The 57671-nt window shown below is 33.0% G+C and carries 55 protein-coding genes (2 of these 55 cut by a window edge); 25 read left to right on the forward strand and 30 right to left on the reverse strand.

Features of this window, described 5'->3' with window-relative positions; genetic code table 11:
- From ACQ0RB_RS09990 to ACQ0RB_RS10005, 4 genes are all read left to right on the forward strand, one after another.
- Positions 1-56 carry the 3' end of a glutaminyl-peptide cyclotransferase gene (locus tag ACQ0RB_RS09990; protein WP_430498212.1) on the forward strand. It extends 982 nt beyond the left edge of the window, so 56 of the gene's 1038 nt are visible here — the last part of the coding sequence; its start codon lies beyond the left edge, outside the window; the stop codon is at positions 54-56.
- A gap of 1 nt (position 57) precedes the next feature.
- Positions 58-447: an acyl-CoA thioesterase gene (locus ACQ0RB_RS09995; protein WP_129760299.1), complete on the forward strand. Its 390-nt coding sequence runs from the start codon at positions 58-60 to the stop codon at positions 445-447.
- Positions 448-540: 93 nt separating this feature from the next.
- Positions 541-1278 carry a carboxypeptidase-like regulatory domain-containing protein gene (locus tag ACQ0RB_RS10000; protein WP_430498214.1) on the forward strand — a complete coding sequence of 246 codons (738 nt, stop codon included), beginning with the start codon at positions 541-543 and terminating at the stop codon, positions 1276-1278.
- Between the two features lie 120 nt (positions 1279-1398).
- The gene (locus ACQ0RB_RS10005; RefSeq protein WP_430498216.1) at positions 1399-2961 is read left to right on the forward strand and encodes a hypothetical protein; all 1563 of its coding nucleotides are present in this window, start codon (positions 1399-1401) and stop codon (positions 2959-2961) included.
- Between the two features lie 18 nt (positions 2962-2979).
- Here ACQ0RB_RS10005 and glyA read toward each other — a convergent pair whose 3' ends face one another.
- Positions 2980-4251, reverse strand: a complete 1272-nt coding sequence (gene glyA / locus ACQ0RB_RS10010; RefSeq protein WP_129760303.1) for a serine hydroxymethyltransferase — start codon at positions 4249-4251, stop codon at positions 2980-2982.
- A gap of 204 nt (positions 4252-4455) precedes the next feature.
- Between glyA and fahA the strand changes: the two genes are divergently transcribed.
- From fahA to ACQ0RB_RS10025, 3 genes are all read left to right on the forward strand, one after another.
- A complete protein-coding gene (gene fahA, locus ACQ0RB_RS10015) occupies positions 4456-5748 on the forward strand; it encodes a fumarylacetoacetase (protein WP_131507066.1) in 1293 nt (430 codons plus the stop codon).
- A 93-nt stretch (positions 5749-5841) separates the two neighbouring features.
- Positions 5842-6270, forward strand: a complete 429-nt coding sequence (locus tag ACQ0RB_RS10020) for a hypothetical protein (RefSeq protein ID WP_430498218.1) — start codon at positions 5842-5844, stop codon at positions 6268-6270.
- Positions 6271-6371: 101 nt separating this feature from the next.
- Positions 6372-7016: a hypothetical protein gene (locus ACQ0RB_RS10025; protein WP_430498220.1), complete on the forward strand. Its 645-nt coding sequence runs from the start codon at positions 6372-6374 to the stop codon at positions 7014-7016.
- A 160-nt stretch (positions 7017-7176) separates the two neighbouring features.
- Here ACQ0RB_RS10025 and ACQ0RB_RS10030 read toward each other — a convergent pair whose 3' ends face one another.
- The 7 genes from ACQ0RB_RS10030 to ytxJ all read right to left on the reverse strand — a co-directional run bounded on the left by ACQ0RB_RS10030 (position 7177) and on the right by ytxJ (position 12827).
- On the reverse strand, positions 7177-7959 hold the full coding sequence (locus ACQ0RB_RS10030) for a DUF1828 domain-containing protein (RefSeq protein ID WP_430498221.1): 783 nt from the start codon (positions 7957-7959) through the stop codon (positions 7177-7179).
- Positions 7956-8456 carry a DUF6978 family protein gene (locus ACQ0RB_RS10035; protein WP_430498223.1) on the reverse strand — a complete coding sequence of 167 codons (501 nt, stop codon included), beginning with the start codon at positions 8454-8456 and terminating at the stop codon, positions 7956-7958. The genes ACQ0RB_RS10030 and ACQ0RB_RS10035 overlap by 4 nt, the downstream gene beginning before the upstream one ends.
- Before the next feature lie 250 nt (positions 8457-8706).
- Positions 8707-9459, reverse strand: a complete 753-nt coding sequence (locus tag ACQ0RB_RS10040; protein ID WP_430498225.1) for a T9SS type A sorting domain-containing protein — start codon at positions 9457-9459, stop codon at positions 8707-8709.
- A 204-nt stretch (positions 9460-9663) separates the two neighbouring features.
- Complete coding sequence (locus tag ACQ0RB_RS10045) at positions 9664-10698, reverse strand: serine hydrolase domain-containing protein (protein WP_430498227.1); 1035 nt, start codon at positions 10696-10698, stop codon at positions 9664-9666.
- Positions 10699-10980: 282 nt separating this feature from the next.
- Positions 10981-11544 (reverse strand): hypothetical protein, encoded by a 564-nt coding sequence (locus tag ACQ0RB_RS10050; RefSeq protein ID WP_430498229.1) that lies wholly within the window; start codon positions 11542-11544, stop codon positions 10981-10983.
- A 242-nt stretch (positions 11545-11786) separates the two neighbouring features.
- Positions 11787-12242 carry a hypothetical protein gene (locus ACQ0RB_RS10055; protein WP_262733442.1) on the reverse strand — a complete coding sequence of 152 codons (456 nt, stop codon included), beginning with the start codon at positions 12240-12242 and terminating at the stop codon, positions 11787-11789.
- Positions 12243-12440: 198 nt separating this feature from the next.
- On the reverse strand, positions 12441-12827 hold the full coding sequence (gene ytxJ / locus ACQ0RB_RS10060) for a bacillithiol system redox-active protein YtxJ (RefSeq protein ID WP_430498231.1): 387 nt from the start codon (positions 12825-12827) through the stop codon (positions 12441-12443).
- Positions 12828-13103: 276 nt separating this feature from the next.
- Here ytxJ and clpB point away from each other — a divergent pair, with 276 nt between their 5' ends.
- From clpB to ACQ0RB_RS10095, 7 genes are all read left to right on the forward strand, one after another.
- Entirely contained in the window at positions 13104-15713 is a 2610-nt protein-coding gene (gene clpB, locus ACQ0RB_RS10065; protein WP_129760313.1) for an ATP-dependent chaperone ClpB, read from the forward strand.
- Positions 15714-15850: 137 nt separating this feature from the next.
- Positions 15851-16717, forward strand: coding sequence for a TraB/GumN family protein (locus ACQ0RB_RS10070; RefSeq protein WP_430498234.1), 867 nt, complete (start codon positions 15851-15853; stop codon positions 16715-16717).
- A gap of 244 nt (positions 16718-16961) precedes the next feature.
- Entirely contained in the window at positions 16962-17624 is a 663-nt protein-coding gene (deoC, locus tag ACQ0RB_RS10075) for a deoxyribose-phosphate aldolase (protein ID WP_335975479.1), read from the forward strand.
- Positions 17625-17714: 90 nt separating this feature from the next.
- Positions 17715-18224 (forward strand): SixA phosphatase family protein, encoded by a 510-nt coding sequence (locus ACQ0RB_RS10080; RefSeq protein WP_430498236.1) that lies wholly within the window; start codon positions 17715-17717, stop codon positions 18222-18224.
- A gap of 48 nt (positions 18225-18272) precedes the next feature.
- Complete coding sequence (gene smpB / locus ACQ0RB_RS10085; protein ID WP_129760317.1) at positions 18273-18731, forward strand: SsrA-binding protein SmpB; 459 nt, start codon at positions 18273-18275, stop codon at positions 18729-18731.
- A 115-nt stretch (positions 18732-18846) separates the two neighbouring features.
- Positions 18847-21312 (forward strand): DUF5686 and carboxypeptidase regulatory-like domain-containing protein, encoded by a 2466-nt coding sequence (locus tag ACQ0RB_RS10090; protein ID WP_430498238.1) that lies wholly within the window; start codon positions 18847-18849, stop codon positions 21310-21312.
- 13 nt (positions 21313-21325) lie between these two features.
- Positions 21326-21853: a hypothetical protein gene (locus ACQ0RB_RS10095; RefSeq protein WP_131507107.1), complete on the forward strand. Its 528-nt coding sequence runs from the start codon at positions 21326-21328 to the stop codon at positions 21851-21853.
- A 156-nt stretch (positions 21854-22009) separates the two neighbouring features.
- On the opposite strand, the gene ACQ0RB_RS10100 is transcribed toward ACQ0RB_RS10095, so the two are convergent.
- Both ACQ0RB_RS10100 and ACQ0RB_RS10105 read right to left on the reverse strand, forming a co-directional pair.
- On the reverse strand, positions 22010-22441 hold the full coding sequence (locus ACQ0RB_RS10100; protein ID WP_430498240.1) for a hypothetical protein: 432 nt from the start codon (positions 22439-22441) through the stop codon (positions 22010-22012).
- A gap of 46 nt (positions 22442-22487) precedes the next feature.
- The gene (locus ACQ0RB_RS10105; RefSeq protein ID WP_430498242.1) at positions 22488-23129 is read right to left on the reverse strand and encodes a protein-L-isoaspartate(D-aspartate) O-methyltransferase; all 642 of its coding nucleotides are present in this window, start codon (positions 23127-23129) and stop codon (positions 22488-22490) included.
- Between the two features lie 142 nt (positions 23130-23271).
- Here ACQ0RB_RS10105 and ACQ0RB_RS10110 point away from each other — a divergent pair, with 142 nt between their 5' ends.
- The 7 genes from ACQ0RB_RS10110 to miaA all read left to right on the forward strand — a co-directional run bounded on the left by ACQ0RB_RS10110 (position 23272) and on the right by miaA (position 30407).
- Positions 23272-24231: a Gfo/Idh/MocA family protein gene (locus ACQ0RB_RS10110; protein ID WP_131507111.1), complete on the forward strand. Its 960-nt coding sequence runs from the start codon at positions 23272-23274 to the stop codon at positions 24229-24231.
- Positions 24232-24307: 76 nt separating this feature from the next.
- On the forward strand, positions 24308-25195 hold the full coding sequence (locus tag ACQ0RB_RS10115) for a 3-hydroxyacyl-CoA dehydrogenase family protein (protein WP_430498245.1): 888 nt from the start codon (positions 24308-24310) through the stop codon (positions 25193-25195).
- 113 nt (positions 25196-25308) lie between these two features.
- The gene (locus ACQ0RB_RS10120; RefSeq protein ID WP_430498247.1) at positions 25309-26547 is read left to right on the forward strand and encodes a DUF1015 domain-containing protein; all 1239 of its coding nucleotides are present in this window, start codon (positions 25309-25311) and stop codon (positions 26545-26547) included.
- A gap of 30 nt (positions 26548-26577) precedes the next feature.
- Positions 26578-27246, forward strand: coding sequence for a YggS family pyridoxal phosphate-dependent enzyme (locus ACQ0RB_RS10125; protein WP_335975466.1), 669 nt, complete (start codon positions 26578-26580; stop codon positions 27244-27246).
- A gap of 22 nt (positions 27247-27268) precedes the next feature.
- Positions 27269-28630 carry an exonuclease domain-containing protein gene (locus ACQ0RB_RS10130; RefSeq protein WP_430498331.1) on the forward strand — a complete coding sequence of 454 codons (1362 nt, stop codon included), beginning with the start codon at positions 27269-27271 and terminating at the stop codon, positions 28628-28630.
- A 30-nt stretch (positions 28631-28660) separates the two neighbouring features.
- On the forward strand, positions 28661-29506 hold the full coding sequence (locus ACQ0RB_RS10135; protein ID WP_430498332.1) for an ion transporter: 846 nt from the start codon (positions 28661-28663) through the stop codon (positions 29504-29506).
- Positions 29499-30407 (forward strand): tRNA (adenosine(37)-N6)-dimethylallyltransferase MiaA, encoded by a 909-nt coding sequence (miaA, locus tag ACQ0RB_RS10140; protein WP_430498249.1) that lies wholly within the window; start codon positions 29499-29501, stop codon positions 30405-30407. Before ACQ0RB_RS10135 ends, miaA begins: the two co-directional genes overlap by 8 nt.
- A gap of 37 nt (positions 30408-30444) precedes the next feature.
- Here miaA and ACQ0RB_RS10145 read toward each other — a convergent pair whose 3' ends face one another.
- The 18 genes from ACQ0RB_RS10145 to ACQ0RB_RS10230 form a co-directional block, all read right to left on the reverse strand.
- Positions 30445-31155: a response regulator transcription factor gene (locus ACQ0RB_RS10145; RefSeq protein ID WP_129760330.1), complete on the reverse strand. Its 711-nt coding sequence runs from the start codon at positions 31153-31155 to the stop codon at positions 30445-30447.
- Positions 31156-31157: 2 nt separating this feature from the next.
- The gene (locus ACQ0RB_RS10150; RefSeq protein ID WP_430498251.1) at positions 31158-32726 is read right to left on the reverse strand and encodes a sensor histidine kinase; all 1569 of its coding nucleotides are present in this window, start codon (positions 32724-32726) and stop codon (positions 31158-31160) included.
- 83 nt (positions 32727-32809) lie between these two features.
- A complete protein-coding gene (coaE, locus tag ACQ0RB_RS10155) occupies positions 32810-33388 on the reverse strand; it encodes a dephospho-CoA kinase (RefSeq protein WP_343798475.1) in 579 nt (192 codons plus the stop codon).
- The gene (locus ACQ0RB_RS10160; protein ID WP_430498253.1) at positions 33385-34353 is read right to left on the reverse strand and encodes a CdaR family protein; all 969 of its coding nucleotides are present in this window, start codon (positions 34351-34353) and stop codon (positions 33385-33387) included. Before ACQ0RB_RS10160 ends, coaE begins: the two co-directional genes overlap by 4 nt.
- Positions 34346-35356: a glycosyltransferase gene (locus tag ACQ0RB_RS10165; protein WP_430498255.1), complete on the reverse strand. Its 1011-nt coding sequence runs from the start codon at positions 35354-35356 to the stop codon at positions 34346-34348. The genes ACQ0RB_RS10160 and ACQ0RB_RS10165 overlap by 8 nt, the downstream gene beginning before the upstream one ends.
- 74 nt (positions 35357-35430) lie before the next feature.
- Positions 35431-36498 (reverse strand): T9SS type A sorting domain-containing protein, encoded by a 1068-nt coding sequence (locus ACQ0RB_RS10170; protein ID WP_430498257.1) that lies wholly within the window; start codon positions 36496-36498, stop codon positions 35431-35433.
- Between the two features lie 134 nt (positions 36499-36632).
- On the reverse strand, positions 36633-38312 hold the full coding sequence (locus ACQ0RB_RS10175; RefSeq protein ID WP_430498259.1) for an FG-GAP-like repeat-containing protein: 1680 nt from the start codon (positions 38310-38312) through the stop codon (positions 36633-36635).
- A gap of 127 nt (positions 38313-38439) precedes the next feature.
- Complete coding sequence (locus tag ACQ0RB_RS10180; RefSeq protein WP_430498260.1) at positions 38440-40152, reverse strand: choice-of-anchor J domain-containing protein; 1713 nt, start codon at positions 40150-40152, stop codon at positions 38440-38442.
- Between the two features lie 229 nt (positions 40153-40381).
- Positions 40382-43672 (reverse strand): GEVED domain-containing protein, encoded by a 3291-nt coding sequence (locus ACQ0RB_RS10185; RefSeq protein WP_430498262.1) that lies wholly within the window; start codon positions 43670-43672, stop codon positions 40382-40384.
- A 213-nt stretch (positions 43673-43885) separates the two neighbouring features.
- Complete coding sequence (locus tag ACQ0RB_RS10190; protein ID WP_134199312.1) at positions 43886-44698, reverse strand: enoyl-ACP reductase FabI; 813 nt, start codon at positions 44696-44698, stop codon at positions 43886-43888.
- 98 nt (positions 44699-44796) lie between these two features.
- Positions 44797-45057, reverse strand: a complete 261-nt coding sequence (locus tag ACQ0RB_RS10195; RefSeq protein ID WP_430498265.1) for a hypothetical protein — start codon at positions 45055-45057, stop codon at positions 44797-44799.
- Positions 45058-45063: 6 nt separating this feature from the next.
- Entirely contained in the window at positions 45064-46716 is a 1653-nt protein-coding gene (recN, locus tag ACQ0RB_RS10200) for a DNA repair protein RecN (protein ID WP_430498267.1), read from the reverse strand.
- Positions 46717-46774: 58 nt separating this feature from the next.
- Positions 46775-47662 carry a DUF4835 family protein gene (locus tag ACQ0RB_RS10205; RefSeq protein ID WP_430498269.1) on the reverse strand — a complete coding sequence of 296 codons (888 nt, stop codon included), beginning with the start codon at positions 47660-47662 and terminating at the stop codon, positions 46775-46777.
- Positions 47655-48866 carry a bifunctional phosphopantothenoylcysteine decarboxylase/phosphopantothenate--cysteine ligase CoaBC gene (gene coaBC / locus ACQ0RB_RS10210; protein WP_430498270.1) on the reverse strand — a complete coding sequence of 404 codons (1212 nt, stop codon included), beginning with the start codon at positions 48864-48866 and terminating at the stop codon, positions 47655-47657. The genes ACQ0RB_RS10205 and coaBC overlap by 8 nt, the downstream gene beginning before the upstream one ends.
- An 8-nt stretch (positions 48867-48874) precedes the next feature.
- On the reverse strand, positions 48875-49204 hold the full coding sequence (locus ACQ0RB_RS10215) for a DNA-directed RNA polymerase subunit omega (RefSeq protein WP_187347850.1): 330 nt from the start codon (positions 49202-49204) through the stop codon (positions 48875-48877).
- Between the two features lie 11 nt (positions 49205-49215).
- A complete protein-coding gene (locus ACQ0RB_RS10220) occupies positions 49216-50031 on the reverse strand; it encodes an outer membrane protein assembly factor BamD (RefSeq protein WP_129760343.1) in 816 nt (271 codons plus the stop codon).
- A 122-nt stretch (positions 50032-50153) separates the two neighbouring features.
- Entirely contained in the window at positions 50154-51032 is an 879-nt protein-coding gene (gene dapA, locus ACQ0RB_RS10225) for a 4-hydroxy-tetrahydrodipicolinate synthase (RefSeq protein ID WP_430498271.1), read from the reverse strand.
- A complete protein-coding gene (locus ACQ0RB_RS10230; RefSeq protein WP_129760345.1) occupies positions 51032-51550 on the reverse strand; it encodes a DUF6913 domain-containing protein in 519 nt (172 codons plus the stop codon). The genes dapA and ACQ0RB_RS10230 overlap by 1 nt, the downstream gene beginning before the upstream one ends.
- Positions 51551-51618: 68 nt before the next feature.
- Between ACQ0RB_RS10230 and ACQ0RB_RS10235 the strand changes: the two genes are divergently transcribed.
- The 3 genes from ACQ0RB_RS10235 (at position 51619) to ACQ0RB_RS10245 (ending at position 53753) form a co-directional block, all read left to right on the forward strand.
- On the forward strand, positions 51619-52377 hold the full coding sequence (locus ACQ0RB_RS10235) for a 5'-nucleotidase C-terminal domain-containing protein (protein ID WP_129760346.1): 759 nt from the start codon (positions 51619-51621) through the stop codon (positions 52375-52377).
- Between the two features lie 3 nt (positions 52378-52380).
- Entirely contained in the window at positions 52381-53292 is a 912-nt protein-coding gene (locus ACQ0RB_RS10240; RefSeq protein ID WP_430498272.1) for a bifunctional metallophosphatase/5'-nucleotidase, read from the forward strand.
- 71 nt (positions 53293-53363) lie between these two features.
- Positions 53364-53753: a DoxX family protein gene (locus ACQ0RB_RS10245; protein WP_430498274.1), complete on the forward strand. Its 390-nt coding sequence runs from the start codon at positions 53364-53366 to the stop codon at positions 53751-53753.
- On the opposite strand, the gene ACQ0RB_RS10250 is transcribed toward ACQ0RB_RS10245, so the two are convergent.
- Together ACQ0RB_RS10250 and ligA are read right to left on the reverse strand one after the other, a co-directional pair.
- Positions 53742-54461, reverse strand: a complete 720-nt coding sequence (locus ACQ0RB_RS10250; RefSeq protein ID WP_430498276.1) for a hypothetical protein — start codon at positions 54459-54461, stop codon at positions 53742-53744. The genes ACQ0RB_RS10245 and ACQ0RB_RS10250 overlap by 12 nt on opposite strands.
- Before the next feature lie 101 nt (positions 54462-54562).
- A complete protein-coding gene (gene ligA / locus ACQ0RB_RS10255) occupies positions 54563-56557 on the reverse strand; it encodes an NAD-dependent DNA ligase LigA (RefSeq protein WP_430498278.1) in 1995 nt (664 codons plus the stop codon).
- Between the two features lie 60 nt (positions 56558-56617).
- Between ligA and ACQ0RB_RS10260 the strand changes: the two genes are divergently transcribed.
- Positions 56618-57671, forward strand: partial view of a beta-N-acetylhexosaminidase gene (locus tag ACQ0RB_RS10260; RefSeq protein ID WP_430498280.1) — the beginning only. The gene runs 1211 nt beyond the window's last position; only the first 1054 of its 2265 coding nucleotides appear in the window; its start codon is at positions 56618-56620; its stop codon lies off the right edge, out of view.

Genomic DNA, 57671 nt, shown 5'->3' on the forward strand with positions numbered 1-57671 from the left:
TTGTAACAGGAAAACGTTGGGATAAACTTTTTGAAGTTGAAATTATTGAGCAATAGCATGCAAACTTTTGAAACCCAAATCACTGTTTCCAATCAGCATCTAGATATGCTCAACCATGTAAACAATGTACAGTATGTACAATGGGTTCAAGATATAGCTGAGCAACATTGGAACGCGAGAGCAACACCTGAAATCCTTGATACGTTTTATTGGGTAATGTTAAGTCATCACATACACTATAAAGGTGAAGCAATTTTAAACGACGTGATTACTCTCAAAACATTTGTAACCAAAGCCGAAGGTGTCAAATCTACTAGAGTTGTGGAAATCTACAACCAACAAACCAACAAATTACTAACTACCTCAGAAACTGAATGGTGTTTGATGTCTAAAGCAACACATCGACCAACACGCATTACTCCAGAAATTGCGACACTCTTTAGTTAAAAATTACCTAAAACCGTTGTTAAAGTTTCTTAATCCTAAATTAGCTATGCAGTTATTTCTCTTTATTTGAAATAACCAACTAAGCTATTACAATTGAAATCATTATCAATCACTCTCTTTCTTTTAGTTTCACTGTCTTTAAATGCGCAACAACTAAAAGGTATTGTTTACGACGCTGAAGCTACAGTGAAAGGTGCAAAAATCATCAATAGCACACAAAACATACTTTCCTACACTAACGACGAAGGTGTTTTTAATATCAGTGCTCAACCCAATGACACTTTAGTGTTTAGTTCACTTTTTCATCATGAAAAAACAATTGTTGTAACCTCTGAACATTTTAAAGAAGACACTGTTATAGAACTTAAAAAAATCACTAATGAACTCGATGAAGTTGAAATTTTAAAAGCCAAAGAGAAAAAGTTCGATTCTATAGTATATACTGAAGAGTTTAGCACACAAATCAACAACGACTATAAAGAAAGACCTTATTTATACCAACCACCTCCTAGTGGCAATATGGACTTTGTTGCTATTGCAAAGCTAATTGGCAAACTCTTTAAAAAGAAAAACAAAGCTCCAGAAATAGTTTATGCAGAAACTGAAGATTTTATTCACCTATTTGAAACACATTCGTTTTTTAACTCACGAATGCTCACCAAAGAACTTAAGATACCTAATGAATATCATCAACTGTTCTTTGACTTTTGTAGTGCTAAAAACATCAACAAAGCATTAATTGATACCAACCAAGAACTTCCGCTTTTAGATAGACTTAACACCTTGAGTAAAGAATTTAATTTGATGCTAAAAGAACAACAGCAAGATTAAAACATTAACTACAAAGTCTTTTAACCTCAAAAAATGAACAAATAATTTTTCGTCTTTATAATAAAAATATGACTTCAAAAGTTATATTTTTGGCATATTGCTACAGATAAAGACATTAACATGAAAAAAATTCTATACTTCGTATTCACACTTTTTGTTCTCGTATTTTGGAGTTCTTGTCGTGAGGATTTCGATTTTTCTCCAAGTACTGGTAACCTTGAGTTCTCTAAAGACACTGTATATCTAGACACTGTGTTTACTAATATTGGCTCAAGTACTTACAACCTTAAAGTGTATAACCGAAGTAATGATGACATTGTAATCCCAACGCTTAGACTTGGACAAGGTGAAGCTTCTAATTACCGTTTAAATGTCGATGGAATGGCAGGAAAGGAATTTCAAAACATCGAGCTATTGGCAAAAGATAGCATGTACGTGTTCATTGAAACCACAATAGATATTGAAGAGCTTGCAGCTAGTGACAATCAGTTTTTATATACAGATGTCATTGAATTCGATTCTGGTAGTAATTATCAAAAAGTGGACTTGGTAACCTTAGTTAAAGATGCTGTATTTATTTACCCAAGCAAAGATGCTAATGGTGTTATTGAAACATTGGCTTTTGATGTAGATGGTGATGGTACACCAGACCAGACCGAAATTCAAGGTCGCTTTTTAGAAAATGACGAACTCACTTTCACCAACGAAAAACCTTATGTTATTTATGGTTATGCTGCTGTAAACGAAGGTGAAACCCTTACAATGGAAGCTGGAGCAAGAGTCCATTTTCATGCTAATTCTGGGCTTTTAATTACTAATACTGCGTCTTTACAAATTAATGGCGCATTAAGTACTGACCAAGATATTTTAGAAAACGAAGTCATTATACAAGGAGACCGTTTAGAACCACTTTATGAAGACATTCCTGGACAATGGGGAACCATTTGGTTATATAGTGGTAGCACAAACAATAGCATTGATTTTGCGACTATTAAAAATGCAACTGTAGGTGTTTTAACCGAAGGCAACCAAAACGATGCTAACAAATTAAACATCACCAACTCTAAAATTTACAACTCTAGTAACTTTGGTATTTTGGCGAGAGCTAGTGCTATAACAGGAGAAAATCTTGTAATTAACAACTCTGGTCAGTCGTCATTTGCTGGAACTTTTGGAGGAACTTACAATTTTACACACTGTACCATTGCCAACTATTGGGATAGTAGTTTTAGACAATTTCCATCAGTGTTTTTAAACAACTATTTGTTAGATGAAAACGAAAATGCTACGCCTAATGTGTTAGACGCTAATTTTAATAACTGTATCATTTACGGAAATGATAATCCTGAGATTATTTTAGACGAAAATGATGGAGCCGATTTTGGTTTTAAATTCACCAATTGCTTAATACGATTCCAAGACAATAACAATAACTTTCCTGGTGACAACTATAATTTAAGCAATAGTGAGCTTTATGATAATTGCATCTTCAATAGTGATCCTGATTTTAAACTTCCTTTTGAAAACGATTTAAGAATTGGTGAAGATTCTGGAGCAAATAACTTAGGCAATGACTTATACGACTTTTTTGCTGCCCAAGTGCCTGTTGATATTTTAAACACTAACAGAACCTCAAGTCCCGATTTAGGAGCGTATCAGCATATTATATTTGAAGAAGATTAATTTTTTTAAATAATCAGCTTAAGAAAATAACGGTCTATCTTGCATTAACGCGTTAACTTTTTCTCCAACAGCCTCTAAAGTACTTTCGTTATCATGATTTTTGATAACCTCATCAATCAATTCAACAATATACTCCATATCAGTTTCTTTTAATCCTCTAGTAGTAATTGCTGCTGTTCCAACGCGTATTCCTGAAGTTACAAAAGGCGACTTATCATCAAAAGGCACCATGTTTTTATTAACGGTTATTTCGGCTTTTACTAAAGCTTGTTCAGCATCTTTACCAGAAACGTCTTTATTTCTAAGGTCAATAAGCATCATGTGATTATCGGTTCCACCAGAAATAATATGGTAATCTCTATCTACAAACGCTTTTGCCATAGCTGCTGCATTTTTCTTTACTTGAAGTATGTAATGCATAAACTCGTCAGTTAAAGCTTCACCAAAAGCAATTGCTTTAGCAGCAATAATATGCTCTAATGGTCCACCTTGATTTCCTGGGAATACTGCCGAATCAAACAACGACGACATTTTACGCAGGTTACCATTTTTCAATTTTAAACCAAACGGATTGTCAAAATCCTCACCCATTAAAATCATTCCTCCTCTAGGTCCTCTTAAAGTTTTATGTGTAGTTGTTGTCACCACATGGCAATGAGGAATTGGGTCGTTAAGAATACCTTTAGCAATCAAACCTGCAGGATGCGATATATCTGCCATAAGAATTGCGCCAACGCTATCAGCTATAGCTCTAAAACGCTTAAAGTCGATATCTCTAGAATATGCCGAAGCTCCTGCTATAATAAGTTGTGGTTGTTCTTTAGTAGCTATGTCTTGTATTTTATCATAGTTTAATACTCCTGTCTCCTCTTCTACACCATAAAATACAGGATTGTATAACTTACCAGAAAAGTTTACTGGCGAACCATGAGTTAAATGTCCTCCATGAGACAAATCAAAACCTAATATTTTATCTCCTGGTTTTAAGCACGCAGCAAAAACCGCTGTATTTGCTTGACTTCCTGAGTGTGGTTGCACATTAGCATAAGCAGCACCAAATAAGGTTTTTGCTCTGTCAATAGCAATTTGCTCAACAACATCAACCACTTCGCAACCACCATAATAACGCTTTCCTGGATACCCTTCAGCATATTTATTGGTTAATACTGAGCCAGCAGCTTCCATAACCTGCTCACTAACAAAATTCTCTGAAGCAATAAGCTCCAAACCATGTAGTTGTCTTTCTTTTTCCTCTTGTATTAGGTCAAATATCTCTTGATCGCGTTGCATAATATTGGGTTTGATTAAAAAATTTATCAAAAATAATAAATACAATCTGTTAAATACACCAAAACCTATATATTTACTATTGTATTTTCAACAATTTATCAACTATATAAAACCAACCTACTTTTTATGGTTTTTATTCAAAAAGATTAAAAAATTTATGTAGGTTTGAATAGATTTTATAAAACTTATAATTAACAATAGCCTATGCCATTATCTGCAAATAATCCTGATAGAACTTCGTGGTTGCACGTTGGAAAGAATTCTGATTTTCCTATCCAAAACATCCCTTTTGGCGTTTTCCTTACTAGAGACGATATCATTACCATTGGTACTCGTATTGGAGACACTGCCATTGACTTGGGAGCATTGCACCAACTAGGTTACTTTGACGATATTCCATTAACAGATGATATTTTTCTTCAAGATACTTTAAACGATTTTATTGCTGATGGAAGAAAAACTTGGAGAGCTGTAAGAAATAGAATTGCCCAAATTTTTGACAGCAACAACACCTCTTTAAAAAACAACAAAAAACATAAAGAAATTGTACTCTTTCGTTTAGACGAAATTGAAATGCAATTACCTGTTCAAATTGGTGACTATACCGATTTTTACTCAAGCATTGAGCATGCTACCAATGTAGGAACCATGTTTCGTGATCCAGAAAACGCTTTAATGCCTAACTGGTTGCACATTCCTGTTGGGTATCATGGTAGAAGTTCTTCTATCATCCCTTCTGGTATTCCTGTGCATCGTCCACAAGGGCAAACCTTACCTGCAGGTAGTGATACTCCTGTGTTTGGACCTTCTAAGTTGGTAGATTTTGAGCTAGAAATGGCTTTTATTACTACTGATGCTAACGACCTTGGAGAACCTATCCCAATTGAAGAAGCTGAAGAATACATCTTTGGTTTGGTACTATTTAACGATTGGTCTGCACGTGATATCCAAAAATGGGAATACGTGCCACTTGGTCCTTTTTTAGCTAAAAACTTTGCATCATCTATTTCACCATGGATTGTAACATTAGATGCGCTTGAACCTTACAGAGTGGAAAGCCCAAAGCCTTTAAAACCACAATTACCTTACTTACAGTACAAGGGTAAAAAGAGCTACGACATTAACTTAGAAGTATCTATAAAGCCTAAAACTGCTAAAGAAACCATAGTGAGCAAATCCAACTTTAAATACATGTACTGGAATATGGTACAACAGTTGGCACACCATACTATTAACGGTTGTCCTGTAAACTCTGGTGATATGATGGGAAGTGGTACCATTTCTGGTCCTACTCCTGACTCTTATGGCTCTATGCTTGAATTGACATGGAGAGGTGAAAAACCATTAAAAATGAAAGATGGTAGCGAACGAAAATTCATTAACGATTACGATACGGTTATCATGAGAGGCTATTGCGAAAAAGATGGCACTCGCATTGGCTTTGGAGAAGTCTCCACGCAATTGCTGCCTGTTTTCAAACCCAAAAAAGTTAAATAATCAACCAACTAATTTTAAGTCCCTCAGTAATGAGGGTTCTTTTTTGGCATCAAAATTGAAAACACTTTTCTATAACCCTAAAATTACAGACTTATGAGAAGATTACTACTCCTTTCGGTATTACTTTCAGTATTAGTTTCCTGTAGTGGAAGAAAACAAGTTGAAAAAGCCATAAATACTGGTAATTACAACCAAGCGATTTATGATGCCTTAAAAAAACTTGAAACCAATAAAAACAGCAAACGTAAACAAGATTATGCGCTTATGCTTCAAGACGCTTACTACAAAGCCAATGAGCGCGATTTAAACAACATAAAACATCTTAAAAAGGATAACAACCCAGAGCTGTACACTAACATTTATGAGTTGTACCTTGCGCTTAATGCACGTCAGGAAGCAGTAAAACCTGTACTGCCTTTGGTAGTTGATGGTAAAACCATAAACTTTAAGTTTAATGATTATACCAACGATATTATTGAAGCAGAGAGTTTGCGTCAGACTATTTATATGAAAAAGGCTTAGCGCTTTTAGAAACCGAAGACAAATACAACATTCGTGAAGCCTACAGTATCTATCAATATATTGAAAAGATTAACCCAAACTATGAAGATACAAGAGCCTTAATGCAAGAAGCACACGAACGAGGAATCCATTATGTGATTGTAACCATACAAAACCAAACCAATCAGGTTATTCCTAAACGTTTGGAAAATGAGTTACTTAATTTTGACACTTATGGTTTAGACCAATTTTGGACCGCTTACCATGCTAATCCAAGTAATGAGATTGACTATGACTTTGCAATGCAATTACAGTTAAAGCGTATTAATATTACACCTGAAAAAATTACTGAGCGTCAATTACTACGCGAAAAGCAAATTGTTGATGGTTGGAAATACCAACTTGATAGCAACGGTAATGTCATGAAGGATAGCCTTGGTAACGATATTAAAGTAGATAAAATTGTGACAGTAAAGGCGAGACTGTTTGAGGTATTGCAACGTAAAAGCTCACAGGTGGTTGCCAATGTGGTGTATACCGATTTAAAAAGCAACACTACGCTAGATGCGTTTCCTATTGATAGTGGCTTTGTGTTTGAAAACCTGTTTGCCACTTTTAGAGGCGACAAACGTGCCTTAACACGCGAAGACCTAGACCTAGTAAACAACCGTAGAGTGCCATTTCCTAGTAACGAACAAATGGTGTACGATACTGGTGAAGACCTTAAACTACAGCTAAAAAACATTATTAGCGATTTTAATAACTAAATAAAAAACTCCCAATTTGGGAGTTTTTTTGTGTGTTTAACTTAAAGTGCTTCAGTAACTAACATAGCAAGAACAAACCGAATAGAAAATCTGCGAGGATTTTCGTAAGTAGGCTAGAACCTTGCAATTAATTTTATACATTGTTGTTGTAAGTAGTGTTTTATGCAGATATAAGTTCCTTGCTTAGTTCCGATTCGCGTTCAGACCAAAGGATGTAATCAGCATTTTTTGCTTTCAGCGCATCTAAAAATTCAGTTCTAACTTCTTTGTCAATATTATTTATTATTGCAATTGCATTCACGTCTTTTTTTGTGATTTTTTCACGAATTGGTTTTATATCTTCCCACGCAAAAAGAAAAGTAGATAAGTTTGATTTATTTACTGTATTAAATGATTTAATAACTGTTTCTTTTTTCTTTTTAGCTATTTGAAAATCAAAATTAAATTCTAAACCTGTAGCCCCTTTTGAAATAAAGTCAGGTGTATAAATTATGTCGTGAGAATCTAAATACGTTCTAACATCTTCTTTAAATATTGAAGCAACATTATGTTTTGATAAAACATATAAATCGTTAATTTCAATTATAGCTGAGAGAAAATTATGCTTTGATTGTGAAAAATTTTCAATGTTAGCTTCTATTGTTAATTCGTCACCTTCAGCTCTTATTCCATAATTTAATAGAATAGTGTCTAAAATTGCTCTACGTCTTTTAGAACCTTGAATGTGTAGACCTTGCAGTTCTAAATTAGACATAGTTTCTCCATTATCACTTAACCTTAATTGATTTCCTTTTTTTTGAGCATAAATTTCAATAGTGTCATTAAAGGCTCCAACAAAAGGTGTGTTTATTAGAAACCAATCGGTATTAGAGTCCTTTTGAATGAAGGTTTTTTCTCTTAACCAACTGTAATAATCGTCCACATATGTATTTACCCAATTCAAAGTATTGCCTGTTGAATGTTAATTAATGATTTTAAATTTATTCGTCTAGCAAAGTTAATTATTAAATCCGATAAGTCTGATGCTTGAGTAATATCTTTAATTGGAAAATCACTATCAGTTAGCGGAATCGCCCAAGCTAATGGTTTGTAGCCTTCGACATAAATATGAATATGCGACTCTGTTGGGTCAAACCATTTGTCAGCATAAGGAATTAAAAAATCAGGCAAAGTAGGAATTATATTTGAAGGATTGTGATGACCTCCTTTAAAATCAATTCTTAACAAACCAATAAAAGAATTACTTTCTAAATGATGTATCGACGTTTTAAGTATGATTTTTTGATTGGTAGTGATTTCAACCCAAAATTCATAATCAGAATCTTGATGAGAAATCAATTCCAATCTGTTTTTCTTTTTCGATAAATCTATTGTTTGATTTGGATTCGTTAAAACCTTTTCTAAATCCAATAAATATTTCGCTTCTTGGTTAGTTAGCATTTTTTTTATATTACTTACAACTTTATAAGATATGGATAGTTTTAATCATTCATACTCAAAACACAGCAAGATACCAACTCCTAAAACAGCATACAATACGTAACGTTACGTAGTTTTCATAAAAAAACTCCCAATTTGGGAGTTTTTATATTTCGCTTAACGGCTTTGACTATGTACGCTGCGTAAAAATCTGTAGGATTTCGCATATAAGGACAAACCAAGCCATAGTTTATATACAGTACTAGCAGTATTATTCTTTTATAAACTTTACTGCGTTTCCAGTATTAAATTTTAAAAAATATGTTCCATCAGTAAGATTTTGAACATTGATTTTTTCATTGTTAGAAATTTTACCATGAGTAATTTCTGAACCTAATACATTATAAATACTATATGTTGCTTCATTTTTTAAGCCTGAAACTTTAATGTATTCGGACGTAGGGTTTGGTAATACTTTTATGTTATTGGAAACTTTAAACGTATCAAGACCTAATGTGTCATCTGAAATTGAAACTGAAAATTTGGCATCTGTTGAAGATAAACTAGCTCCATCACGAAAAGTATTACCTCCAGAATATTCATTAGTAAAATCAGCAACAATACTCATACCTGTATCTATGGTAAATTCAAAAGTATACTGGTTGCCTTGAGTTATATTTACATTGCCTGTAACATTTATTCTAATAGGGTCGTTTACTTGACTAATGGTTATTTGAGGATACGCTTGCGTATATATAGGTGTTCCACTAACCGAATTACCATTATATACTTTAAGCGTACCAGCTGATATTGTACCTGTTGTACCTGCAAGGAGTTGAACGTATTCTAAAGCTCCACTACACTCTGCAGTAAAGCCTTGACCTATAGACCAATTTGCAGTACTTTCCCAAGGGAATGCAAATTGAGGGTTATTACTTATAACACACTGTGCTGTTAAATTTTGTGATAAAAACGTGAAAGCTAGAATTAAGGTTGTTTTAATAAGTAGGTAATTTTTTTTCATTTGTAATTAATTGTTTTTAATAGTTAATATTTGGGGTTTAAAATGTTTGCTAAAATAAAAATATGGGTAGTTTTCATTATCCATACAAATCGCTGAGCGAAATTAATATTTTTAAATTTTATACACGTAATACCGTTACGTAATTTTTATAAAAAAACTCCCACTTTGGGTGTTTTCACTAATTGTTTTAATGCTTATCTAACTCTATTCTGTTTTGTCTTTACTTATTATTTTTTTAATTCTGCTGTTCACTATTTCCGATAGGTTCCAGTTGTAGAGTTTTGGATCGGTTGTACTGTAAAACTGTACTACCACAGCATCAATATCTTTATAGTATTTGGCAAAACTTTGATATCCTGGAACCCAACCAGAGTGTTCGTATTCATATATAGAACTATAAATGTCCTGTTCTCCCTCTTTAAATAGAGAACCATCATTCAATGCTCTTAAAAATGTACCTACATCTTCTGCAGTGGCTACCATACCACGTTCGTCCTCTTTTAAATCATGAGGATACCCAACATGATAACCACTCATTACATCATCAATATTGACTTCGCTTAACGAACCAAACGTATTGTTAAGTTTTAATGGTATTAAAATTTCCTCTTTTATAAATTGATAGTTTGGATACCCTAAAGCATCGTCCATAATCTTATTAATCAGCAAATAATTGGTGTTGCAATACTCATAGTCCTCACCTGGCTTAAAATTGGCTGGTTTATCCAATATCAATGCTAAACTTTCTTCATAGCTAGTTGCTGGATTTCCCCAAAAGTTTGGCGCATCAGTAAAATTAGGAATCCCACTTCGATGCTGAATCATTAATCGTAAAGTTATTTTATCGGCATTTTCAATTCGTCCTACAAGTTCTGGTAGGTAATCTGCAATGGTTTTGTCTAATGAAAGCCTACCATCACTCACCAACTTAGTAACAGCAACAGCATCATATAACTTGCTAATACTGGCAATTTTAAAAAGTGCATTGGGTTTAGCTGGTATTTTAGTATCTCTATTGTGCCAACCAGAAGCAAAATACTGAGGTGGCTTGTTGGCTTGGTCTACATACACAACCATTCCATCAAAGCCATGACCTATGGCCTCGTCTAGCTGTTCTTGAACCGTATTAGGTAATGGAAGTACCCAAGCTTTTACCAAAAGCCATGGCACAAAAAACAATGAGGTTACTGTACCAACAAGTAAAATGACCCTAAGTATTATGGTTTTCTTTTTGCTCATAGTAGTATGTGTTAGTGTTAGTTATTTACACTTGCAAAAGTCTATTACTTTGGTAAGAATTAAAATTTATAATCGCTGAATTGTTAAATGGTTTTGATGAAATGTCATAAACCCAATATATTTTGTTGCTTACTTATCAACAAACCGAAACGAATTTAACTTTTATAAACCACAAAATCAACACATCGCAACATAGCATCAATAAAAAACACCCTTGTTGGATGTGTTTTGGTTAACAGTCTCATATAACCACATACAGTTACACATTTTTGTAACTAATTTTTATCTCATCCATCCTTCTACTATATAATTTCGCTCTGTTATTTTGTAATCCTTACTACCATTTAGAGGTTCGAACCATAATTCAATTCTCGCTCCATATTTATCTCCCCAAGAACCTTCATAAATCATGATTTCACCAGAATATAATTTAGATTCGAGATTTTCTACATTGGCTTTAGACTTAATTTTCATTCTATCTGCTGAAAGGTGGTCATTAGAAGTCACTTCAAATGCTTTTATGTAAAAGTTTCCTTTTTCAGTCGGTTTATAATTTGTAAAGTAAATATAAATTCCTGGTTGAAAAGATGAAGCCAAAACCAAATCAAATTTCCCAAAGTCATTTTCAGTTGGTTCTTTTTCTAAGGGTTCATAAATCTCAATGTCTTTTGGAATTTCTTTGTTTACTCCGTAGTAGTCTGGTGGAGAAAAAGTAAAAATGATTGATACAAAAACAAATAAAAATCCTGAAATCAGTATTTGTGGGATTAAGAAGTACCACTTTTTAATAACTATTTGAACAATTGCTGATACTATATTTCCTATAATATTTAGAAAAAATAACATCAGAGAAAAATTAATTATTGAGTCGCTTTTCAAAACTTCTCCAAGTTGAAATGCCATCAAAGGAATCAAATACAACAAAATTGGAATCCACCAAACTTTGAAGTATTTAAAAAAGATGTTTTTGACTTTCCCTAAGCTCATTTTAATTCAGGACGATAATTTTTTTTAGGCGAGAACAAGCAATTACTTATAGCTTTTTTTAATAAACGTTATTTATTCTTTTGGTATTGCTTAATTAGATTCTAACGCTTTTGGTCAACCATTTTCCAATAAACTTCATAAAAATCTTTCTTTTCTGGATTGTGGTGTTTTATCAACTCTCCAAAGAGATTAGTTATTGCGATTTTTTCTTCAGTTTGTTCCGTCAAAACGTCTCTTTCTTTTTCATCTAATATCATAACAGATGCGTAAATATGTTTCCATTCCTCTAGTCCGTTTGTAAAAACTGTATATTTTTTTCCGTTTGACAAAAGGTCTATATTATTCCACATTAGTATTGGGTGATTTCTGTTACTCGGAAAAATTTCCTTATCCCATTTCCCAAATTTATCATACATCACTTTATGAGTGTAAAAAGCAGAATATACACACTCATATCTAATTTCATTAATTTCTGTAGTGTCTATACCATTTACAGCAACATATTTTTCATTCAAAATTTCCGTATACTTATTCTTGTAAATTTCTGGACATTTCACTTCCCTAATTGCCGTTTTAGATGAAGAACAACTAAAAAAAATAGAAAGTATGATTGTTATATATATACCTTTCATAGACTTGGTTCTAATATTTGCTAACTCTTTAAAATATATAAATTGCTTTTTATAACCCATATCGAGAGTTAAACGAATTTAGCATTTAAAAATTAAAAATCTATACGTAACGTTACGTAGTTTTTAAGTAAGAGTATTCAAATCCAAATCATTAATGCTACCATGCGAAGCAGCAGTAACCACTACTCCATTTTTTACCACTAGCAATTGTGGAGATTCATGAAATACACCAAAACGTTGCGCTATGGCATTGGAGATGTCTCGATAGGTCAATAAATCTAAATAGTACAAATCCACATTATCACTACTAAAAGGATATTGTCCTTCAAACTGTCGCATAACCATTCGGCTAATACCACATCGTGTAGAGTGCTTAAAAATAAGTTGTGGTTTGGTTTTAGACTTTTCTTCTATAAAATCTAATTGTTGTATATCGTCTAAAAATATCCAAGGCAATACCTTTTCATCTTTAGGTTCTGAAGAGCCAAATATGTTTTTTAAAAATCCCATAGCATTTGTTTTTTTTCATTCCGTCTCGATGCGGAATTCATACCTTATACTACTAAGTCGTTCAAAAATTAAAATCTTACAAACTGACTAAAAGTCACGCTACAACTAGCATAAAACGACATTTTGTCGCTCAAAACGTATTGGTAAGATTATTGAAAATAAATTTTAAAAACGAAATAACATTGTCTGGTCGAGCGCAGTCGAGACCTCTTTTTTAAACACATAAAATCAACAACCTCTCGACTGCGCTCGAGGAGACAAAATTAAATAAACAATATGAACTTTAATAATTATACAATAAAATCACAAGAAGCGATACAGCAAGCACAACAGCTTGCCCAAAGCTTACAACATCAACAAATAGAAAATGAGCATATTTTTAAAGCCATTACGCTTGTTGATGAAAACGTATTACCATTTATCTTAAAAAAGCTAAATGTCAACGTTCAGACCCTACAACAGGTTTTAGATAAGCAATTGGAAAGTTTACCTAAAGTATCTGGTGGTGACATTATGCTTTCTCGCGAAGCTGGAAAAAGCCTTAACGAAGCGGCAATTATTGCTAAAAAAATGAATGACGACTATGTGTCTGTTGAGCATCTTATTCTTGCTGTCTTTAAGTCAAACAGTAAGATTGCACAAATGCTAAAGGACCAAGGCGTTACTGAAAAAGACCTTGTAAAAGCCATTGATGAGCTACGTCAAGGTGATCGAGTAACCTCTCAAAGTCAAGAAGACACTTACAACTCGTTAAACAAATACGCTAAAAACCTAAACCAATTAGCTAAAGATGGAAAATTGGATCCTGTTATTGGTCGTGATGAAGAAATACGTAGAATTCTTCAAATTTTATCACGTCGTACCAAAAACAACCCAATTCTTGTTGGTGAACCAGGAACTGGTAAAACTGCTATTGCTGAAGGTTTAGCACATAGAATTGTAGATGGTGACATCCCAGAAAACCTAGTTGATAAGCAAATATTTGCCTTGGATATGGGAGCACTAATTGCTGGTGCTAAATACAAAGGTGAGTTTGAAGAGCGTTTAAAAGCGGTTGTAAAAGAAGTAACCACAAGCGAAGGTGACATTGTACTTTTTATTGACGAAATTCACACACTTGTTGGTGCTGGAAAAGGCGAAGGCGCTATGGATGCTGCCAATATTTTAAAACCAGCGTTAGCGCGTGGTGAGTTACGTGCTATTGGTGCAACAACTTTAGATGAATACCAAAAATATTTTGAAAAAGATAAAGCCCTTGAAAGACGTTTTCAAAAAGTTATGGTTGATGAACCTGATACCGAAAGTGCCATTTCAATACTTCGTGGTATTAAAGAAAAGTACGAAACACATCATAAAGTGCGTATTAAAGACGAAGCGATTATTGGTGCTGTAGAATTATCAGAGCGTTATATCACCAACCGTTTTCTTCCAGACAAGGCGATTGACCTAATGGATGAAGCTGCATCTAAACTACGTATGGAAATCAATTCAAAACCTGAAGAACTGGATGTATTAGACAGAAAAATCATGCAGTTGGAAATTGAGATTGAAGCCATAAAGCGTGAGAAAGACGAAGCAAAATTAAAGTCTTTACGTTCAGATTTAGCAAACCTAAAAGAAGAACGTAACGAAATTTACGCCAAGTGGAAAAGCGAAAAAGAAGTGGTTGACAATATTCAAAACACCAAACAGGCTATTGAAAACTACAAGCTAGAAGCTGAACGTGCCGAACGCGAAGGCGATTATGGTAAAGTAGCTGAAATTCGCTACGGAAAAATTAAGGAAGCACAAGAATCGTTAGATAAACTTCAAAAGGAACTTCAAGAAAATCAATCTGGAAACTCGTTGATTAAAGAAGAAGTCACTTATGATGATATTGCCGAAGTGGTTGCAAAATGGACAGGAATTCCTGTTACCAAAATGCTACAAAGCGAGCGTGAAAAACTACTAAAGCTTGAAGACGAATTACACAAGCGCGTGGTTGGACAAGAAGAAGCTATTGCTGCTGTAAGTGATGCTGTAAGACGTAGTCGTGCAGGTTTACAAAATCCGCAAAAACCTATCGGAACCTTCTTGTTTTTAGGAACCACAGGTGTTGGTAAAACCGAATTAGCAAAAGCATTAGCTGAATATCTGTTTGATGATGAAAACGCTATGACCAGAATTGATATGAGTGAATACCAAGAGCGTCACGCAGTAAGCAGATTGGTTGGTGCACCTCCAGGATATGTAGGTTATGACGAAGGCGGACAATTAACCGAAGCCGTAAGACGCAAACCGTATTCTGTAGTATTATTGGATGAAATTGAAAAAGCGCATCCAGATACCTTCAACATCTTGTTACAAGTACTTGACGAAGGACATCTAACAGACAACAAAGGACGTTTGGCAGATTTTAAAAACACGATAATCATTATGACTTCAAATATGGGAAGTCATGTGATACAAGAGCGTTTTGAAGCTACAAAAGATATTGATGCTGCTATGGAAGCTGCAAAAGTAGATGTGTTAGCCTTATTAAAACAATCAGTAAGACCAGAGTTTTTAAACCGTATTGATGACACTATTATGTTTACGCCTTTAAGTAAGGAAAACATTACAGCGATTGTTGGTTTACAACTAAAAGGCATTACTAAAATGATTGCAAAACAAGGCATCACTTTTGACGCAACACCTGAAGCTGTTGAGTATTTAGCTGAAAAAGGTTATAATCCAGAATATGGTGCACGACCTGTAAAACGCGTGATACAAAAAGAAGTCTTAAACGAGTTAAGTAAAGAAATACTATCTGGAAAAGTATCTACAGACAGTATTATTTTACTAGATGCTTTTGATGATAAATTAGTATTTAGAAATCAAGGCGATTTAGTTTCAGAAGAATACTAAACACTGTAACAAATGTAGTTTTAAAACGTCTTTATATTGGTTGGTTAGTGAAAGCAGCACAAGTCTTTAATTAGAGGAGTGTTGCTTTTTTTTGTAACATTTTTAAGTATCTATACACTAATTAAAAAAACACAATTATGAGACACTTTACTTTTCTTTTACTGTTTGCGGTGAGTTTATTTTCAACAACTAGTACTGCTCAAAACCTTGAAAAATCTTTACTTTGGGAAATTTCTGGAAACGGATTAGAACAACCTTCTTATCTGTATGGAACCATTCACATGACCTGTGATGCTTCTTTAGATGCTAATATCAAAAAAGCCTTAGACGACACATCACTCCTAGTTTTAGAAGTAGATATGGACGACCCTTCTATGGCAATGAAAATGGCAAACGATATATATATGAAAGATGGTAAAACCCTCAAGGATTTAGTGAGTGCTGAAGACTACACAATTCTTAGTGACTTTTTAAAAACACAAACAGGAATGCCTGCTGAAATGATTGGTAACATCAAACCGTTTTTTATTACAGCTATGATGTATCCAAAACTTTTAGACTGTGCAGCTGTACAATCGTTTGAAAACGAACTTATGAAAATAGCTCACGAACAAGAAGAAGAAGTTTTGGGTCTAGAAACTGTAGAAGAACAAATGGCAGTTTTTGATCAAATTCCTTATAAAGACCAAGCACAGGACTTATTACGTTCAGCTAAAGACAATATGAGTTTTGATAAAGCTGCTTTTCAAAAAATGATGGAGCTTTATGTTGAAAAAGATATTGAAGGACTTGCTAAACTTATGGAAGAAGATGTTAATCTCACCAATACTAAGCACAAAGATGTCATTTTAGACAACAGAAACAAAAACTGGATTGCTAAAATAGAAGACTTCGCTAAACAGCAACCTACTTTTTTTGGTGTTGGTGCAGGACATTTACCTGGAGAAAATGGAGTGATAAAATTATTACAGAAAAAAGGCTACACAGTAAAACCTATAATGTAAAAAAAACAACATTCTCATTATCAATATAAAACCTCTTTCATAGAGGTTTTTTTATTGAAAACATTAGGAAACTTTAACGTCAATACAATAAAACTTTAGGTTTTTGCATTAAAATATATAAGATTATTTTACTAAATTTGAATTGCTATTAGTCCTCAATTTACATAAACTGTATTATTAACCTTTACTCACAGGTTCCCTCATGATTATGAAGAACTGTGAATAATACTATTAACCTACATCCATGAAGATCAATAAATATATTGACCACACTTTATTAAAATCCGATACCACAGAAAGGGATATTATCGACTTATGCAATGAAGCCAAGGAGCATCAGTTTTATTCTGTATGTATTAATAGCAGCTATGTAGCATTAGCAAAACAATTACTAGAACGAAGCAGTGTAAAGATTTGCTCTGTTATTGGGTTTCCTCTTGGAGCAATGAGTACCGAAGCTAAAGTATTTGAAGCTAAAGACGCTATTGAAAAAGGAGCTGATGAAATTGATATGGTAATTAATATTGGTTACCTAAAAAGCAAAAACTATGTTGCGGTATTTAAAGACATAAGCGATGTTAAACTTGCTATTGGAAGAACACCTTTAAAAGTAATTATAGAAATTAGCGAACTTTCAAAAAATGAGATTATTAAAGCCAGTGAAATTTGCTTAGATGCTAAAGTAGATTTTATTAAAACTTCTTCTGGTTTTACAAAAAGTGGAGCTACACTTACTGCTGTAAAAATCATAAAAAAGACTGTACGCGATAATGCTAAAATTAAAGCCTCTGGTGGCATTAGAGATTACGAAACTGCAAAAAAATATATTGATGTAGGTGCTGATAGAATTGGCACATCCTCTGGAGTTGATATTATTAATGGCTCCTTAGCAACTGCCAACTACTAGCAGCTACAAATCAAAACTTTAACATATATTTATTATAGCAAATGATGATTACCCTCTATTTTTGGTAATCATCATTTGTTTTTATTTAGTATGAAATATGTTTTACTTCTAGTATTCACTTTTGGTTTAATACCAATGGTAAATGCTCAAGATTCTTCCCCTTCTGAAATTACAACCTACTATTTTATAAGACATGCAGAAAAAGACACTAGCGGCTCTAGTAATAGAAATCCGCATTTAACCAAAGAAGGACAATCAAGAGCTGTAAAATGGAGTACTGTACTTTCCAATATTAAATTAGATGCAGTATACTCTACCAACTACCTCAGAACAATAGAAACCGCACAACCCTCTGCTTCAAAACACAATTTGGAGATCACAACCTACGATCCTTTTAAAATGGATAAAAAAGCTTTTATCGAAAACACCAAAGGCAAAACCGTATTGGTTGTAGGACACAGCAATACAACACCTATGTTTGCAAACACAATTATTGGTGAAGAGGTTTACAAGCAACTAGATGAAAGCAATTACACATCATTATTCATTGTAACGGTTACAAATGGTGTTGCTTCACATCAATTATTAACCATAGAGTAAGCTTAGTTTCTTTTGGTAAATGCAAAAAAAGCGTAGCTTTGTGCTCCTATGCAAAAACCAGTAAACATAAAAAACAAAAGAGCGAAGTTTGAGTATGAAATTCTTGATACTTACACTGCTGGTATTGTATTAACTGGTACCGAAATAAAATCTATTAGAGATAGTAAAGCGTCAATTGCAGAAAGCTTTTGCGAATTTAATGACAAAGGCGAGCTTTTTGTTATTAACATGACCATACAAGAGTATGTGTATGGCAACTACTACAACCATAAACCAAAGGCTGAACGCAAATTATTACTCAACAAAAGAGAGCTTAAAAAACTAGAACGCGAAGTAAATGTAAAAGGAAACACTATTGTTCCTTTGCGAGTATTTATTACCGAAAAAGGCTTAGCTAAAGTAGAAATTGCTTTAGGAAAAGGTAAAAAACTATACGACAAACGCGATACGATTAAAGACAGGGACAATAAGCGAAATCTTGATAGAATTAAGAAAATTTATAAGTAATTTAGGATAGTTTAACAATTACAGCTAAAAATTATAGCTATGTTTGATGTTCTTAAGGCAACCTTTTTATAAAAAAGTGCGTCTATTATTATAGAAACCATCAATCAACAACCTAATGAAACAAAAATTACTTCTTGCCCTTTGCTTTTTTACCGCTTACACCTCATTCGCTCAAATACAAGGTACAGTTACCGATAAAAACAACAAAGCGCTACCTTTTGTAAACATTTACATTGAAAACACTTACACAGGAACCACCAGTAATACTGAAGGTTACTACGAGCTAAACCTGACCAAAACAGGAACTCATACTGTTGTTTTTCAGTTTTTAGGCTATAAAACTTTAAAAAAGAAGGTTGACATCAACAGTTTTCCATACACTTTAGACGCAGTACTAATTGATGAGGAAATAACACTTAACGAAGTAGTTATTAATTCCGAAGAAAATCCTGCCAATAAAATTATTAGGCAAGCAATCGCTAAGCGAAAAGAAAATCTTGAAAAAATCCAAAGCTATAAAGCTGATTTTTACTCACGAGGTTTAATTAGAATTAAAAACGCTCCTGAGAAAATACTAGGACAGGAAATTGGTGATCTTGGTGGTGGACTCGATTCTACAAGAAGTGGTGTTATTTACCTTTCAGAAACGGTTTCAAAACTAGAATTTTTAAGACCTAACAGGTTAAAAGAAAAAATAATAGCTTCAAAAGTTAGTGGAGACGACAATGGTTTTAGCTTTAACAATGCTATTGATGTAGATTTTGAAATTTATGATAACACTATTGAGCTTGGTAATCAAATTGTTTCTCCTATTGCCAACAACGCTTTTGGGTACTACAATTACAAGTTGGAAGGTGTGTTTTATGATGACAAAGGCAATCTCATTAATAAAATTAAAGCGACACCAAAACGAGACAACGACCCTGTGTTTTCAGGGTTTATCTATATTGTTGAAGACCAATGGACCGTTTATGGAATTGAATTAGATATTACAGGTATTCAGGCAAAAATTCCTGCTGCTGACAAAATAACCATCACTCAAAACTACTCCTACTCTCAAAACTATGCTATTTGGGCAAAAATTTCTCAGGTTATTGATTTTCAATATGGCTTATTTGGTATAAAAGGAGATGGTCGTTTTACTGCGGTTTACAGCAATTACAGTTTTAATACAGATTTAACCCAAAAAGATTTTGGCAGAGAAATAGTCTCTTTTGAAGACGAAGCCAATAAAAAAGATTCTACCTATTGGAAAACACTAAGACCTGTTCCGCTTACTGACGAAGAAGTTTTAGACTACCAAAAGAAAGACAGCATTCAAGTGGTTAGAGACTCCAAAACCTACAAAGACTCAGTAGATGCTATAAATAATAAGTTTAAATTAGGCGATATTCTTTCAGGTTACAATTATTCAAACACTTATGAAAACTGGAGTGCTGGTATCACTTCGCCAATATCAAAAATAAGTTTTAACACTGTTCAAGGTTGGAATGCAAATGTTGGTGGTTATTTCAGAAAAAACTATGATGACTATAAAAGATATTTAAGCATAAACGGAAATCTAAACTATGGTTTTAGTGACGACAGATTAAGAGGAACGCTTAGCGCAACTTATAAGTTTAATGATGTTAGCAGACCATTTTTATCGGTTTCTGGAGGTGTTGTTGTGCAGCAATTCAATTCTAGCGAACCTATTTCTAATCTGCTCAATTCAGCATATTCGCTATTAGCAGAAAAGAATTACATGAAACTGTATGACTTAAGCTATGTTAATGTAGCCTTTTCTGACGAAGTTTTTAATGGACTAAGACTTAACGCAAGCCTAAGCTACCAACAACGAAAAGCATTGTTTAACACTACAGATCAAGCTTGGTCTCCGCAAGATGACAGAGATTACACTAGCAATAACCCAATAGATCCAACAGCTTATGGCGTTGCTCCTTTTGAAACACACAACATTATAAAAGCGAGGCTTGATGCAAGAATAAACTTTGACCAAGACTATTTAAGTTATCCTGATAGTAAATACAATATCCCAAACAGAAAGTTCCCAACGCTTTACTTAGGATATGAAAAAGGGTTTTCAGCTTCAGTAGATGATTACAATTTTGACCAAGTAAAAGCAAGACTTACCCAAAGCTTTAATATTGCTGATAAAGGCCTATTTCAATACAACATAAAAGCAGGTAAATTCTTTAATGCTGATGATATTGCGTTTATGGATTACCAACACTTTAATGGTAACCAAACCCATATTGGACAAGGTTCGTACTTAAATGTTTTTAATAATTTACCTTACTATACTGCAAGTACAAACGACTCGTACTTAGAAATGCATGCTGAACACGATTTTAATGGGTTTATCCTTGGGAAGATTCCGTTATTAAACAAGCTCAATTTCAATTTAATAATTGGTGCACACAACCTTGCAACACCAGACAACAAACCTTATCAAGAATATACCATTGGTATAGACAATATTGGTTTTGGGAAGTTTAGATTTTTACGACTGGATTATTTACGTTCCTACCAAAGCGGATTTCAAAGTGATGCCATTTTGTTTGGTCTCAAGTTTTTTTAATTACTTTTGAAGTATGAATAAATTTTGCACCATTTTGTTTGTGTTGATAGCGTTTTCAACACAAGCACAAGACATCGCTACAGTTCCTGACTATACTCAAAATGTGAAATCGCTAGACTCTATTGTTACGACCTTATACAAGGTTATTTCAGGAGAAAAAGAAGAAGAGCGCAATTGGGACCTTTTTAAATATTTATTTAAACCTGAAGCTAAACTTATAGCGTCTACAAAGCCTAAAGACAGTATTTACAGAGTACGCTATATGTCGCCTCAAGACTATATAAAGTCATCTGCAAAATGGTTGGTTGAAAATGGTTTTATTGAAAAAGAAATTCATAGAAAAACCGAAACCTTTGGCAACATTACTCATGTTTTCAGCACTTATGAAGCCTATCATAGCAAGTTAGACAGTAAACCGTTTATGAGAGGTATTAATAGTATACAATTGCTTTACGACGGAAAACGTTGGTGGATTATTAATTTATATTGGGCAAAAGAAACTGCTAAAAACCCTATACCTAGTATGTATTTACAAGACTAATGTTTTTTGATGGTCTAATCGTCTAAAAACTAAGGGTCTCGTGTATGATTTCGTTGTGAGTTTAAGCATCCAAATTAGCGTTAGAAAGTGCTCGTGGACTTTCGTAAATAATTGATAACCAGCAATTACTTATAGCCATTGTTGTACACAGGTTTTTTAGTTTAAAATTAATTTTTGGTTTTCATTCCAGAACTCTTTTAATTCTCTTTTCCTATTATCTATTTTTAGAACTGTTTCAGGTTTAAATGATTCAGGATAAGTTCTTTTCATAACAAGTTTTAAATCAGCATTTTTTTGAGAATTAATATTTATAAATAAATCACATAATATTAAAATATTCCCTTCGTGAAATCTTTCCCAAGTGAACTCTTCTTTACCAGATTCCATTAGGGTATAACCATTGATTTCAAATGCCTTATATATTTCTTCTTCTCTATATTTTAGTTTTTTACTAAAGTATGATTTGCACACATTATTGATTGTTCTTGCTATATAATACGCTTGATTTTTAGAAGACCTTCTTTTTCTTTCACTTTTCTCATAAAACTTATCGATAAATTTAATCATGAAGGTCAGCTTGTTTTCCATTTATTTTCTCAATTTTATTTTTTAAGGTGTTGTTTTTAACTTACAACTAGTTTTTATCTTCAAGCATTGGCACAAACCTAAACTCACCAAACTCTCTTTGCTCAAAGTCTTTTGGTCCTTTTCTAACAAACAAGGTCATAGTTTGCACATCCTCTCCTACAGGAATCACCAAACGACCACCAATTTTTAATTGACCCAACAAGGCTTTAGGCACCATTGGTGCTCCAGCAGTTACAATAATACTGTCAAAAGGAGCTTCTTCTTTCAAGCCTTTATAACCATCACCAAAAATTAATTTTTTAGGTCTGTAACCTAGTTTTGGTAAAAATTTGCTAGTAATTTTAAACAACTCTAGTTGGCGTTCAATACTATACACAGTAGCTCCTAACAAACATAACACAGCAGTTTGGTAACCACTTCCTGTGCCTATTTCAAGTATTTTGTGTCCTTTTTCTACTTGTAGTAATTGGGTTTGAAAAGCTACAGTATAAGGTTGCGAAATAGTTTGATTTGCAGCAATTGGGAACGCTTTATCCTGATAGGCATGGTCTAAAAAACCAGAATCCATAAATAAATGTCTTGGTATTTTTCCAATAGCCTTTAAAACGTTGTCGTTTGTAATACCTTTTTCTTTAATGGTATTAACCAATTGTTGTCGTAATCCTTGATGCTTAAATGTATCTTTCAATGTATGGCAGGTTTTCGTTGCTAAGGTAATTCAAACCCAAAAAAGTTCAAAGTCTAAAAGTTGAAGTTTAACCATTTTTTCTAATTTCTAATCTAGAATTTCTAAAACTAAAATCTTATTTTTGTTAAAAACGTAAAAAACAATGCTAAAAGCAGGTGTACTTGGTGCTGGTCACTTAGGTAAAATTCATTTAAGACTTCTCAAACAATCTGAAAAATATGACCTTGTAGGGTTTTATGATGCTGATGAAGCCAACGCAAAAAAGGTAGAAGCTGAGTTTGGTTATAAATATTTTAATTCTATTGACGCGCTTATTGATGCGGTTGATATGGTAGATATTGTTACACCAACTCTTTCGCATTATGATTGTGCAAAAAAAGCAATAGCTAAAGGTAAACATATATTTATTGAAAAGCCTATTACCAATACTGTAGAAGAAGCTGAACATATAAGAGAGTTGTTAGCGCAACACGATATTCGTGGACAAGTTGGACATGTAGAACGTTTTAATCCAGCGTTTACAGCTATTAAAGACAAGCTGGAAAACCCAATGTTTATTGAGACGCATCGTTTGGCTGAGTTTAATCCTAGAGGAACTGATGTTCCTGTGGTATTGGACTTAATGATTCATGATATCGATATTATTTTAAGCGTCGTAAAATCTAAAGTTAAAGCTATTTCGGCAAGTGGAGTTTCGGTAATTAGTGACACTCCTGATATTGCCAATGCAAGAATAGAGTTTGAAAACGGTTGTGTTGCAAACCTAACCGCAAGTAGAATATCGCTTAAAAACATGCGTAAAACACGCTTTTTCCAAAAAGACGCTTATATTTCAGTGGACTTTTTAGAGAAAAAATGTGAGGTCGTAAAAATGAAAGATGCACCTGAAACTCCAGGTGATTTTGATATGATTCTTCAAAATGCTGAAGGCATCAAAAAACAAATCTATTTTGACAATCCTGAAGTTGCCAATAATAATGCTATACTAGACGAACTAGAAACGTTTGCTCATGCCATCACTACCAATACAACACCAGTTGTAACCTTACACGATGGTACTGAAGCCTTACGTATAGCTACAATGATTATTGAGCAGTTTTAAATGGAACTCTTAATTATTTTAAACTAACAGATAACAAATACTTCTGCTTTCGCAGGAACAAAAATTAATTTTATTTATGAAAAATGTCGCTGTCATAGGAGCTGGAACCATGGGAAATGGTATTGCACATACTTTTGCTCAAAATGGTTTTAAAGTAAACTTAATAGACATTAGTGAAGCTTCACTTAAAAGAGGAATGGATACCATCTCTAAAAACTTAGACCGAATGGTAGCTAAAGAAAAAATTACTGAAGCTCAAAAAGAAGAAACTCTAGGCAATATTTCAACATTTACAAGTATTACTGATGGTGTTATAGACACGAGCTTAGTGGTTGAAGCTGCTACCGAAAATGTAGATTTAAAACTTAATATTTTTAAGCAACTAGACGAAGCTTGTCCTAAAGACACTATTTTAGCGACAAACACATCATCAATTTCCATAACGCAAATAGCTGCCGTAACCTCAAGACCAGAGCAAGTAATTGGTATGCACTTTATGAATCCTGTACCAATTATGAAATTGGTTGAGATTATTAGAGGTTATAACACAAGCGATGACGTTACCAATACTATTATGGAACTCTCAAAAACCTTAGGGAAAGTTCCTGTTGAGGTTAACGATTATCCTGGTTTTGTTGCTAACCGTATTTTAATGCCAATGATAAACGAATCTATTGAAACGCTTTACAACGGAGTTGCTGGTGTAACCGAAATAGATACTGTAATGAAATTAGGAATGGCACATCCTATGGGACCACTTCAATTAGCTGATTTTATTGGTTTAGACGTGTGTTTATCTATTTTAAACGTCATGTATGATGGATTTAAAAACCCAAAATACGCACCTTGTCCATTACTTGTAAATATGGTACAAGCAGGAAAATTAGGCGTGAAATCTGGTGAAGGGTTTTATGATTATTCAGAAAGCAGAAAAGCTGAAACCGTTGCGAAGCAGTTTGCATAACAAAACAACATTATATAGTATTGCGAAACTTACAAAACTAAGTTTCGCAATCTTTTCATAACAACACACTTAATTTAATAACAAATGAAATTCCTGCTTTCGCAGGAAGTACTATGGCAAAAATAATCCCTTTTAAAGCTGTTCGTCCTACAAGAGACAAAGTGAGTTTGGTGGCATCTCGCTCTTACCAAACCTATACACAAGCTGAAAGGGAAGCGCGATTGGATTATAATCCGTTTTCATTTTTACATATTGTAAATCCAGGGTATAAATACGACAGGGAAATTTCTGGAATTGAACGCTATAAACTGGTGAAAAATCGCTATTTAGAGTTTAAGGAAGATAACATTTTTGTACAAGACCAAACCAATTGTTTTTACGTTTACAAAATTGTAAATCGAGAAGGTCAGGTTTTTAATGGTATTGTAGCTGCGGCAAGTGCTGAAGATTACGAAAATAACGTGATACGAAAACACGAAGACACTATTGTTCACAGAGAGCATGTGTTTAAAGACTACTTAAAAACGGTTGGTTTTAATGCAGAACCTGTACTCCTCACCTATCCTGATAACAGTACAATTCAAAACCTAATTTCAAACATACAGCAACAACGCGCTGAGTTTGAATTTACAACAACATACAGAGACACACATTATCTTTGGATGATTGACAACCAAGACACTATTAACATCATTCAAGAGGAGTTTAAAAACATGCCTACAGTGTATATTGCTGATGGTCATCATAGGTCTGCATCGTCTTATTTGCTGTATAAAGATTTGAAAGAAAACAGCACAAACCATAATGGCTCTGAAACTTATAATTATTTTATGAGTTACCTGATTCCCGAGTCTGAACTACAAATTCATGAATTTAACAGAGTTGTGAAAGACCTTAACGGATTAACCAAAGAAGAGTTTTTAATTCAGTTAGATGCTATTTACCGAATTGAAAACAGAGGCATTATGCCTTATAAGCCCTCTAAAAAACATCATTTCAGCATGTATCTAGATGGTGAGTTCTACTCATTATATCTTAGAAAATCGCTTTATGATTTTAAATCATCGTTAGATGCTCTTGATACTCAAATTTTATATAAAACCATTCTACAGCCTATTTTAGGGATTGACGATTTACGTAACGATTCTAGAATTACCTACATCAACGGAAAAAAAGATATTGTTAATTTAAAGAGCTGTATTGACAATGGTGAATTTGCTGTTGGTTTTGGTATGATTCCTGTGGATATTGAAGACATGAAGCAAATTGCTGATGATGGACTTAAAATGCCACCAAAAAGTACGTTTATAGAACCCAAAATACGTAGTGGTGTAACTATTTATGAGTTTTAAAACCATTTTATAAAAAGTATTGAAACAATAATGACAATTTCAGAACAACTAAATACATTAAAATCTCAACTTCCTGAACATGTTACTTTGGTAGCTGTTTCAAAAACCAAACCTGTAAGCGCTATTATGGAAGCTTACAATTGCGGTCAACGCATTTTTGGTGAAAACAAAATTCAGGAAATGGTAGACAAACACGAGCAATTACCAAAAGATATTGAATGGCATATGATTGGTCATGTTCAGCGAAATAAAGTAAAGTATATGGCTGATTTTGTTAACCTCATTCATGGTGTAGACAGCTTTAAGTTACTTAAAGAAATAAACAAACAAGCTCAAAAACACAATAGAACTATTAATTGTTTACTTCAAATTAAAATTGCCGAAGAAGACAGTAAATTTGGTATGTCTGCAAACGACGCTAAAGCTTTAATAACTTCTGAAGCACTTTCAACACTACAAAACGTTTGTATTACTGGAGTAATGGGTATGGCGACTTTTACTGAAGATACCAATCAAATTGAAAAAGAGTTTCAGTACCTAAAAACTACATTTGAAACATTAAAACCGCTTCAAACCGAAAATTGTAATCTACAAACCATCTCAATGGGAATGAGTGGCGATTATGAACTTGCCATTAAAAACGGAAGTACCATGATTAGAGTTGGAAGTAGTATATTTGGAGCTAGAAATTATAATTAACAACTTTTTTACAAGCATACTCATTTACGCAATACTCGACATAGAAACTACTGGTGGAAAGTACAATGAAGAAGGTATAACCGAAATTGCAATCTACAAATTTGATGGTCATAAAGTAGTTGATCAATTTATAAGTCTTGTAAATCCTGAGCGAGAAATTCAACCTTTTGTAGTAAACCTTACAGGCATTAATAGCAACATGCTTAAAAATGCTCCTAAGTTTTATGAGGTTGCTAAACGCATTGTTGAAATAACCGAAGATTGTATTATTGTTGCTCACAATTCGCAGTTTGATTATCGTATTTTAAAAACCGAATTTAAGCGTTTGGGTTTTGGTTACAAGCGAAAAACGTTGTGTACTGTAGAGTTATCTAAAAAGCTTATTCCTGGTCAAGAGTCGTATAGCTTAGGTAAACTTACCAGATCATTGGGAATACCTGTAAGCGACAGACATAGAGCTGCTGGTGATGCTATGGCAACTGTAAAGTTGTTTAAAATGTTATTGACCAAAGACCTTGAAAAATTTATTGTTCAAGATGCAATACAAGTTGAAGCAAAATCAAAACTAAAACCTAGTTTAAAGCGTATAATTGACGAACTTCCTAACAGTACTGGAGTCTATTACATACACAATGAAGATGGTGAAATCATTTACATTGGCAAGAGCAACAATATAAAAAACCGAATTAGCCAGCATTTTACCAACACCAGTTCTAAGTCTAAAAAAATTCAACTACAAACAGCAGCTGTAACTTATGAAGAAACTGGCAGTGAACTTATTGCCTTACTAAAGGAATCTCAGGAAATAAAAAAGAACAAGCCTTTATTTAATAGAGCTTTACGCAGACACATTTTTAATTATGCGCTATATAGTTTTACTGATGACAATGGTTACATTAACCTAACTATAGACAAAGCCGATGGTAGAAAACATGCAATTACCACATTTAGTAATAAGCAAAGTGCAAAACATTTTATCTTCAAAGCTATTGAAGAATTCCAGCTTTGTCAAAAGCTTTCTGGTGTATATCCAACAAAAAGTAATTGCTTTAACTATACTATAAAACAATGCTCAGGAGCTTGTATACAAGAAGAAAGTATTACTGACTACAACAATCGTGTAAAGCAATTAATTGATAAAAACAGTTACACAAACAAGAATATGCTTATTATTGATAAAGGACGAGAAGTTGATGAACGTAGCGTAGTATTGATAAAAAATGGATTGTTCAACGGTTTAGGACACTTTAATTTAAACTATCAAATTACCAATATGGATGTATTAGAGTCTTTAATCACTCCAATGGAAAACAATAGAGACTCTCAGCATATTATTCAAAACTACTTACGAAAAAACAAGAACCTAAAAATCATTCAACTATAATTTTGTAGATTTGGTATTTAGCGTCAATAGATAATAAAAGTGAAATCAAAATTTGATATTTTTAGACAAAAGGTGCACATCATAATTTATGGCACCAACACTGTAGCAGGAAAAGCTTTTGATATTGTCCTGCTTGGTCTGATTTTACTTAGTGTTCTTATGGTAATGTTGGAAACTGTTGACTCAGTAGATGAAAGGTATCATAATGTTCTTTTAATTTGTGAGTGGATTATAACCATATTTTTTACTATTGAATACATCCTCAGGATTATTTCCATAAAAACACCATCTAAATACATTTTTAGCTTTTATGGAATTATCGACTTTATAGCAATTCTACCAATGTACCTATCGTTCTTTTTTGGTGGTGCACAAATTTTATCCGTAGTAAGAGCATTAAGACTTTTACGTATTTTCAGAATTTTAAACTTAGTACACTTTACTGGTCAAGCCTCAGAGCTTCGTTTAGCCATTAAAACAAGTAGAACTAAAATAATTGTTTTCATCTATTTTGTACTCGTAGTTTGTGTGCTTTTAGGTTCATTAATGTATGTTATTGAAGGCGAGGTTAATGGTTTTACAAGTATTCCTGTGAGTATTTATTGGTGTATTGTTACACTTACTACTGTTGGTTATGGTGATATACACCCTGTTACTCCTACTGGTCAGGTTATTGCTTCGCTAATCATGATTTTGGGTTATGGTATCATTGCTGTTCCTACAGGAATTGTTACTGCTGAATTTGCTCAAAACAGAAAGAAAAAAGGATTATTTACTTTAGAAAAAGATTATCCTTGTCCTAATTGTGGTGTTGACGACCATAAGCAAAAAGCCGATTTTTGTTACAACTGTGGCAATAAGCTAGAACATGAGTAAATATCTAATCTCCATTGTTGGTCCTACTGCTATTGGCAAAACTGCTTTAAGTATTAAATTGGCTACACATTTTAATACCGAAATAGTATCGGCTGATTCCAGACAATTTTTTAAAGAAATGCAAATAGGTACTGCTGCTCCAACAGCAGACGAATTGAGCGCAGCAAAACACCATTTTATTCATCATAAGAGTATTGAAGACAATTATAATGTAGGTGCTTTTGAGGTTGATGCTATTGCAAAACTTTCTGAATTATACCAAACACATGATGTTGTTATTATGGTTGGTGGTTCTGGTCTTTATGTTGATGCTGTTACCAAAGGTTTGGATGAGTTTCCTAATGTAAAACCAGAAATTAGAGAACAACTTAACACAACACTAAAAACTAAAGGACTAATTAGCTTACAAGAACAATTAAAAGAATTAGACCTTGACGCATATAACACCATAGCCATTGAGAATCCGCATAGAGTGATAAGAGCTTTAGAAGTTTGCATTGGTTCAGGTAAACCCTACTCTTCTTTTTTGAACAAAGACAAAAAGCAGCGACAGTTTAAAACCATTTCAATAGGGCTTACTGCTGACAGAGAGATAATTTATAATAGAATAAACTCTCGTGTAGATATTATGGTTGAAGAAGGCCTTCTAGAAGAAGCTAAAGCTTTAATACCAAAACAGCATTTAAACGCATTAAACACAGTAGGCTATAAAGAGCTTTTCAATTATTTTAATGGCGAATGGACTTTAGACTTTGCCATTTCTGAAATAAAAAAGAACACAAGGCGTTTTGCAAAACGCCAATTAACTTGGTTTAAAAAGAATAAGGACACCTTTTGGTTTGACTACCAAACCAATGTCAAAGAGATCATAGCTACAATTGAACGCAGTATAAAATCATAAAAAAGCCTATCAAAATCGATAGGCTTTCTTATATAATTTATGCGTTTTGATTGACAACCAACCTAAACCCTTCTCCATGTATGTTTAAAATTTCAACATTTTCGTCAGGTTTTAAGTACTTACGTAGTTTAGCTATGTACACATCCATACTTCTTGAAGTAAAGTAGTTGTCGTCTCTCCATATCTTGGTCAACGCTAATTCTCTTGGCATTAAATCGTTTTCATGTAAAGCCAATAAACGTAATAATTCGTTTTCTTTTGGAGAAAGCTTAACTGGCTCTCCACCATTAAATTTTAAGAAACGCAGCTTAGAGTTTAAGTCAAACTTACCAATCTTAAATTCAAATTGTTTGCTATCAGCTACAGAGTCAGTTGCTTTACGCTGCATAATTGCTTTAATTTTCATAAGCAATACTTCACTGTCAAAAGGTTTGTTTAGGTAATCGTCTGCTCCTACTTTATATCCTTTTAAAACATCTTCTTTCATAGCTTTTGCAGTTAAGAAAATGATTGGAACATCAGCGTTTTTTTCGCGAATTTCTTTAGCAAGTGTAAATCCATCCTTATAAGGCATCATGACATCAAGAATACATAAATCGAAATCGTCTTTTTTGAATTTCTCAAAACCTTCCATTCCGTTTTTAGCATGAACAACTGTATATTCGTTCATGGTTAAGTAATCCTTTAATACAGTTCCAAAATTTGGATCGTCTTCTACTAATAGAATTTTCTTATTTAGTTCTTCCATAATTATGATATTAGTGGCAGCTTAATTGTAAATACACTACCTTTTCCTTTTTCACTTTCTACTGATATATGACCTTGATGGTCTTCTACTATTCTTTTTACGTAAGCCAAACCTAAACCATGACCTTTTACATTATGAACATTTCCTGTATGCTCTCTATAAAACTTTTCAAAAACACGTTTTTGAACTTGTTTTGACATCCCGTTACCTTGGTCGGCTATTTTTAATAGTATGTTATTGCCTACATTTTCTGTATACACATCTATTTTTGGTGCATCGTCACTATATTTTATAGCGTTATCCAGAATGTTTACAATAACATTGGTAAAATGACTTTCATTAGCTAAGACAGATGATTTAGCAGCTTCTAAATGCGTTTTTACATAACCTTTTCTATCTTCAACTATCAACTCTACATGTGTAATTGCGTCTTCTACTAAGTCGTGCAACTTTACTCTATCCTTACTAATGTTAAGTTCATTCTTTTCTAGTTTAGATATACGCAAAACGTTTTCAACTTGGGCATGCATACGCTTGTTTTCGTCTTTTATCATTCCCAAATAGCGCATTACCTTTTCTTGGTCGCCAATTATTTTTGGGTTTTTTATTGAATCTAAAGCCAAATTAATTGTTGCTATTGGCGTTTTAAATTCGTGCGTCATGTTATTGATAAAGTCTGTTTTTATCTGTGATATTTTACGTTGCTTTATCAACTGATAAACAGCACTTGAATATGCAACAATAATAATTGTTGTAAAGATTATTGAAAGCAACAACATTTTTAAAATGGTTGAAAACAAAAACTTATTACGTTCAGGAAAATCTACATAAAGTCTATAATCACTTTCTCCATTATTATCTAAAAATACGGGAACACCAAGTGTAGCACTCGATACTTCAAAATCATCAGACTGTACTTTGGTAGCCAAATCTTTATCATAAATAGCAAACTCAAAATTGATATCAATACCATTATTTTTAAGTTGCTTTTTTAAAAACCCTGAAACCTCTTCGCTGGTAATTCGTTTATAAACCGGAATATTTTTAAAACGCTCTCTTGTAGCTGCAATAAAATGTGCTTGCTGCAAAGGCGACATAGATTGTATATTTTGAAATGATTTTTCAGGACTAATCTTAAATTCTCCTGTTAAATTATTATTGCTGTATACTTTTGTTTCTTGATTGCTATGTACCCTGTTTAAACTTATACTATCTAAACCTATTTCAAAGAACAGTGATGGGATTTTATAGCTTTCTTCTAAAATACCGTTTCTAAAAATTACGGTTTCGTTATTAGCGTTATCTTGATACTTAAGGATTATTTCAGACAGTGCTGTAGTATCAGGCTTACCTCCTTTTTCTATAAACTCTTGAAGCTTCTTATCAAAAACAGCGAACTCTTTGTCTTCAATTGCTTTTGAAACAAAACTTAACGAACGTTTTACGTTTAAGGTAAACTGATTTTTTTCATTTATAAGCGTATTATTAATAAAATATGCTTGAACGAAAATAATCCCTATGAGTGATAAACTCATTAAAACCACCATTAAAATGAATAGCTTTTTGCCCATCGTTCAAATTTAAGATTTTAACATTTAGTTTTTGTACCCTTTAACCTTACATTAACAAAAATGTTAAAATTTGAGTTGTTGACTTACTTTATCAATGATTTATGAATTTTTAAAACCTGAACTTTTGTATCTTCAATAGTATTGTTAACTATCACAAAATCAGATTTTTTAATCTTTTCTTCATCGCTTAACTGGTTATTGACTATTGCCAAAACTTTTTCTCTTGAAGTATTATCGCGTTGTAACACACGATTTATGCGTTCTTCTAAATCTGCAGTAACCAAAACGATACAATCGTATTGAGATTGCATACCTTCTTCAAAAATGATAGCTGCTTCTTTAATAACATATGCACCATTCTGCTTTTTAAGCCAACGCTTAAAGTGCGCACCTACTTTTGGATGCACAATAGCATTCATTTGTTCAAGCAGTTCTTTGTTATTAAATATTTTTGAAGCAATATAAGGTCTATTTAAGCCTTCGTTAGTGTAAGCCTTTTCACCAAAAAGCGCAATCAACTTTCTACGGATTACTTTAGACCTATTCATTAATTTTTTAGCTTCAACATCAGCGATATAAATAGGCACACCTAATTCAGAAAACAATTTAGCAACAGTTGTTTTCCCACTACCAATACCACCTGTAAGACCTACAATTTTCATTCTACTAAGATAAAATCTACTTTGCTTTGTTTTATTTTGGCATTTTTAACCACATTAGGTAATCTGGTAATTTTAGGCGTTAAGAACGTACGATTGCTTCCTGAAACTTCATTGTAATCACATTCTACTCTAAAATCTTGTAATTTAATTTCTTTAAAGTTTTTTAAAGGTAAATAATACAATACAGATACAGTTTTAGGGAAAAAATTTACTGTGGCATTATTAGGCGTATTATTTATGTTCAACGGTACTTCTATTGTACCTTCAGTAAACTTTTCGACATCTCCAGTTATTGTGACTTTATTTTCTGATAGCTTAATGTTATAATCAACCTCTGGTAAAACCACATTAACTGTTGAGTTGATATTAGATTTTACCTCTTTTAAAGTTAGAGATTTAGTGTTTATAAACTCTATGTTATCAATCACATTTTGAGGCGCAATAACGTTTATTGAATCTGGAGAAACCGTTAAACCGTTCAGCAAATCATACCCTGAAGAGAATGAAATTTTAGAATCTACAACAACAGGTATTTTTTTAACTGCTAACGTTTGAAACGAAAACTTTAAAGTATCTGGTTTTATTGATACAACTTCAACTTTATCTCCTAACTGAGGTTTTATATTATGGACAGTTGCATTAGGCACCCAAATATAATGGTCGTCAACCAAGCTTAGATCTTTTTCAAAATCTACTTTTAAAGAATGATCTGAAAAGTATAAAGGCATTAAATTAAACCCATGAGAGTTCATCACTACATTTACATTGGCTGAGTCATTTTTTGTTAACACATAATGCTCAGGAACATTAGAAAATTTAATTGCAAAATTAACCGACTCAGTATACTCTTTGGATAGTTTTGAAATTACCAAAAACAAAAATGCTAAAAGCAGAAACAACCCAAACACATTGAGTTTTTTACTCTTTATTGACTTTAGCAGTTTATGTTTTAGTTTACTAACCATGTATAAAAAATAAATGAGGAAATACCTGCTCTGGAGTTTTCTTAGTAAACTTTAAAGCTAATGTAGACTTTAAAAACCCATAACCATAACCAAAAAACTGTATTGCTATTGCAATAATAGCTTGTATAGCTACAACCAAGCTTTTGGAGCTAATTAATGCTAAAATAAAGGCTACTATAAAATATAAAGCATATAATTTTAGTCCTAAGTCAATTCCTAAACCAAACAAAATTATTGAAGCTAAAAAACCTAAGCAAAACAATGTTGGTAGCCAATAAACTAGTTTTGCTGTTTTAGGATGCCATTGGTTTAAAATAGGTCTAACCAACCCAAACTTATTGACTTGCTTGTAAAATTTAGACCAAGAAATTCGGCGTTTGTGATATACAAATGCCTCATTAATCAATTTAGTTTTAAAACCTAGGTTAATTAACCGTATTGACAAATCAGGGTCTTCACCTGGATGAATTACACCAAACCCTCCTGAAGCTTCAAATGCAGCCTTAGACAGTCCCATATTAAAACTTCGTGGTTGAAACTTATCTACTTTTGTCTTTCCTCCTCTTATTCCACCAGTAGTAATAAAAGAAGTCATAGCAAAGTTTATAGCTTTTTGTAGTGATGTAAACGACTGGTGAGCCGCATCAGGACCTCCAAAACAGTCTACAAATTCGTTATCTAGACTATTTTTAACCGTTTGTAAGTAATGTTTAGGCAATAAACAGTCTGAATCTAATATGATATAGTAATTTCCCTTTGCCTTTTTCATTCCGAAGTTTCTAGAATCTCCAGGTCCTGAATTAGGTTTAAAGTAATAGGAAATATTCAATCTATCAATATAAGATGCTACTATTGCTTTACAATCAATATTAGAACCATCTTCTACAATAACTATTTCAAAGCTAAAATCGCCTTCTAAGAAAGTAAAGCTTTCTAAAAGCTCATTAACCTCATCAGGCCTATTAAATACTGGTATTATAAATGAAAAATCAAGTGCATTCATATACCACAAAGGTAATTAAACTAAACACAAAAGCCACCTAATTGGTGGCTTTTGAAATACAATATTTTATATTTTTATTGCTTTATAATTCTGATAGTTTCAGTTACATCATTGATAGTAACTTTCACAAAGTAAGCACCATTGCTTAAGTTGCTCATGCTAACTTCACTTTGTAAACTATTAGGAGCAGTTCTAACAACTTCTTGTCCTAACATGTTGTAAATAGATACATTTTGTATATTGCTTTGAGCTTTTAAATTCAACTCATTTTTAACTGGGTTAGGGAAATAAGTAAAAGCGTTTTCACTCTCAACCTCATCAACTCCTAAAGTATCAGAAGACCAAATCTTCAAATCAAAAGTTTTTCCTGTTGTTGAACCTGGTCCCCATTGAAATACTCTTACATAGTATGTTTCTCCAACAACTAAACTTGTAGAGTTAATTGTTTCTAAAGCTGGTCCTCCTTCTGTATTATCAGCACAACTAACAGCAGACAAACTTCCACAACTTCCAGAGTATAATTCTATTATTCCATCAAAATTATCTAGCTCAAGAGTTAAAGTAACATTAGATGTTAAAGCTTCAAAAGAATACCAAACATCATCATTTGGCGTTCCACCACAGCTTTGTGCAGACATACCCGAACTAGTTGCTGAATCAATAGTTCCTGAAGTTGCACTTGCTGCTCCTGCACTTGCAACACCAGTTTCTTGGATTATAGATTGAGCTGTAGCACAATCATCATTAGAAAGTCCTGTTGAATCTAAGTTTTGTACTGTAGTTACATGACAATTAATATCAATGTCACATACAGCGTTCTCAGCCCAATGCACTTCAACTTCAACAGCAGTAGACACCCAACTTAATGGTGATGCTCCATGACTTAAAACAGTAGTTCCATCAGCAGCATCGGTTATTGTGATATAACCACCATCTCCATCAAATTGATATTCATCTCCAATATTGAGGTTATCAACAACAGAAAACTCACCAAAGGAGCTACAACTAGAGATTTGTTCAATTGATCCTGAATTCAATGCACTGTAGGTCTCTGTCGGAAATTGACTGGTAAAATTACACTGCGCCTGAACGTAAATATTTGTTAAAAAAAGGCAAAATGCCAATAAAGTAATTTTCTTCATGGTATATTTAGGTATTTGATTAATAACGATATAAATGTATTAAAAAAAGACAAGACTTAATTTTATAATCAATAAATTCGACAAAAAACAAGGTATTCTCGTTAAGTGAATAGTTACACTTAATTCTAGTTCATTTAGTTTTTAATAATCTTAAAAGACTTTAAATTATCATTTGTCTCCATTTTTATAAAATAGTATCCTTTTTCTAAATGTGCAAGGTCTAACCTCACCTCACGAGCTAAAGCTTTATTTTGCAATAACTCCTGACCTAGAGCATTATATAACGTTACGAATTTTATGTTTTGGTCAGATTTTATTATTAACTCATCAGATACAGGGTTATTAAAACTAAAAGTAGCCTGTTCGTTTTCGTTTATTGATAATTGATTTTCACCTTCTATAATCTCTAAAACTTGATTTGCATTTACATTATTAATAACATCAACAATACCACTTAACCATGTTACTTTTACATAATCAACAATTGTATTATCTGCAAGTCCAAAAATTTCGATCCCTAAGTTTTGAGAGAGATAACCTTCTCCACAAAGTGTATATCTATATTGCTTTTCTCCATTAATTGAAATTTCTATTAAAGAACCAATACCATCTCTATTACTAACAGTTCCTTGAAGTTTTACTTTTAGCCAATTATTACTTGAAACTGTTTGATTTTCCCAAATAAATATATTTTCATTATTAATGTTATTCACAGCAATATCAGGAAACCCATCATTATCAATATCTCCAATTGCGTTAGAAAAACTTTTTCTATAGTCATTAACAAAACCAACATTGGTAGGAATACTAAAAAAGCCACTACCATTATTTTCATAAAAGGCGGCTGATAAAAAACCTGGTACTGAACCATTAAATTCTCCACTTACATACAAGTCTAAATCCATATCATTTTCAGCATCCAAAAAAACTGCTCCCCAACCTATGCTATTAAAAAGGACTCCTGCTGTTGAAGCAACATTGGTAAACGTCTCTCCATTATTATTCTGTAATAACACATTTCCACTTGGTGTATTTGTTACATAAATGTCTAACCAACCGTCATTATTATAATCATCTATTGTTACAGACATAGCATCAATGTAAAGATTGGTACCTGTGTTAACACTAACATCAGTAAAAGTACCGTCTCCATTGTTTTTATAAAGTACATTTGGGTTATCTACTCTATCGTTAGACACGTAAATGTCTTGCCAACCATCTTTATCATAATCAAAAAAAGCAGAGCAAAAAGATAAATCACTAACTTCTAGTATACCTACAAGATTACTTACATTTACAAATGTTCCATCACCATTATTTTTATATAAATAATTTGGCACTACACCTGTAACATCTCTATTGCTTAAAAAAACATCAAGGTAGCCATCGTTATTATAATCTCCCCAAGATGCACCATAAGTAAAAATATTATTAGTTGGTAAACCACAAGTTGAAGTAACTTCGTGAAAACTCATACTTCCGTTATTAACAAAAAGCCTATTTCCTGACACGTTACTTGTCATATAAAGGTCTTTATCTCCATCATTATCAATATCAACCCAATTGACTTGTTTTACCTGAGAAGTTATTTGAGGTGAGATTAAAACTTCTTCAACAAAAACGCCATTAACATTTTTAAAAAATCGTAAAGCAGTTCCAGCTTGAGAAGCCAAAGTTATATCGTCCCAACCATCATTATCATAATCGCAAAAAGTTATTCCACTACCAAAAGGAGTATTACCACTACTAAAACCTAATCCGATATTAGAAGCTTGGTCTGAAAAATATGTTTGAGAGTAAACAATTACACTCATTAGAAATACTATTTTAAAAGATAAAATGTTTTTTTTCATTTATATAAGTGTATAATTTTAAAAGTACTAAAAAAAGAAAAGCCCTAGCTATTTAGCTAAGGCTTTTCTTTTTTTTATTTAAAACTATTTAGTTTTTTATAACTCTAATAGTTTTTGTAGCGTTATCAATTGTTACTTTAACAAAATAAGCACCACTATTAAGATTTACCATATCAACCTCAGCATCTAATGTGTTTGGAGAAGCGTTTATTACTTCTTGTCCTAACATATTATATACTGCAACATTTTGAATGTTGCTTTGAGCGTTAAGCGTTAATTTATCATTAACTGGGTTAGGATAATATGTGAATTGAGATAAACTTACATCTTCTAATCCTAGAGATGATCCACATAATATAGATTTGACTCTACCAGTATCTTCGCTATCACATTGATCATTTACATGAGCATAAAATCTAATGTCACCATCTACATTAGATGTCCAAGTCACAGGTGAAGTTCCATAAGCAATTGCTGCTGTTCCATCTGCATTACTAATTGTTATAAAATCTGTAGCCACAGAACTAGAGAACTGATAAGTCTGTCCAGACTCGACTGTTACTAAAGCATACTCACTAGCCCAAGCATTTGTAGTTACATCGTTAGGAGTTGTACCATCACAAGTTGCAGCTGTAGCGTCATAAGTAGCAGCTGGGTATTGACCATACACAGCAGTAAGACAATATCCTGGATTTGCTTCTGTAGTAAAGCTATAAACTGCACAAGAACTAGATTCTGTAGTTCCATTCAGTGATGTTACCATCCAATAAATCGTTGCTTCATAAGCCAAAATATTTAAATCAATAGAAGTTGTAGCAACAGTACCTATTAATTGAGGGTTAGCTCCTGTTTCATCATCTACTGCATAAAAATTATATTCAGTAGGAGTAGGTCCTGTAGCTGGAGCAGTCCATGTTGCAGTAATATCACCTACAGAAACATCTGTTGCCCCATCAACTGGAAAAACTGGAGCTATCGGGCAATCAGGAGCAGGATAAAAAGTAAATGCAAATGGACCAGCCCATTCACTTGTTCCGTCTCCTCCACAATCTGCTCTTACATAAAACTCATAATCATTTCCAGACACTAAAGACATTGCTTCATAAGGATTACTTACACCTGATACTGTAGGAGCACCTGAAGCACTTCCTCCTCCAGTTATATCTACTAACTCTATATCCCATAATGAAACTCCTGCGTTATCTGTCCAACCTAAATTAGCAGTAGTCCCAATCATATCTGAAACAGCTAAATCAGTTGGAGCAGGACAAGCTGGTATTGCATCACTAATAGCATTGTCAACATACAACTCCCATTCATTAGTACCAGTTGCATGTACAGCAATATAAACCGTATCACCAACATAAGCACTTAAATCAAACGTTAATGGAGTCCAAGTATTTGGTGCCTCACTTGAAGCTTGTAAAACGACATTAAATGAAGCTGCATTAGTATCAGTTGTAGATAATAAAATCTCATAAGGCTCTAAAAAAGCGCTACTTCTAGATTTTACATATAACGAAAACCTATCATTAACACCTGAAGCTACAGTAATACCTGGTGTAATTAAGTAATCATCGTGTGCTGTAGATGAATCATAAAGTATTCTAGCAACACTTGTTCCATCTTGGGCACCTCCTGTTGGAGTACTATAATACTCCCACCCTGTTGGGCTGCCATTATTTATAACAGTCCAAGAAGCAGGAATTTCTGTTTCAAAACTTTCAGCAAATTGAGCATTAATTTGCAACGAAAAAGCAAAACAACAAAACATTAATAAACCTAAAGTAATTTTTTTCATATTGATTTGTATTAATAGTTATTTGACTAAAAATATCAATTCTTTAATAGAATAGAAACCTGTAAACACCATAATCGACTAAATGTCAATAGTTTCGATAAACAACACAAAAACTTAACCTTTACTAGATGATTGTTTACGATTTATTAACCTTGAAATAAACTAAATTTACAATAAAAAAAGCCTTAGCAAAATTTGCTAAGGCTTTTCTTCTTTTTATTGAAACTATTTAGTTCTTTATAACTCTAATAGTTTTTGTAGCATTATCAATTGTTACTTTAACAAAATAAGCACCACTATTAAGGTTTGCCATATCAACCTCAGCATCTAATGTGTTTGGAGAAGCGTTTATTACTTCTTGTCCTAACATATTATATACTGCAACATTTTGAATGTTACTTTGAGCATTTAGCGTTAATTTATCATTAACTGGGTTAGGGAAGTATGTGAATTGAGATGTCTCAACACCTATTGTTGATAATGAATTATCTACTGTAATTTTATAATCTTCTACTTCTCCTCGTCCTGATCCAAATGAACAAGCATCGTCATCTCCAGGATTACTATCATTCCAATCAATCATTACACGCATTCTATAGTCACCTTCTGGTGTAGATGCTGGCACTGTGATTGTTCCTGTAAAAGGTCCATTACCGAATGAGCTAGTAGAATAAACCGCTTCAAGCTCATCAAAAAAGAAATCGTTATTCCAGTCTATCCAAATAGCTGCACCAACAGTTCCACCAACAATCTCAACATTAAAATCAAAAGTTTGTTCTGCCCCAAGGCTAACTGTATGATTATCAAAATAATCTCCGTAATTATTAGTAGCAAAACCAGAAGCTGAATTATCTATATTCATACCTGCAGCAGCTGTAGTAGTAAACATATTTACATATGAACCTGAACTTGTTCCTGATGGCACACAATACCCAGCATTGAAAGTAAATGGTCCTTCCCAAGCACTGGTATCTCCACCTCCACAATCAGCTTGTACATATAAGTCATAAAGCATATCAGCTGTTAATCCAGAAACTGACGCAGTTAATCCTGCTGTGTTACCTGACCCTAAGGTTCCATTACCTAGTCCATTACCAGATGGCACAACCTCCCAATTATAACCAACTGGTGATGTACCTTCAGTTGGAGCTTCCCAGCTTAAATCTGCAGAATTTGGAGCCACAAAATTTGCACCTAAGTTTTCTGGCACAAAACAAGTAGGTTCCATATAAACACAAAGATCAAAATCTACTTGAGAAGTATAATAAGTAGCTACTGAAATTAAATAAGTATTTCCAGCTGTAAGAGATTCTTGTAAGGAAGTAGAATAACAACTTGAATTAATACGAGTTAAACTCCCACAACTACCTGAATAAATAGATAAATAAGTTGAAGCTGTACCTGAGGTTAAAGTTCTTTCTATATTATATAAGCCATCAGCACTTGGTGTAAACTCATACCATACTTCTCTGTAACTTGTTGAGCAATCATAGTCTGCAGAATTTGTTGATCCTGCAGTAGTTCCTGACACAGCATTATTACAAGATTCATCTGATACTGTGATAGTTGTAGCGTTAGAACAATCGTTATTAGATGGAGGTGTAGCAGGCGTTGTAAAAGTAAACGCTACCCAATCACTCGTTTCTCCACCACAATCGGCTTGATAATACACATAATAAGTAGTGTTATCATCTAAACCTGTAAGCATACCATTATATTCAGGTGTACTAGTCACTGTATCTAAACCGTCAGATTCTCCCATTCCAGGAGTGAAATCTGCTCCTGCTTTCCATTCAATATTCCAAGTTGTTTCAGCATTACCAGCACTCCATGATAAGTCAGTTGAAGTTTCAGTTAAATTATCTGCAGTCATATCTGATGGCTCAGGACAAGTAACTTCATAAATATCTAAATCATAAGTTGTTGTTTGAGGTGAACCTGACCAAGCTGACACTACAACATAATACGTTGTACCACTAGTTAAGCTAATTAATGGTAAGCTTCTAGTTGAACCACTAGTTGAAGTATGGTAAGCTACTACCGATGAAAAAGGACAACCTTCAAATAACCATAAAGAGTGCCAATCAGATGTAGGTAATGTTAAATCAAAATTATAAACACCATCAGAAGCAGGTGTAAACGAGTATACAGTCTCATTAGACCCTAAGTAAGATGAGCTTCCTGTTCCATTAGTATACTGAGCGCCTGTTAAAGCAGGTACATCAGAAGGGTCATATGCGTCTCCGTAATTTGCTGTGTCATCTGATGTTGAATAAGGTACTGATGAAACAACAATTGGGTTACTACAGTCATAACCCAATGGAGCGTCTTCAACAGTAAAACTCCAAATAGCACAACCAGATGCTTCTGCAGACGCATTAACAGGAACAGCAGACCAATATACAACTTGACTGTAAGAAAAATCTATAGAAGCCGTTGTTGTCACTACACTCGTCTCTAAAACTGGATTTGTTCCAGATGCATCATCGTAAGTATAAATATTATATCCTGTTGGAGTTTGTCCAGATGATGGAGCAGTCCAACTTAAAGATACTGTCTCACCTTGAACATCAACTGCTGCATTTAATGGTGTAATAGGTGCTTCCGCACAGTTAGGAGTTTCTGCTAGCGTAGTAAAAGTATATGACACCCAACCACTAGTATCACCTCCACCACAATCAGCTTGATAATACACATAATATTCTGTATTTTGGTTTAGAGCTATAAGCTCACCAACATATTCAGCAGAACCGGTTACTACATCTGACCCATCTTCTTCACCTGTACCAGGATTAAAATCAGCTCCAGCTTTCCACTCTAAATTCCAAGTAGTTTCAGTGTTTCCAGCAGACCATGATAAATCAGCTGATGTGGTAGTCATAGTATTCGCAATCATATTAGATGGATCAGGACATGATTGGGTTATACCATTCAAAATTATATTTGGTATATACGCTGGTGTTCCGTCTGCTGTAGGAGGTGACATTGGATCATGTGCATTCGAATCGTTTTTTTCATAAATAGACTGTGCTGCTCCAACCGAAGTAGTAAGAAAGTTATCTGAATTACTATTGTAACTAGAAGCACTTTCAGTAACAGCCACAACTAAGTTATCAACTCCATTATAGGCAAAATCAGTTATATCAATGTTAATCCACTCTGCTGTGCCTGCCCCAACAACTGTTATGGTACCACTATATACTTGGGTTAAATTGCTAATATCTATCCAATCAGTATTTGAAGTAAATTCTGACTTAGTGGTGTGTCCTATATAAACTGTCCACTCTTTTGAGTTAGTGATAGTAGAATTACCATTAAATTGATACGAAATATCAGTTATTGTTCCATTGGCATTGATTTGTGCTGCTGTATAAATAGATTGCGAATAGGTATATCCAAAATAAGGGTCAATCGGTAAGGAAGAGCCCTCATAGTTACCATTTCCAATCTGTACTTGTGCACTAGATTGCCAACAAAATGAAAAAATAGCCAACGCTATTAATAAAGTAATTTTTTTCATAATTTGTTATTTAATTAATAGTTAATAAAACGTTAATGGATAAATGTATTGATTAATTTTCTGTTAAGAAACTACTGTCAATTCTAATCGATTAAAACCCAAAAAAACCGACAAAAAACAGCTGCTTAAAAATCAAGCGATTGTATAAAAAAAGAAGAAGAGCCAAAAGCCCTTCTTCTTTTTAATTGTATATATTAAAATTATGTATGTTATTTATTCAACAAATTTTTCCATAATTGCATCACTTACGCCCATATTGCTAAATCCTCCATCATTAAATAAGTTTTGAAGCGTTACTCGTTTGGTTAAGTCACTAAACAAAGTGACTGTATAGTTAGCACAGTCTAAAGCTGTGGCGTTTCCTAAAGGCGACATCTTATCAGCATAAGCAATAAAACCATCAAACCCTTTTACACCTTGACCTGCAGTTGTTGGTGTTGGCGATTGCGAAATAGTGTTTACTCTTACTTTTTTATCTCTTCCGAAGAAATACCCAAAACTACGTGCTATACTTTCCAAATAGGCTTTATTGTCTGCCATATCATTATAGTCTGGAAACACACGTTGTGCAGCCATATATGTTAAGGCTACTATACTTCCCCATTCATTCATTGCGTCTGCTTTATACAATGTTTGCATTACCTTATGAAACGACATTGCTGAAACATCGGTTCCTTTTTGAGTCCAATCGTAATTTTGATCAGTATAAGCTTTTCCTTTTCTCACGTTTACAGACATTCCAATAGAATGCAAAACAAAATCAATCTTTCCGCCTAAAATCTCCATTGATTTTGATACTAAATTTTCTAAATCCTCAATTGATGTGGCATCTGCAGGAATAATCTCTGAACCTGTTTTTTCAGCAAGTTCATTTATTTGTCCCATTCGCATAGCAATTGGTGCGTTGGTAAGCACAAATGTTCCGCCTTCTTCATGAACGCGCTCTGCTGTTTTCCAAGCTATTGAGTTTGGGTCTAATGCGCCAAAAATAATTCCTTTTTTTCCTTTTAATAAGTTATATGACATATTACTAGTTTTTTGAATATTTATAATTTAGTTGGTATTTGATTACCTATTTAGGTTTTATCAATATTAAATTCAAAATTAATAAAACTTTAAATGTATTACTGCTTTTTAGTGTTCAATTCTGCAATAATACTTCCTCTATCATTATACCAATTATCGTCTTTAAAGGTAATAACTCCATATTGGGTGTGGTAAAATCGATCTCCTGATATTAGGTTTTCATTCTGAGGGAAGACATAATCAGGTATACACTCGCCATCTATAACTGTGTGTGCTACATCACAAGGGTCGTCATCACAACTACTTAGTACAGCTAATATAATACAGCAACTAATTACTAACTTATATTTGTTTTTCATAATATGCTAATTTAATAATTGTTTTGCATGCTCTAAAGCCGAATCTGAAAGGGTTGCGCCTCCAAGCATTTGTGCTATTTCAACAATACGTTCTTCTGAAGTTAACTTTTTTAACTGCGTTTGGGTTACCTCATCAACATCTTCTTTAAAGACTTTAAAGTGTGTATCTCCTTTTGATGCTATTTGTGGTAAATGTGTTATGGTAAACACTTGCATTGTTTTACTCATTTGCTGCATAATAGATCCCATTTTATTTGAAATTTCCCCTGAAACTCCTGTATCTATCTCATCAAACATTATGGTTGGCAATTGCGTATATTTTGATAAAATTGACTTTATAGCAAGCATAATACGAGATAACTCTCCTCCTGATGCTGCTTTTTTAAGTTCATTAAATTGACCACCTTTATTGGCTGAAAACAAAAAGCTCAATTCATCTTTTCCGTTTAAATGGAATTTATCTACCAGCTTTAACTCTACTTTAAATTTAGCATTAGGCATTCCTAAACTTCCTAAAATAGCTTCTAATTGCTCAGTTAAGCTTGGTATTGCGTTTTCTCGTGTTTTATGAATATCCTTAGCGAGTTGATTTAATTGTTGTTCAATCGTTTTAAGTTTCTTTTCAATAGCAACAATTTGAGTATCCATATTCTCAGTTACAGCTACTTTTTCCTTAAGGTTTTCTCGAATAGAAATTAATTCAGAAACATTAGACACAATATGCTTTTGCATTAGATTATGAAGCACTTGCAGTTTAGCATTCACTACATCTAATCGGTTAGGGTCATCTTCTAGCTGGTCTTGAGCTGTTTCAATTTCTGAAAAGACATCGTCTAACTCTATTAAACTACTGTTGATTCTTTCAAAAATAGCTTTATAGTTTGCCGAATATTCTGAAATTTTAGCAAACTGATTTTTGAGTTCTGTTAAATTGCTAATAACACCAATATCTTCATTACTTAACAATTGATAAGATGCCGAAAGTTTATCTTTTATCTCCTCTATATTATTAAGCGTTTCATACTCTTCTTCTAAAGTTTCCAAGTCGTCGTCTTCCAACTTTGCCGCTTCTAATTCTTTTAAAAGAAACAGGTTATAATCTAGCTCTTTGGTAAACTCGTTTTTTTGCTCTTGCAATTGAGTTAATTCTCGTTTTAGCGATTTATATGTTGAAAGTTGGTTAGAATATTCTGAAAGTAACTTAGCGTTATCTGCCAATGCATCTATAACCTGAAACTGAAAATCGTCATTGGTTAACTGTAAGGTTTGATGTTGCGAATGAATATCTAAAAGATGTTCGCCTAAGGTTTGCAAACTATCTAAGTTTACAGGTGTATCGTTTATAAATGCTCTAGATTTACCTGAAGGTAATATTTCGCGACGTACAATGGTTAATGGTTCGTAATCTAAGTCCTCTTCTTTAAAAAGCGATTTTAGGTCGTAATTAGCAACATCAAAAGTGGCTTCAATAACACATTTTATTGATGCGTCTTTAACGTTACTCAAATCGGCTCTTTTACCAAGCACTAAAGACAAACCTCCAAGCAGTATTGATTTTCCTGCTCCTGTTTCACCAGTAATTATGGTAAGCCCATTATTGAAATTAACCTGAAGGTTATCAATTAAAGCGTAATTTTTTATGGATAGTGATGTAAGCAATGTATTGTTAGCTAAAGTTTCAACAAAAATCTATACTAGTACCACTTTTTTAAAGTGTCTAGTATTTTATGTTTCTCCATTTTGAAGCATGCATAGGAGCTATTCTAGTAAGTGATGTGATTACCTCAGTAATGTTTACACTTGGTCCACCTGAAAAAATGTCTTGAATTTCTTCGGATTTTGCATCAAAAAACACACGCATTAGAAAAGAATTAGGACGTCTACTATTCATTGTTTTTAAATCTTCAATAACCGAAGCTATTTCCTCTTTTGAAGATTTTGCGTTTCTATGCATTTTATCTAATCCTTCCATATGATAAGCGTACATCACATTTCTAAATTCTTTAAACATTGGAGATAAAATGTTGTCTATTAAAACAAAGCGTGTTTGCTGACCATCTTCTAGCTTCCAACCTTTAAAGTTTTCTTGCTGCGAATAGTTTAAAATAGTTTGCGCTTGTCTGTAATATTCATCTCCTCCATTTTGCTCAAAAGTATCAGCATCTAAACCTAAAATCATGTAAATATGATAAGTTAACACTGAAACTAGATTAGATTCAAACTGATTAGGATTAAATACTAAATTTTGAAATTCCAAGTACCTAAACGTAAAGTTCTTATCGTTAAAATTATAGACAGGAGTACTGTAGGTTGAATTAAAAACTGGTCGTGACGATTGCACTTGCAACGTCGCATTAAACACATCGCTATTGTAATCTAAAATGTTGATTACCATACTACAATTGATGCGTTCTTGTGGTTTAAAATTCTTATCTGTCCAAGTTGTGTTGTTTACAAACTCTGTTAATTGTCTTTCTAAAGTTTTAAACACCTGAACATTTTCGTTACCAGTTTGTTGCGCGTTAACTACCAAGTTACAATTAAGTTCTTGAGCAGTAACACTTAAACCGAAACATAAAAATAAGATATAAAGAAAATTACGCATTGAGTTGTTTTAATATTTGATTCATTAAGTCTTCAGCTACTTGTGTTTTAGACTTTAGCTCTTGGGCAATGATTTGGTCATCATTAGTTATAAAAGTAACTTTATTTGTTGAACCTCCAAAACCTGCTCCTTTATCGTTTAACGAATTTAATACAATTAAATTTAAATTCTTAGCTTTTAATTTTCCTTTTGCATGTTCTAACTCGTTATTTGTTTCTAATGCAAAGCCAACTAAAAACTGTTTGGTTTTAATAGCACCTAATGAAGCTAATATATCCTTAGTTTTTTCTAACTCTATGCTAAACGTTGCTTCTTTCTTTTTTATTTTTTGGTCTGCAACATTTTTTGGTCTGTAATCTGCAACTGCAGCCGAAAGCACTGCAATATCAACATTACCAAAGTAGTTATGCGCTTCATTATACATTTGAGAAGCACTGGTAACTCGTATTAATTTTATTAAACTACTAGATACTGTTTCATGACTAGGTCCTGACACTAATATGACCTCAGCTCCTAGGTTTGCTGCAGCTTTGGCTATTTCAAAACCCATTTTACCACTAGAATGATTACCTATAAAGCGAACAGGATCTATAGCTTCATACGTTGGTCCAGCAGTAACCAATACTTTTTTTCCACAAAGTGGTAGTTTGTTTAAAATATCTTTTTCAATAAAGTCAACAATATCTTCTGGTTCAGCCATACGACCTTCCCCTACAAGACCACTTGCAAGTTCGCCGCTTGTTGCAGGAATCATTATGTTTCCAAAAGATTTTAAAGCCTTAAAAGACTGCACTGTAGATGGATGTTTGTACATATCCAAATCCATAGCAGGAGCAAAATACACAGGACATTTAGCTGAAAGATAAGTAGCCAAAAGTAAATTGTCGCAAGTACCATTAGTCATTTTAGACATGGTGTTGGCTGTTGCAGGAGCTATCACAAAAATATCTGCCCAAAGCCCAAGTTCTACATGATTATTCCACACAGCATTGTCATCCTCTTCATTTGTAAATAAAGAATGAACTGGATTTTTTGATAATGTAGAAAGTGTTAAAGGTGTAATGAAGTCTTTAGAAGCAGGCGTCATAACGACCTTTACGTTTGCGCCTGCTTTTATAAATAACCTTACAAGGTTAGCTGTTTTATAAGCAGCAATACCAGCAGTGATGCCAAGTAATATATTTTTGCCGCTTAATATTGACATCTTAAATCTTATTCCTGATTGTTGTCTTCAGTATTTCTGAAATAAATTTTGTCATCTAACCATTCTTGAACAGCTAGTGCATGAGGCTTAGGTAGTTTTTCATAAAACTTAGACACCTCTATTTGCTCTTTGTTTTCAAAAATTTCTTCAAGACTATCATTGTAGGTTGCAAACTCCTCAAGCTTATCGATAAGTTCTCTACGAATGTCAGTGTTAATTTGTTCAGCTCTTTTTGAAATTACAGAAATAGCTTCGTAAATATTACTTGTTGAAGCGTCAATTTCATTTCTGTCATAAGTTACAGTTGTAACAGGAGCATTGGTTTTCTTTAAATCCATTATCTTAATAATTAACTTTTTACTTTGAATGTCTCTAATTCTGTTTGTAATTCTTCGTTCATTTTATTGGCTGCTTCTGCATGTTCAGACTCAGGATAAAACTTAATAAAAGAATTGTAATAGGCAACAGCAGTATTTAAACGTGCTTCTTTTTTAATTCTTACACTATTTATAGCTAGAGTAAATGCTGAATCTAAACGATAAAACATAGCATCTTCTCTAAAACTAGTTCCTGGGTAATCTATTAAAAAATTATCAAAAGCTTTTATAGCTGCTTCATAATCTGAAGCGTCATAATAAGCTATTTTGTTGTATTGTTTTGCGATTTCATACGCCTTCTTTTCTAATTTGTAATCCAACTCCTTTACCATTTCGTTTACTTCTGGTAAGTATTCAGAATTAGGATATTTAGAAATAAAGATTTGAAGTTTATCTAATGCTTCATAAGTTTCTTTTTGTTCTTTACTATAAACTGGAGACAGCATATAGAAACTTTTTGCTGACAAAAACGAAGCTTCTTCGGCTTTTTCACTTCTAGGGTAACTGCTTTCAAAACGCTCAAACTGATAACCAGACAAGTGATAGTCTTTCATCATGTAATAAGACTTAGAGTACATATACATTAACTTTTCAGCTTGTGGTTTTCCTCTGTATTGCGGAACTATTTGAGCAAACAACCTGTTAGCTTTACTATATTTTTCAGCTTCAAAAAGTTCAGTTCCTAAAGTAAACTTTTCAGCTATATCTTCAGATTTCAATGCTTTTTGAAACTCGCTACAAGAGGTTAACAGTAATCCTAATAAAAGTGTGTAAAATAAATTCTTCATAAAATTTAAACAGAATGCAAAAGTACGTATTTATAACGTATTATAAAAACAAAAATTTTGTGCTAAAATAAAGGTTGTAACGTGTTATGAGTAAGCTTTATATAAACTTTAACTTTTTAGGTTTAATCTAGCTTATTAACTGCTTCTTTAATTTTAGATTTTAATCCTTCTGTTGCTTCTACAAGTGGCAATCTTACTATGCTTTTTGCAAGACCAAGCGTTTCAAAAACAGCTTTAATACCTGCAGGATTGTTTTCTGCAAAAATTAAACTTGTAATATCCATTAAATCAAAGTGAATTGCATAAGCTTCACTTGCTTTTCCTTCAAGACCAAGATTTATCATTTTGGTAAATTGTTTAGGTAATGCTTGCCCAATTACCGAAATCACTCCTGCTCCACCTGCTAACACTACACCAAGCGCTAAATCGTCATCTCCTGAAATAATCAAGAAATCTTCTGGTTTGTTCTTAATCAAGGTTAAGTATTGAGCCACATTGTTACCTGCTTCTTTAACTGCTATGATATTTTCAAAATCATTTGCTAAACGCAATGTAGTTTCTGGCAACATGTTTGACGATGTTCTTCCTGGTACATTATATAAAATAATAGGTTTTGGTGACGCTTGCGAAATGGCTTTAAAATGCTGATAAATGCCTTCTTGTGTTGGCTTACTGTAATATGGAGACACTGATAAAATAGCATCGATATGAGATAAATCGGTTGTATTAATCTCTTCAATAACTGCTGCTGTATTATTACCTCCAATTCCTAAAACTAAAGGTAAACGACCATTATTTGTTTCAACTATAGTATTAATTATGGCTTTCTTTTCTTCGGCAGTAATGGTTACACTCTCTCCTGTTGTACCACTAATAACCAAGTAGTCTGTTCCGTTATCTATGTTGTAATTAACAATATTTGTAAGCGCTTCAAAATCTACAGTTAAATCAGATTTAAAAGGCGTTATTAAGGCAACTCCTGTACCGTAAAATGTATTCATTATATTTTGTTTAAAACCGTTAAATATTTTTTTAATTCGTTTTTAAATAGCGTAAACTCTTTTGGTGCAACATTTATTATTAAATCGTAAAAACGATCATCAATTCCTGCTAATCCTACTTTAAACTTAGCTTTTGAAGCTACACTAATTAAATTAAGATCTAAAACATCTTGCTTATAAAAACTAATTAAGATGTCAAACTCTGTGTCAATAAATGTTTGAAGTTCTACGTTTTTTATTTTCCCGTTCCAACCAAAATCTTTTGGATTGAAATAGGTATCCCAAAGGTCGTTACTATCTTTGTTATCTTCAACATAAGCAACAATTTTAACTTTATTTCGCTTAATGTCTATGGACTCAAAAAACGTTCTGAAAGCTTCAAAATCAGAAAATTCACTTAAGTGTAAAATCACTCCTACTTTATCAACCTTAGTATTGCTAAAAGACACATTCCTAGAATTTAACAATTTGTTGATATATTTTTGATTTGATTTTTCCCTAAATGCCTTTAAAATCATTTATCTTTATCCTTTTTGCAAATGTAGTAAATAGTGCTACATCTTTTTGTAACTTTTTAAAATATCCTATGAATTTCAAACACCTTTTAGTTGTTGCTTCAGTCTTGATTTTCACCTCTTGTAAACAAGAAAATCATTTATATAGAATTGAAGGTAAACAGATACAAATTACCGATAGTCTTCAAGCTAATTCTGACGTTGAAGCATTCATTAAACCCTATCGTGAGCACGTTAACAAAAACCTTGATAGTGTTTTAGCATATTCTGTTGATACCTACTCAAAAAACGATGGAGAATACAACACAGCTGTAGGAAATTTTATGGCTGATGCTATCTACGAACAAGCAAACCCTGTATTTAAGAAAAGAACAGGAAAAGACATCGATTTTGTTTTACTTAATCATGGTGGAATTCGATCTATACTCTCTAAAGGTAATGTTACAGCAAGAACTGCTTATGGATTAATGCCTTTTGAAAACTCAATGGTTGTGGTTGACTTAAAAGGCGCTCAAGTAAAAGAGTTATTAGAATATCTAGCTAAAGCAAAAAGAGCGCATCCAATTTCTAAATTAAAATTAGCTATTGACGCAGATTTCAATGTTGCTTCAGCTAGTTTACACGACTCTCCTATTGACTTTGATAAAAATTATTTTGTTTTAACCAATGATTACTTATACAATGGTGGTGACCACATGGATTTTTTCAAAACCAATGACAGTCTTTATGATTTAGATTACAAAATTAGAAATGCTCTTATAGATTATTTCAAAAAAGTAGACACTATTAATCCTGTAATTGATGACAGATTTATTCAATTAAAAAACTAAGCCATGAAAAGAAGAGACTTTATACAACAAACAGCTGCTGCATCAACCTTAATAGGATTAGGTGGTTTAGGACTACAATCGTTTGCAACTCCTCCAAAAAAAATCACCATTCTTCATACCAATGACGTTCATAGTCACATTGATGCTTTTGGACCTGAAGATGGCAGAAACGCTAACAAAGGTGGTGTTGCTAGACGCGCTAGTTTAATTGAAGCGATACGAAAAGAAAACCCTAATACCTTATTAATGGATGCTGGCGATATTTTTCAAGGCACTCCTTACTTTAATTATTATGGTGGCGAATTGGAATTTAAGCTCATGAGTATCCTTAAATACGATGTAGCTACAATTGGAAATCATGATTTCGACAATGGTATTGATGGTTTATATGCACAATTACCACATGCCGATTTTGATTTTATTTCAGCTAATTATGACTTTAAAAACACCATAATGGACACTCATGTAAAACCTTATAAAACCTTTACAAAAGAAGGTATTAAAATTGGTGTTTTTGGTCTTGGAATTCAGTTAGATGGTTTGGTAGGTAAAGATATGTATAAAGAAACTGTATACATGGATCCTATTGAAACTGCTCAGGAAATGACGCGCGTTTTAAAAGAGACTGAACGTTGCGATTTAATTATTTGTCTTTCACATATTGGATATTACTACAAAAACAGCCCTGAAAAAGTAAGCGATCTTAACTTAGCAAAAGCTACTAAAGATATTGACTTAATTATTGGTGGACACACGCATACGTTTTTGCCAAAACCAACTGTTGTTAAAAATATTGAAGGTAAAAACACCCTTGTAAACCAAGTAGGTTGCTATGGTATAAACCTAGGTAAAATTGACTTTTATTTTGATGCTGATAAAAACAAAGCTGCTGAAGGAACCTCTATTATAGTTTAGAATTTTAACACTAAAATGACAGGGTTAAACTAGTTTTGCGTCTAAATGGGATATTAACTAAAAATAATCCTATGAAAACTAAACTTCTTTTTACCCTCAGATTAGCAGTTGCAATTATTTTAATTCAAACTCTTAGATTTAAGTTTACAGCACATCCTGATAGTGTGTACATCTTTTCGCAAGTTGGTCTTGAACCTTATGGCAGAATTACCATTGGAATTCTTGAGTTAATAGCTGGAATACTTTTACTTATTCCCAAAACTGTTTGGGCAGGTGCAACACTAACATTAGGTGTAATTTTTGGTGCAATAGTTATGCATTTAACACAACTAGGCATTCAAGTTAATAATGATGGAGGAGTTTTATTTTCAACTGCAGTAGTAACTTTTATACTTTCTGCTATTATCCTTTATTTTTACAAAAAAGACATTCCTATGATTGGAAAAAAATTAAACTTCTAGTTTATTATAATTTTCCTCAGGACCAATTTTTGCTTGTAAATAGAAGAATAAAAAAGCAAGCACTAAGAAGATAGAACATAATACATTTAATACGTTTACTTCTGAAACATAAAAATAAGCTAGTTGTATTACTTCTGAAAAGACTATAAAAATTGAACCCACTAAAAAGTTCATCGATTTTTTATCGTCTTTGTATATATAGTTTATAAGCGCTACAGATAACAAAGCCATTATAACTATATTATAAACAAATTCAAGTAAGTACTCTGCAAATTGTAATTCAGGTTTTGTAGTATTAGTCACCACAATTACACACGAAATATCTAAAACCAATAAAATTATTATATGAACTGGCAGTTTGGTAACTACTTGTTTAATATCCAGTGTTTTTAATATTTGAACAATCAAAAACGAGTATGATAAAATATACATTGCATTAATAATGTAATAAGAGTAATCTACCATAAAACTATCAGGAGAAATTTGCCAAGACAAGAAGTTAAAAACATCTGCAACTGTAAATGTTATTAAAAACAAAAAGAAAAACTTTCTTTTATTTTCAACGCGCGAACAGTATAAGATACTAAGCAAGACCAAAAGCAATGCTCTAATACCTGAGGCAAAATACTCATACTTAAAGAGTTGTAATCCTAAAAAGACAACACTAAGTACAGCAAGTAATGCTATTAATGTTTTTGGTTTTTGCATTTATTTAATTAATCCCTTATTGGGACAAATATAAACAAAAAAAATACAATTAAACGAATAAAAATGCATTTTATCGATGAAAATTAACATTTTGTAGGATTTTACCTAATCATTGATAAAAATTCTTCTTCTGAAAGAATAGGTATATTTAAGGATTCTGCTTTTGTTTTTTTACTTGGTCCCATGTTGTCTCCAGCAACAACATAGCTTGTTTTAGAAGATATTGAAGAAGACACTTTACCTCCATTGTCTTCAATAAGCTTTTTAAGCTCATTTCTTGACACAGAAGTAAACACGCCAGATACTACAAACGTAGATCCTTCTAATTTATTGGTTTGATTTGCTAATTTTTCGGCTGAAATTTCCAATTGCACTCCAAAATGTTTCAGCCTTTCAATAATAGAGCTGTTCGCTTCCGAAGCAAAAAAGGCAACAACACTTCCTGCTATCTTCACTCCTATTTCATCTACATTGACAAGTTCTTCTTCCGAAGCATTTTTAATCGCATCAATTGTTTTATAATGTTTAACTAGTTTTTTAGCAACGGTTTCTCCAACATACCTAATACCTAACGCATACAAAACGCGCTCAAAAGGAATTTGCTTAGATGCTTCAATTCCATTAATAAGGTTTTCAGCACTTTTTTGAGCCATACGTTCTAAGGGCAACACTTGGTCTACAGTTAATTCATATAAATCAGAATAATTTGTAATTAAACCTGCATTAACCAACAAAGCAACGGTTTCTCCTCCTAAACCATCAATATCCATTGCTTTTCTTGAAATAAAATGCTGTATGCGACCAATAATTTGAGGATTACATCCATTATAATTCGGACAATAATGTTGTGCTTCACCTTCAGTTCTTACCAATTCAGTATTACATTCAGGACAGTGGGTAATATATTCAGTTGGTTTAGAATCTGCTGGTCGTTTACTTAAATCTACAGCTATAATTTTAGGGATTATCTCTCCTCCTTTTTCTACATACACCTCATCACCTTCTCTAATATCCAACTTCGCAATCTGGTCAGCATTATGCAATGATGCTCGTTTAACAGTTGTTCCTGCTAATTCTACTGGCTCTAAATTTGCAACTGGAGTAATTGCTCCTGTACGTCCTACTTGATAAGTAATTTCATTTAATCGAGTAGAAACTTGCTCTGCCTTAAACTTATAAGCCATTGCCCAACGTGGTGCTTTGGCTGTATATCCTAACTCCTCTTGTTGATATAAACTGTTTACCTTTATAACAACACCATCAGTTTCGTAAGGCAAACTATGTCTATGCTCATCCCAATAGGCAATAAATTCTAAAACCTCATCAATTGAATTAGCTAATTTAGCTGCTTGCGGAACTTTAAATCCCCAAGCTCTAGCTTTTTCTAAACTTTCAAATTGTGTAGAAATATTCAAATTGGTTCCTGTAATATTATAAAGTAAACACTCCAAAGGACGTTTAGCTACCTCAGTACTATCTTGTAGTTTCAAACTTCCTGAAGCTGTATTTCTTGGGTTTCTATATGGTTCTTCTCCTATTTCAATACGCTCTTCATTCATTTTATTAAACCCTTCAAAAGGCAATACAATTTCACCTCTTATATCAAACTTAGGAGGAAAATCGCCTTTCAACTGCAACGGAACCGATTTAATGGTTTTTATATTAGTGGTAACATTATCACCTTGAAATCCGTCACCTCTTGTAACCGCTTTTGTAAGTTGTCCGTTTTCATAAGTTAAGCTAATAGACGCTCCATCATATTTAAGCTCACAGGTATATTGTACTTCACCATCAACTTGCTTTTTAATACGAGTTTCCCAATCTAACAAATCTTCTTTAGAATAAGAATTATCCAAAGAATACATACGATGTTCATGAACAACAGTTTCAAAATTCTTTGTAACCTCTCCTCCTACACGCAATGTAGGCGAACTTGCATCATAAAACTCAGGATATTTTGCTTCCAACTCTTGAAGCTGTTTAAGCTTTACATCAAAATCAAAATCACTTATTGTAGGATTATCCAATACGTAGTAATTATAATTATGCTGACGCAATTCATCACGAAGGGTTTCTATTTGCTGTTTAATATCCATTAAAGTAATTGAGAAAAGTTATCTTTTTTAAGTTATATTTAAAGCATCTAATATACTAAAATGCCTTTCAAGAAAATAACCGTTTGTATTGTTTTTATCAGTTTTTTATTCAATTGTCAAAACACTGAAACACCCAACATTACGTCTCAAATTATCCCAATTCCTTCAGAGCAAACTATTAATAAAGGACATTTTGTTTTAGATAATTCTACCGGAATAAAGTATACTGATGATTTTAAAATCTCTGCTGAATTTTTAAAATCTTACATTGAAAACGGAAGTCCTATAAAGCTACAAGACAATAATTCTATTTCATTTATAAAAGATAAGAGTATTGAAAATCCAGAAGGATATTTGCTTGAAATTCTTCCGAAGTCAATTGTAATTAAAGCCAAAACAGATCAAGGTGCATTTTATGCAATACAATCATTAAGACAATTACTACCTGCCGAATTTGAAAATAAAACGCTTTCTGAAGCAAAAGTACTTATCCCTTGTACTACAATTAAAGACGAGCCACAATTCGAGCATCGAGGTATGCACTTAGATGTATCCAGACACATGTTTTCAGTCGAATTCATAAAGAAATATATTGATGCTTTAGCGATGCTTAAAATGAATACGTTTCATTGGCATTTAACCGACGATCAAGGTTGGCGAATAGAAATCAAAAAATATCCAAAACTGCAAGAGGTTGCAGCTTATAGAAACAAAACTTTAATCGGACATTATAGCGACCAACCTCAACAATTTGACGGTAAAACATATGGAGGTTTTTACACGCAAGAAGAAGTCCAAGAGGTTGTTGCTTATGCTAAAAGCAGGTTTGTTACCGTAATTCCTGAGATTGAACTTCCTGGTCATGCACAAGCTGCTATTGCTGCTTATCCTGATTTAGGCTGTACTGGAAAACAAATAGAAGTTGCTACAACATGGGGCGTTTTTGAAGACATTTTTTGTCCAAAAGAAGAAACATTTACTTTTTTAGAAAATGTTTTAGACGAGGTTGCTACTCTTTTTCCTAGCACATATATTCATATTGGTGGTGATGAAGCTCCAAAAACCAGATGGAAAAACTGTGAGTATTGTCAAAAACTTATAAAAAAAGAAGGCT

Source organism: Gaetbulibacter sp. PBL-D1 (genome assembly GCF_050509525.1).
Taxonomy (GTDB): Bacteria; Bacteroidota; Bacteroidia; order Flavobacteriales; family Flavobacteriaceae; genus Gaetbulibacter_B; species Gaetbulibacter_B jejuensis.

Coding starts and splice junctions, on each gene's coding strand:
- ACQ0RB_RS09995 (WP_129760299.1), top strand. CDS start 58: ATGCAAACTTTTGAAACCCAAATCACTGTTTCCAATCAGCATCTAGAT.
- ACQ0RB_RS10005 (WP_430498216.1), top strand. CDS start 1,399: ATGAAAAAAATTCTATACTTCGTATTCACACTTTTTGTTCTCGTATTT.
- glyA (WP_129760303.1), bottom strand. CDS start 4,251: ATGCAACGCGATCAAGAGATATTTGACCTAATACAAGAGGAAAAAGAA.
- fahA (WP_131507066.1), top strand. CDS start 4,456: ATGCCATTATCTGCAAATAATCCTGATAGAACTTCGTGGTTGCACGTT.
- ACQ0RB_RS10020 (WP_430498218.1), top strand. CDS start 5,842: ATGAGAAGATTACTACTCCTTTCGGTATTACTTTCAGTATTAGTTTCC.
- ACQ0RB_RS10025 (WP_430498220.1), top strand. CDS start 6,372: ATGCAAGAAGCACACGAACGAGGAATCCATTATGTGATTGTAACCATA.
- ACQ0RB_RS10035 (WP_430498223.1), bottom strand. CDS start 8,456: ATGCTAACTAACCAAGAAGCGAAATATTTATTGGATTTAGAAAAGGTT.
- ACQ0RB_RS10040 (WP_430498225.1), bottom strand. CDS start 9,459: ATGAAAAAAAATTACCTACTTATTAAAACAACCTTAATTCTAGCTTTC.
- ACQ0RB_RS10045 (WP_430498227.1), bottom strand. CDS start 10,698: ATGAGCAAAAAGAAAACCATAATACTTAGGGTCATTTTACTTGTTGGT.
- ACQ0RB_RS10050 (WP_430498229.1), bottom strand. CDS start 11,544: ATGTTATTTTTTCTAAATATTATAGGAAATATAGTATCAGCAATTGTT.
- ytxJ (WP_430498231.1), bottom strand. CDS start 12,827: ATGGGATTTTTAAAAAACATATTTGGCTCTTCAGAACCTAAAGATGAA.
- clpB (WP_129760313.1), top strand. CDS start 13,104: ATGAACTTTAATAATTATACAATAAAATCACAAGAAGCGATACAGCAA.
- ACQ0RB_RS10070 (WP_430498234.1), top strand. CDS start 15,851: ATGAGACACTTTACTTTTCTTTTACTGTTTGCGGTGAGTTTATTTTCA.
- deoC (WP_335975479.1), top strand. CDS start 16,962: ATGAAGATCAATAAATATATTGACCACACTTTATTAAAATCCGATACC.
- ACQ0RB_RS10080 (WP_430498236.1), top strand. CDS start 17,715: ATGAAATATGTTTTACTTCTAGTATTCACTTTTGGTTTAATACCAATG.
- smpB (WP_129760317.1), top strand. CDS start 18,273: ATGCAAAAACCAGTAAACATAAAAAACAAAAGAGCGAAGTTTGAGTAT.
- ACQ0RB_RS10090 (WP_430498238.1), top strand. CDS start 18,847: ATGAAACAAAAATTACTTCTTGCCCTTTGCTTTTTTACCGCTTACACC.
- ACQ0RB_RS10095 (WP_131507107.1), top strand. CDS start 21,326: ATGAATAAATTTTGCACCATTTTGTTTGTGTTGATAGCGTTTTCAACA.
- ACQ0RB_RS10100 (WP_430498240.1), bottom strand. CDS start 22,441: ATGGAAAACAAGCTGACCTTCATGATTAAATTTATCGATAAGTTTTAT.
- ACQ0RB_RS10110 (WP_131507111.1), top strand. CDS start 23,272: ATGCTAAAAGCAGGTGTACTTGGTGCTGGTCACTTAGGTAAAATTCAT.
- ACQ0RB_RS10115 (WP_430498245.1), top strand. CDS start 24,308: ATGAAAAATGTCGCTGTCATAGGAGCTGGAACCATGGGAAATGGTATT.
- ACQ0RB_RS10120 (WP_430498247.1), top strand. CDS start 25,309: ATGGCAAAAATAATCCCTTTTAAAGCTGTTCGTCCTACAAGAGACAAA.
- ACQ0RB_RS10125 (WP_335975466.1), top strand. CDS start 26,578: ATGACAATTTCAGAACAACTAAATACATTAAAATCTCAACTTCCTGAA.
- miaA (WP_430498249.1), top strand. CDS start 29,499: ATGAGTAAATATCTAATCTCCATTGTTGGTCCTACTGCTATTGGCAAA.
- ACQ0RB_RS10145 (WP_129760330.1), bottom strand. CDS start 31,155: ATGGAAGAACTAAATAAGAAAATTCTATTAGTAGAAGACGATCCAAAT.
- ACQ0RB_RS10150 (WP_430498251.1), bottom strand. CDS start 32,726: ATGGGCAAAAAGCTATTCATTTTAATGGTGGTTTTAATGAGTTTATCA.
- coaE (WP_343798475.1), bottom strand. CDS start 33,388: ATGAAAATTGTAGGTCTTACAGGTGGTATTGGTAGTGGGAAAACAACT.
- ACQ0RB_RS10160 (WP_430498253.1), bottom strand. CDS start 34,353: ATGGTTAGTAAACTAAAACATAAACTGCTAAAGTCAATAAAGAGTAAA.
- ACQ0RB_RS10165 (WP_430498255.1), bottom strand. CDS start 35,356: ATGAATGCACTTGATTTTTCATTTATAATACCAGTATTTAATAGGCCT.
- ACQ0RB_RS10170 (WP_430498257.1), bottom strand. CDS start 36,498: ATGAAGAAAATTACTTTATTGGCATTTTGCCTTTTTTTAACAAATATT.
- ACQ0RB_RS10175 (WP_430498259.1), bottom strand. CDS start 38,312: ATGAGTGTAATTGTTTACTCTCAAACATATTTTTCAGACCAAGCTTCT.
- ACQ0RB_RS10180 (WP_430498260.1), bottom strand. CDS start 40,152: ATGAAAAAAATTACTTTAGGTTTATTAATGTTTTGTTGTTTTGCTTTT.
- ACQ0RB_RS10185 (WP_430498262.1), bottom strand. CDS start 43,672: ATGAAAAAAATTACTTTATTAATAGCGTTGGCTATTTTTTCATTTTGT.
- ACQ0RB_RS10190 (WP_134199312.1), bottom strand. CDS start 44,698: ATGTCATATAACTTATTAAAAGGAAAAAAAGGAATTATTTTTGGCGCA.
- ACQ0RB_RS10195 (WP_430498265.1), bottom strand. CDS start 45,057: ATGAAAAACAAATATAAGTTAGTAATTAGTTGCTGTATTATATTAGCT.
- ACQ0RB_RS10205 (WP_430498269.1), bottom strand. CDS start 47,662: ATGCGTAATTTTCTTTATATCTTATTTTTATGTTTCGGTTTAAGTGTT.
- coaBC (WP_430498270.1), bottom strand. CDS start 48,866: ATGTCAATATTAAGCGGCAAAAATATATTACTTGGCATCACTGCTGGT.
- ACQ0RB_RS10215 (WP_187347850.1), bottom strand. CDS start 49,204: ATGGATTTAAAGAAAACCAATGCTCCTGTTACAACTGTAACTTATGAC.
- ACQ0RB_RS10220 (WP_129760343.1), bottom strand. CDS start 50,031: ATGAAGAATTTATTTTACACACTTTTATTAGGATTACTGTTAACCTCT.
- dapA (WP_430498271.1), bottom strand. CDS start 51,032: ATGAATACATTTTACGGTACAGGAGTTGCCTTAATAACGCCTTTTAAA.
- ACQ0RB_RS10230 (WP_129760345.1), bottom strand. CDS start 51,550: ATGATTTTAAAGGCATTTAGGGAAAAATCAAATCAAAAATATATCAAC.
- ACQ0RB_RS10235 (WP_129760346.1), top strand. CDS start 51,619: ATGAATTTCAAACACCTTTTAGTTGTTGCTTCAGTCTTGATTTTCACC.
- ACQ0RB_RS10240 (WP_430498272.1), top strand. CDS start 52,381: ATGAAAAGAAGAGACTTTATACAACAAACAGCTGCTGCATCAACCTTA.
- ACQ0RB_RS10245 (WP_430498274.1), top strand. CDS start 53,364: ATGAAAACTAAACTTCTTTTTACCCTCAGATTAGCAGTTGCAATTATT.
- ACQ0RB_RS10250 (WP_430498276.1), bottom strand. CDS start 54,461: ATGCAAAAACCAAAAACATTAATAGCATTACTTGCTGTACTTAGTGTT.
- ligA (WP_430498278.1), bottom strand. CDS start 56,557: ATGGATATTAAACAGCAAATAGAAACCCTTCGTGATGAATTGCGTCAG.